Annotated in this window: 49 protein-coding genes and 2 tRNA genes (1 of these 51 only partly in view); 32 read left to right on the plus strand and 19 right to left on the minus strand. The window is 70.6% G+C overall.

Annotated elements, in window-relative coordinates; translation table 11 throughout:
• Positions 1-31: 31 nt before the first annotated feature.
• From IE325_RS10245 to IE325_RS10255, 3 genes are all read right to left on the minus strand, one after another.
• On the minus strand, positions 32-1579 hold the full coding sequence (locus IE325_RS10245) for an alpha/beta hydrolase (RefSeq protein ID WP_190069474.1): 1548 nt from the start codon (positions 1577-1579) through the stop codon (positions 32-34).
• Between the two features lie 151 nt (positions 1580-1730).
• Positions 1731-3278, minus strand: coding sequence for an alpha/beta hydrolase (locus IE325_RS10250; protein ID WP_190069475.1), 1548 nt, complete (start codon positions 3276-3278; stop codon positions 1731-1733).
• A 103-nt stretch (positions 3279-3381) separates the two neighbouring features.
• Positions 3382-6213 carry a lysylphosphatidylglycerol synthase transmembrane domain-containing protein gene (locus IE325_RS10255; RefSeq protein WP_190069476.1) on the minus strand — a complete coding sequence of 944 codons (2832 nt, stop codon included), beginning with the start codon at positions 6211-6213 and terminating at the stop codon, positions 3382-3384.
• 186 nt (positions 6214-6399) lie between these two features.
• Here IE325_RS10255 and IE325_RS10260 point away from each other — a divergent pair, with 186 nt between their 5' ends.
• The 5 genes from IE325_RS10260 (at position 6400) to nudC (ending at position 16998) form a co-directional block, all read left to right on the plus strand.
• Entirely contained in the window at positions 6400-6807 is a 408-nt protein-coding gene (locus IE325_RS10260) for an MGMT family protein (protein WP_308437647.1), read from the plus strand.
• Positions 6808-7274: 467 nt separating this feature from the next.
• Positions 7275-10847 carry an ATP-dependent helicase gene (locus tag IE325_RS10265; protein WP_444546207.1) on the plus strand — a complete coding sequence of 1191 codons (3573 nt, stop codon included), beginning with the start codon at positions 7275-7277 and terminating at the stop codon, positions 10845-10847.
• A 113-nt stretch (positions 10848-10960) separates the two neighbouring features.
• Positions 10961-14485: an ATP-dependent helicase gene (locus tag IE325_RS10270; RefSeq protein ID WP_190069479.1), complete on the plus strand. Its 3525-nt coding sequence runs from the start codon at positions 10961-10963 to the stop codon at positions 14483-14485.
• A gap of 10 nt (positions 14486-14495) precedes the next feature.
• Positions 14496-15899 carry a dipeptidase gene (locus tag IE325_RS10275; protein ID WP_190069480.1) on the plus strand — a complete coding sequence of 468 codons (1404 nt, stop codon included), beginning with the start codon at positions 14496-14498 and terminating at the stop codon, positions 15897-15899.
• A gap of 157 nt (positions 15900-16056) precedes the next feature.
• Positions 16057-16998: an NAD(+) diphosphatase gene (gene nudC, locus IE325_RS10280; RefSeq protein WP_190069481.1), complete on the plus strand. Its 942-nt coding sequence runs from the start codon at positions 16057-16059 to the stop codon at positions 16996-16998.
• A gap of 62 nt (positions 16999-17060) precedes the next feature.
• Here the strand turns inward: nudC and IE325_RS10285 are convergent, their stop codons facing one another.
• Complete coding sequence (locus IE325_RS10285; protein WP_190069482.1) at positions 17061-17303, minus strand: mycoredoxin; 243 nt, start codon at positions 17301-17303, stop codon at positions 17061-17063.
• Positions 17304-17488: 185 nt separating this feature from the next.
• Here IE325_RS10285 and IE325_RS10290 point away from each other — a divergent pair, with 185 nt between their 5' ends.
• From IE325_RS10290 to IE325_RS10310, 5 genes are all read left to right on the plus strand, one after another.
• The gene (locus IE325_RS10290; RefSeq protein ID WP_190069483.1) at positions 17489-19684 is read left to right on the plus strand and encodes an ATP-dependent DNA helicase UvrD2; all 2196 of its coding nucleotides are present in this window, start codon (positions 17489-17491) and stop codon (positions 19682-19684) included.
• Positions 19685-19849: 165 nt separating this feature from the next.
• Positions 19850-20176, plus strand: coding sequence for a hypothetical protein (locus IE325_RS10295; RefSeq protein ID WP_190069484.1), 327 nt, complete (start codon positions 19850-19852; stop codon positions 20174-20176).
• A 173-nt stretch (positions 20177-20349) separates the two neighbouring features.
• Positions 20350-20718, plus strand: coding sequence for a WhiB family transcriptional regulator (locus tag IE325_RS10300; RefSeq protein ID WP_109496206.1), 369 nt, complete (start codon positions 20350-20352; stop codon positions 20716-20718).
• Positions 20715-21038, plus strand: a complete 324-nt coding sequence (locus IE325_RS10305; RefSeq protein WP_190069485.1) for a putative WhiB-interacting protein — start codon at positions 20715-20717, stop codon at positions 21036-21038. Before IE325_RS10300 ends, IE325_RS10305 begins: the two co-directional genes overlap by 4 nt.
• 136 nt (positions 21039-21174) lie before the next feature.
• Positions 21175-21390: a hypothetical protein gene (locus IE325_RS10310; protein WP_190069486.1), complete on the plus strand. Its 216-nt coding sequence runs from the start codon at positions 21175-21177 to the stop codon at positions 21388-21390.
• An 86-nt stretch (positions 21391-21476) separates the two neighbouring features.
• On the opposite strand, the gene IE325_RS10315 is transcribed toward IE325_RS10310, so the two are convergent.
• The gene (locus IE325_RS10315; RefSeq protein WP_190069487.1) at positions 21477-22847 is read right to left on the minus strand and encodes an ABC1 kinase family protein; all 1371 of its coding nucleotides are present in this window, start codon (positions 22845-22847) and stop codon (positions 21477-21479) included.
• Entirely contained in the window at positions 22840-24048 is a 1209-nt protein-coding gene (locus tag IE325_RS10320) for a TOMM precursor leader peptide-binding protein (RefSeq protein WP_190069488.1), read from the minus strand. Before IE325_RS10320 ends, IE325_RS10315 begins: the two co-directional genes overlap by 8 nt.
• A gap of 323 nt (positions 24049-24371) precedes the next feature.
• Between IE325_RS10320 and IE325_RS10325 the strand changes: the two genes are divergently transcribed.
• The 4 genes from IE325_RS10325 to IE325_RS10340 all read left to right on the plus strand — a co-directional run bounded on the left by IE325_RS10325 (position 24372) and on the right by IE325_RS10340 (position 28274).
• Positions 24372-24968 carry a M48 metallopeptidase family protein gene (locus IE325_RS10325; protein WP_190069489.1) on the plus strand — a complete coding sequence of 199 codons (597 nt, stop codon included), beginning with the start codon at positions 24372-24374 and terminating at the stop codon, positions 24966-24968.
• A 114-nt stretch (positions 24969-25082) separates the two neighbouring features.
• A complete protein-coding gene (locus tag IE325_RS10330) occupies positions 25083-26807 on the plus strand; it encodes a TerD family protein (protein ID WP_190069490.1) in 1725 nt (574 codons plus the stop codon).
• 11 nt (positions 26808-26818) lie between these two features.
• Entirely contained in the window at positions 26819-27499 is a 681-nt protein-coding gene (locus IE325_RS10335) for an AIM24 family protein (RefSeq protein ID WP_030974882.1), read from the plus strand.
• A 19-nt stretch (positions 27500-27518) separates the two neighbouring features.
• Entirely contained in the window at positions 27519-28274 is a 756-nt protein-coding gene (locus IE325_RS10340) for an AIM24 family protein (protein WP_190069491.1), read from the plus strand.
• Positions 28275-28350: 76 nt separating this feature from the next.
• Here the strand turns inward: IE325_RS10340 and IE325_RS10345 are convergent, their stop codons facing one another.
• Positions 28351-28872, minus strand: a complete 522-nt coding sequence (locus IE325_RS10345) for an NUDIX hydrolase (RefSeq protein WP_190069492.1) — start codon at positions 28870-28872, stop codon at positions 28351-28353.
• Positions 28869-30317, minus strand: a complete 1449-nt coding sequence (locus tag IE325_RS10350; protein WP_190069493.1) for a zinc-dependent metalloprotease — start codon at positions 30315-30317, stop codon at positions 28869-28871. The genes IE325_RS10345 and IE325_RS10350 overlap by 4 nt, the downstream gene beginning before the upstream one ends.
• Before the next feature lie 192 nt (positions 30318-30509).
• Here IE325_RS10350 and IE325_RS10355 point away from each other — a divergent pair, with 192 nt between their 5' ends.
• The 4 genes from IE325_RS10355 to IE325_RS10370 all read left to right on the plus strand — a co-directional run bounded on the left by IE325_RS10355 (position 30510) and on the right by IE325_RS10370 (position 33656).
• Positions 30510-31628 carry an SDR family oxidoreductase gene (locus IE325_RS10355; RefSeq protein ID WP_190069494.1) on the plus strand — a complete coding sequence of 373 codons (1119 nt, stop codon included), beginning with the start codon at positions 30510-30512 and terminating at the stop codon, positions 31626-31628.
• Positions 31629-31739: 111 nt separating this feature from the next.
• Positions 31740-32201, plus strand: coding sequence for a molybdenum cofactor biosynthesis protein MoaE (locus IE325_RS10360; protein ID WP_190069495.1), 462 nt, complete (start codon positions 31740-31742; stop codon positions 32199-32201).
• A gap of 130 nt (positions 32202-32331) precedes the next feature.
• Positions 32332-32496, plus strand: coding sequence for a hypothetical protein (locus IE325_RS10365; RefSeq protein ID WP_190069496.1), 165 nt, complete (start codon positions 32332-32334; stop codon positions 32494-32496).
• A gap of 62 nt (positions 32497-32558) precedes the next feature.
• Entirely contained in the window at positions 32559-33656 is a 1098-nt protein-coding gene (locus IE325_RS10370) for a YlbL family protein (RefSeq protein WP_190069497.1), read from the plus strand.
• 73 nt (positions 33657-33729) lie between these two features.
• On the opposite strand, the gene IE325_RS10375 is transcribed toward IE325_RS10370, so the two are convergent.
• Positions 33730-34272: a PPA1309 family protein gene (locus tag IE325_RS10375; protein WP_268256342.1), complete on the minus strand. Its 543-nt coding sequence runs from the start codon at positions 34270-34272 to the stop codon at positions 33730-33732.
• A 166-nt stretch (positions 34273-34438) separates the two neighbouring features.
• On the opposite strand from IE325_RS10375, the gene IE325_RS10380 reads away from it, so the two are divergent.
• The 4 genes from IE325_RS10380 (at position 34439) to IE325_RS10395 (ending at position 40105) form a co-directional block, all read left to right on the plus strand.
• Positions 34439-37390 carry a UPF0182 family membrane protein gene (locus IE325_RS10380; protein WP_190069801.1) on the plus strand — a complete coding sequence of 984 codons (2952 nt, stop codon included), beginning with the start codon at positions 34439-34441 and terminating at the stop codon, positions 37388-37390.
• A gap of 57 nt (positions 37391-37447) precedes the next feature.
• A tRNA-Met gene (locus IE325_RS10385) sits at positions 37448-37521 on the plus strand.
• A gap of 228 nt (positions 37522-37749) precedes the next feature.
• Entirely contained in the window at positions 37750-39669 is a 1920-nt protein-coding gene (locus IE325_RS10390) for a tetratricopeptide repeat protein (protein WP_190069499.1), read from the plus strand.
• Between the two features lie 362 nt (positions 39670-40031).
• Positions 40032-40105: transfer RNA gene (locus tag IE325_RS10395), tRNA-Met, on the plus strand.
• Between the two features lie 48 nt (positions 40106-40153).
• Here IE325_RS10395 and IE325_RS10400 read toward each other — a convergent pair.
• From IE325_RS10400 to IE325_RS10415, 4 genes are all read right to left on the minus strand, one after another.
• Positions 40154-41299: an ABC transporter substrate-binding protein gene (locus IE325_RS10400; protein WP_190069500.1), complete on the minus strand. Its 1146-nt coding sequence runs from the start codon at positions 41297-41299 to the stop codon at positions 40154-40156.
• Positions 41296-42159, minus strand: a complete 864-nt coding sequence (locus tag IE325_RS10405; protein WP_190069501.1) for an ABC transporter permease — start codon at positions 42157-42159, stop codon at positions 41296-41298. The genes IE325_RS10400 and IE325_RS10405 overlap by 4 nt, the downstream gene beginning before the upstream one ends.
• Positions 42156-42923: an ABC transporter ATP-binding protein gene (locus tag IE325_RS10410; RefSeq protein WP_190069502.1), complete on the minus strand. Its 768-nt coding sequence runs from the start codon at positions 42921-42923 to the stop codon at positions 42156-42158. The genes IE325_RS10405 and IE325_RS10410 overlap by 4 nt, the downstream gene beginning before the upstream one ends.
• A gap of 146 nt (positions 42924-43069) precedes the next feature.
• Positions 43070-43486 (minus strand): Fur family transcriptional regulator, encoded by a 417-nt coding sequence (locus IE325_RS10415; protein ID WP_190069503.1) that lies wholly within the window; start codon positions 43484-43486, stop codon positions 43070-43072.
• A 169-nt stretch (positions 43487-43655) separates the two neighbouring features.
• Here IE325_RS10415 and IE325_RS10420 point away from each other — a divergent pair, with 169 nt between their 5' ends.
• Complete coding sequence (locus IE325_RS10420; protein WP_190069504.1) at positions 43656-45110, plus strand: catalase; 1455 nt, start codon at positions 43656-43658, stop codon at positions 45108-45110.
• Positions 45111-45181: 71 nt separating this feature from the next.
• On the opposite strand, the gene IE325_RS10425 is transcribed toward IE325_RS10420, so the two are convergent.
• Together IE325_RS10425 and hisN are read right to left on the minus strand one after the other, a co-directional pair.
• Positions 45182-45574, minus strand: coding sequence for a CBS domain-containing protein (locus tag IE325_RS10425; RefSeq protein ID WP_190069505.1), 393 nt, complete (start codon positions 45572-45574; stop codon positions 45182-45184).
• 112 nt (positions 45575-45686) lie between these two features.
• Positions 45687-46487, minus strand: coding sequence for a histidinol-phosphatase (gene hisN, locus IE325_RS10430; RefSeq protein WP_190069506.1), 801 nt, complete (start codon positions 46485-46487; stop codon positions 45687-45689).
• 198 nt (positions 46488-46685) lie between these two features.
• Here hisN and IE325_RS10435 point away from each other — a divergent pair, with 198 nt between their 5' ends.
• Positions 46686-47297, plus strand: a complete 612-nt coding sequence (locus IE325_RS10435) for a TetR/AcrR family transcriptional regulator (RefSeq protein ID WP_190069507.1) — start codon at positions 46686-46688, stop codon at positions 47295-47297.
• Positions 47298-47310: 13 nt separating this feature from the next.
• Here the strand turns inward: IE325_RS10435 and IE325_RS10440 are convergent, their stop codons facing one another.
• From IE325_RS10440 to IE325_RS10455, 4 genes are all read right to left on the minus strand, one after another.
• Entirely contained in the window at positions 47311-47634 is a 324-nt protein-coding gene (locus IE325_RS10440) for a DMT family transporter (protein WP_190069508.1), read from the minus strand.
• 90 nt (positions 47635-47724) lie between these two features.
• Complete coding sequence (gene rsgA / locus IE325_RS10445; RefSeq protein WP_190069509.1) at positions 47725-48735, minus strand: ribosome small subunit-dependent GTPase A; 1011 nt, start codon at positions 48733-48735, stop codon at positions 47725-47727.
• Positions 48736-48746: 11 nt separating this feature from the next.
• Positions 48747-50066, minus strand: coding sequence for a 3-phosphoshikimate 1-carboxyvinyltransferase (aroA, locus tag IE325_RS10450; RefSeq protein ID WP_190069510.1), 1320 nt, complete (start codon positions 50064-50066; stop codon positions 48747-48749).
• An 85-nt stretch (positions 50067-50151) separates the two neighbouring features.
• The gene (locus IE325_RS10455; protein ID WP_190069511.1) at positions 50152-50874 is read right to left on the minus strand and encodes a M50 family metallopeptidase; all 723 of its coding nucleotides are present in this window, start codon (positions 50872-50874) and stop codon (positions 50152-50154) included.
• Positions 50875-50924: 50 nt separating this feature from the next.
• Between IE325_RS10455 and IE325_RS10460 the strand changes: the two genes are divergently transcribed.
• The 8 genes from IE325_RS10460 to def all read left to right on the plus strand — a co-directional run.
• Positions 50925-51740 carry an SOS response-associated peptidase gene (locus tag IE325_RS10460; protein ID WP_190069512.1) on the plus strand — a complete coding sequence of 272 codons (816 nt, stop codon included), beginning with the start codon at positions 50925-50927 and terminating at the stop codon, positions 51738-51740.
• 10 nt (positions 51741-51750) lie between these two features.
• Positions 51751-52380, plus strand: coding sequence for an alpha/beta hydrolase family protein (locus IE325_RS10465; protein WP_190069802.1), 630 nt, complete (start codon positions 51751-51753; stop codon positions 52378-52380).
• A gap of 257 nt (positions 52381-52637) precedes the next feature.
• Positions 52638-53321, plus strand: coding sequence for an RNA polymerase sigma factor SigR (sigR, locus tag IE325_RS10470; RefSeq protein ID WP_190069513.1), 684 nt, complete (start codon positions 52638-52640; stop codon positions 53319-53321).
• The gene (rsrA, locus tag IE325_RS10475) at positions 53318-53620 is read left to right on the plus strand and encodes a mycothiol system anti-sigma-R factor (protein ID WP_190069514.1); all 303 of its coding nucleotides are present in this window, start codon (positions 53318-53320) and stop codon (positions 53618-53620) included. Before sigR ends, rsrA begins: the two co-directional genes overlap by 4 nt.
• Before the next feature lie 108 nt (positions 53621-53728).
• Complete coding sequence (locus IE325_RS10480) at positions 53729-55018, plus strand: HD-GYP domain-containing protein (RefSeq protein WP_190069515.1); 1290 nt, start codon at positions 53729-53731, stop codon at positions 55016-55018.
• 35 nt (positions 55019-55053) lie between these two features.
• Entirely contained in the window at positions 55054-56295 is a 1242-nt protein-coding gene (locus IE325_RS10485; RefSeq protein ID WP_190069516.1) for an HD-GYP domain-containing protein, read from the plus strand.
• A gap of 109 nt (positions 56296-56404) precedes the next feature.
• Positions 56405-57385: a tetratricopeptide repeat protein gene (locus tag IE325_RS10490; protein ID WP_190069517.1), complete on the plus strand. Its 981-nt coding sequence runs from the start codon at positions 56405-56407 to the stop codon at positions 57383-57385.
• Between the two features lie 141 nt (positions 57386-57526).
• Positions 57527-57671, plus strand: the 5' portion of a protein-coding gene (gene def, locus IE325_RS10495) for a peptide deformylase (RefSeq protein ID WP_190069518.1). Its footprint extends 506 nt past the window's final position; 145 of the gene's 651 nt are visible here — the first part of the coding sequence; its start codon is at positions 57527-57529; the stop codon falls past the right edge of the window.

Raw genomic sequence — 57671 nt, forward strand, 5'->3', positions numbered from 1 at the left:
GCACCACGGGTGCCCGAAGCCCCCGCCGTCGTCATGAGCAGACCTGGCCGTCCTTCGGGACCGTGCCCCGCAGCAGATACGCGTTCACGGCGGAGTCGACGCAGTCGCTCCCGCTCCCGTACGCACCGTGCCCCTCGCCCTTCCAGGTGAGCATCACGCCTACGCCCTTGCCCAGTTCGTCCGCCATCCTCCGGGTGCCCTCGTAGGGCGTCGCCGGGTCGCCGGTGTTGCCGACCAGCAGGATCGGTGCCGCACCCGCCGCACTGACCTCCGGGGAGTCGTACTGCCCAGGCACCGGCCAGTCGTGGCACCAGCCGGCTGTGTCCCAGCCGAGCATCGGACCGAACACGGGTGAGACCTTCTCGAACCTCGGCAGCAGCTTCCTGGTCTCCCCGACCGTCGGGCGCTGCTTGTCGTCCAGGCACGATATGACCCGGTGGGAGTGGGTCCCCGTGCCGTAGCGGCCCGACGCGTCGCGGTCGTTGTAGTCGTCGGCGAGCGCCAGCAGTTCCGAACCGTCGCCCTGCTCGGCCGCCTTCAGGGCGCTGGTCAGCGTCGGCCAGCTCGCCTCGCTGTACAACGGCCTGATGATGCCGGTGAGCGCGAGCGACTCCGTGAGCTCGCGGTCGGACGCTGCGGGCAGCGGCTTCGCGTCGATCCGCCGGAGCAGGTCCACGATCTTCCGCGTGCCCTCTTCGGCGCCCTGGCCGGTCGACTTCAGGTAGTTGTTCAGCGCCCGCTGAAAGCCCCTGGCCTGGTTCTCGGCGTGGCCCACCGCGTCGGCGCCGGGGTCGACGACCGCGTCCAGGATGAGTCGTCCCACGTTCTTCGGGAACAAGTGGGCGTAGACACCGCCGAGTTCGGTGCCGTAGGAGATGCCGAAGTAGTGCATCTTCGGGTCGCCGAGGACCTGGCGCATCAGGTCCATGTCGCGGGCGGTGTCGGTCGTCGACACATGCGCCATCAGTGTGCCCTCGGACTTCTCGCAGCCCTTGCCGAAGTCGGCGGCATCCCGGAAGTACGCCGTTTCCTCGGCCGGGGTGTCCGGTGTGATGTCCACGGACTCGGCGGCCTGGATCTCCTCGTCGCCGCGGCAGCGCACACCCTCACTGGCGCCCACGCCGCGCGGGTCCCAGCTCACCAGGTCGTACCGCTCGCCCAGTTCGGAGGCGTTGGTGGCGTACCACGGCATCGTGGACAGCCCCGAGCCGCCGGGCCCGCCGAAGTTGAAGAAGAGCGAACCGATGCGGTCGTCGCCCTTGGCCTTGGCGCGGATCAGCGCGAGGTCGATCGTCCTGCCGTCGGGTTCCGCCCAGTCCAGCGGTGCCTTGAGTGTCGCGCACTGCCACTCGTCGCCGGGCGCGGGGGAGTCGGCGGTGGCCTTGCAGCCGCCCCAGTCGAGCTTCTGCGAGGTCAGCGAGGACGGCAGCGGGGCCGCCGGACCATCGGAGCCCGCCGTGGAACTCGGCCCGCTCGTCCTGTCACCTGTCTCCGCCTCGTCGGACGAGCCTCCGCTGCACCCCGTCGCCAACAGCGCGGCGGCGGCCGCCACGGCCGTCCACCGTACGAAACGCGTCATGTCGCTTCCCCCCTCGCAAGCCGTCCGCGCTGTGCCGCGGATGGCAGTCAGGCCATAGTAGGCGGATCACGATCCGCCCGTCGGAGCCTGTGGATAACTCTCTGACCTGCGGTTTTCTGCGCGTGGACCCGGTATCGGGCCCGGCATTCCCTCAGCCGCACACGGTGCCTGCCGCCGGCACCTTCCCGTCCAGCAGATATCCGTTCACCGCGTCCTGCACGCACTTGTTCTGGCTGGTGTACGCGCCGTGCCCCTGACCCTTGTACGTCAGCTCGACACCCACCCCGTCGCCCAGCGCCTGCACCATCCTCCGCGCGCCCTCGTACGGCGTGGCCGGGTCGCCCGTGTTGCCCACGACGAGGATCGGCGCCGAGCCGGGTGCGCTGACGTCGGGATGCTCGGCGGCGCCCGCCACCGGCCAGTCGGTGCAGCTGAGCAGGGACCAGGCGAAGGCATCGCCGAACAGGGGCGAGGCGGCCCGGAATTCCGGCACCTTCCGCTCCACGTACCCGGGCGTGTACCGCGGCTTGTCGTCGGCGCAATTGATCGAGATGTTGGCGGCGGCGATGTTGCTGTACTCGCCGTTCTCACTGCGCCCGTTCAGCGAGTCCGACAACAGCATCAGGACCCTGCCGTTGCCGTCGTACGCCTGCTCCAGCCCCTGGGTGAGTGCCTGCCACAACTCCTGCGAGTACATCGCCTGCGCGATGCCGTTGGTCGCGGCGCTCTGCGTCAGTTCACGCGGGAAGATGCCCTCGATCGGCTTGCTGTCGAGGTCCTTCAGCAGCTTCGCCATACGGTCCTTGACGTCCTGCGCGGTGTCGCCGATCGGGCAGTCCCCGGTCCTGGAGACACAGTCCTCGGCGAAGTTGTCGAGTGCCAGCTGAAAGCCCTTGACCTGGGCGAGCGAGCTCTGCTCGGAGTCCAGTGTCGGATCGACCACGGCGTCGAAGACCGCGCGGCCCACGTTCTTCGGGAACAAGTGGGCGTAGACACCGCCGAGTTCGGTGCCGTAGGAGATGCCGAAGTAGTGCAGCTTGTCGTCGCCGAGGACCTGCCGCATCAGGTCCATGTCGCGTGCCGCGTCGGTGGTGCGCACATGCGGCAGCATCCCGTCGGAGTTCTCCTCGCACGCGTCGTTGAAGTCCTTGGTGCTGTCCAGCAGTTCCGTTCGTTCGGCGGCGTCGTCGGGCGTCGTGTCCTGCTGGAAGTAGGCGTCGAGCTGCTGGTCGTCCTCGCACAGCACAGGCCGGCTGCGACCCACCCCGCGCGGGTCGAAGCTCACCAGGTCGTAGCGGGTGCGCAGCTTCTCGTAGCGGTCGCCGAAGGAGGGCAGCGTGGTGACGCCCGAGGCGCCGGGGCCGCCGAAGTTGAAGATCAGCGAGCCGATGCGCCGGTCCTCGTCGCCGGTGCTCCTCACCCGGATCAGGTCGATGCCGATCGTGTCGCCCTCGGGCTCGTCCCAGTCCCGGGGCGCCTTCATGGTGGCGCAACTCCAGGTGCCGTCGTCCGGGAGCGGCGAAGGGCTGCCCCCGCCGCCCTGCGCCTGGGAAGGCGCCGGGCAGTCCTTCCAGTTCAGCTCCTGGGCCGTCAGGTCCTCGTCGCCGGAGTCGTCGTCGCTGCAACCCGCCAGCAGACAGGACAGCAGCACGGCGGTGGCGGTCAGGGCAGCGGCGCGCATCCGGGCAGGCTTCGGCATGCTCCCATCCTGCGGTCGTACGGGGTGGGGCGCTCGGGGCACGGTCCGTACGAGCGACGACGCCGCACCTTCCGTGTCCCCTGCAAACGTACGGCGCCTCGCGCTACAGCGAGCCCTTGCGGGTCAGGTGGTTGAAGGCCAGCCAGCCCGGCAGCACCGGCAGCCACAGCGTGAGCAGACGGAACAGGAGCACCGCGGGCGCGGCGACCTCGCTCTGCAGGCCCACCGCGATCAGACCGACGGTCAGGGTCGCCTCCACGGCGCCCACACCGCCCGGGGTCGGGGCGGCGGAGCCGAGCGCGTTGCCCGCGAGGAAGACGACGGCCACACTGGCGATGCTGAGCGAGGTGCCCTCGCTGCCGAACGCCCTGATGGACGCGTCCAGGCACATCACGAAGCAGGCGGTCAGCAGCAGCATGCCGCCGATGCCGGTGATCAGCTTCTGCGGCCGCTGGAGCACGTCGAGCATGCGCGGCACGACACCCGCGAACAGCGACCTCACGCGCGTGACGACGAATTTCCGCAGGAACGGCACCGACGTCACCACCAGCACCAGCACCGCCACCGTCAGCAGACCCGCGATCACGGTCCGGGACGGCGACAGCGACGGTGTCTTCTCGGTGCCCGTCAGATAGCCGAAGGACAGCAGCATCAGGATGTGGCAGCCGAGCCCGAACAGCTGCGACGCGCCGACGCTCGCCACCGCGAGCCCCGGGCGCACTCCCGCGCGCTGCAGGAAGCGCGTGTTCAGGGCGACACCGCCGACCGCGGCCGGCGCGACGATCTTCACGAACGACCCGGCGACCTGCGCGGCCACGGTCCGCCGGAACGGCACCCGCTCGGGCACGAACCCCAGCAGCGCCATCGCCGCCGCGAAGTAGCTGCACGCCGAGAACAGCACGGCCGCGGCCACCCAGCCCCACTGGGCGTTCGCCACGAGTGGGCCGAACTCGATGTGCGTGAGCTGCGTCAGCAGGAAGTACGCGCCGATGGCACCGGCGATGAAACTGATCAGCGTGCGCGGCCGCACCCGCTCCAGACGGGCCGGCTCGACCGGGGCCTGCGGCCTGATCCGCAGCACCTCGTGGCGGATCTGGGTGAGCAGATCCTCCTCGCGTGCCTCGTCAAGGGCCTCGTCGATGGCCCGCTTCTCGGCCCGCGCCTGCGCCCGTACGGTCTTCTTGTCCGGCTTGTCGAGCGCCGGGGCGGTCTCGCTGGGGGCTTCCTCGCTGCGGGCGTGCTTCGCGTGCTTGGACGCCTCCAGCACCGCGTCCCGCTCGCGCTGGGCCCGCTCTCGGGCCAGTCTGCGCAGCGTCGCGCGCGTGGAGCGGCTCAGCGCGATGGGCTGGAGCATCGGCAGACAGTCGGCCACGGCGTCGGGGCCGAGCACGCTCACCGCGGTGGCCACCGCGCGCTCGGCGCCGACGCGCAGGCCGAGCGTCACCAGCAACTGGGAGATGTCCATTCGCAGCAGCAGCGTGTTGGCGGCGATCTCACCGATCCGCAGATCTGTGATGATCACCTTGCCGGAACGATCCACCAGAATCGCGTCACCCACGAGCCTGCGATGCGCGATGCGCCGCGACTGCAACGCCTTGACCTGGCGCCAGGTGCCGCGCAGCAGGTCGTCGGTGATCTCCTCGTCCGACAGCGAGTCCAGGGTGTGCCCGCCGGTGTGCTCGTAGACCAGCATCACGGCGTCCGGGCCGAGCTCGGAGGTGGCGATCAGCTTGGGCGCGTTGGCACCGGCCGCGATGGCCGCGTACGCGAGCAGCGCCTCCTGCTCCAGGGCCTGGCGCAGCGACTGCAGGCTGCTGCGGGTGGCGAAGCCGCGCAGGGTGAGATTGCGCCACGCGCGATAGAAGAACCCCTGTGCCTGCTGCTCACGGTCGACCACGGTCACGTCGAGCGGTGGGCCGTCCTCCAGGGTGACGAAATAGCGCCGGCCGCGGTCGGTGGTCTCCTGGGTCTCGGAGAGCTCCTCGCGGGCCGCGCTCACCGGGCGGAAGCCGACGTGCCTGAGGCCCGCCATCAGCGTCCGGCCGGTGGGACGGACGTTGGGCGAGCCGACCGCGTACAGCGTGCCGTAGGCGACGGTCCAGCCGATCAGCAGCGTCAGGATGATCGAGAACGGCGTGGTGTAGCCGGTGACCAGCATGGAGAAGGCGTACAGGACCAGGACCGCCCACAGGACCGCACGCCAGCGGGGTCTGCGGGACATGCCGACGGCCGTCATGTAGGCGATGACCGGCGCGAGATAGCCGTGCACCGGGTCGGTGAGGGAGCCGACGTCTCCGGGGGAGGGCTGGGTGAGCGCGTCCCGGATGGACTCCGGTGCGGCCCGCGCGACCCACAGGTCGGTGGCGAGTGTCACACCGTGCGCGAGGACCGCCGCGAGTACGCCGTCGGCGATGCGCAGCCCGTCCCGCTTGATCAGCCGTTCGATCGCGAAGGCGACCGGCACCAGCAGGATCGCGATGCTGGACACCAGCCCGGCCATCTTGCTGAACACGTCGGGCGCCTGTCCGGTGCCCTTGTTGATGTCCTGTTCCAGGCCCGAGGTGGTGCCGTGCGCGAACGCGGCGATCGCGAGCAGCAGCGCGATGCCGAGCACGCCCACCAGGAGCCGCATCAGGTCGGAGGGACGGTGCACGCGCGCGGGGAGCAGTGGTTCGTCGCCCTCGACCTCGTCGACGTGCGCGTCCTCGAGCTCCAGGTCGTACGCGGCCTTCCCCTCGACGGCCTTGCGGCCCGTGTCGTTGGGGTCGGCGGCCTTCCTGGCCTCGTCCTTCCTGGGCTCGTCCTTCCCGCCTTCGTCGCTCTCGCGGGTGTCCTTCTCGCCGGTGTCCTTCTTGTCGGCGTTCACGGTGCCGGGGCGCGACGAAGCGTCAGAGGTGCTCTCCGTGTCATCCGGGTGCGCACCCTGCTGCTTCATCGTCTCTTCTTGATCTCGTATCACCAGTCACCGCCCGCACGATGGTGGCATGCCCCACCGACACACGGGGGCATCAGGGTGCAAATGCGGGGGCGCACAGTCTGCCCGAAGCGCCGCCTCAGGGCGAGGGATACGCACAGTGGCGGGCACGTCACATTGTCGGTGGGGTGGGGCAGGATGGGGCGGATGAGTGAGGAGAGCCTTCCGTACGGCGCCCGTCAGGCCCACGACGACACCCGTGCGGAGTATGCGCAGGCGCTGCCGGAGTACGCCGAGAGGGTCCTCGAGGTCGCCGAGCTGATCCCGCCGGGGCGCGTCATGACGTACGGGGACGTCGCCGAGTGGCTGGAGGAGGGCGGCCCGCGGCAGGTGGGCCGTGTGATGGCCCTCTACGGGGGAGCGGTTCCCTGGTGGCGGGTGGTCCGCGCGGACGGGGCCCTGCTGCCCGGCCACGAGCTGAGAGCACTGGATCACTACCGCGCGGAGGGCACGCCCCTGAAGGAGGCGAGCAGAGCCGCCGAGGGCCACCTCCCGCGGCTCGACATGAAGCGCGCGAGGTGGGACGGCGGCGAACGCGCACAGGGTCACACCTGACAGCTTCCGCCATCGGACGGCCCGCCGTGTGACCTGTGATCCGTACGGGGGAAACAGGGCACGTCCGTGGCATGACGTACGTTCGTGAGTCGAGGGACGCACGAGCCACGAGTGCCCCGAGGGATGAATCGGAAGCCCTGCTTCCGCACCGTGCCTCGGCGTAGCGTCGGCTGCACGTGCCCCCCTCACCCCGCGGCCACCGCCCACCACACGCGAGGGGCGGCCCACCCGTCACCCGACCACCACTCCTCGACGACGGCGCTCCGCGCCGGCCATGACACTTCGCACACCCACCAGGACCGGCGAACCACGTGAGCTCCTCTTCCTCCACCAGGCGCCTGTCGCACCCTCAGGGTCGACAGGGGACCCGTGGCGCTTACCGGCTGGTGCGTACCCCTGCGGTGCGAGTGGCTCCCCCTCGTCTGGACGCCGCACAACGCGCTGTGGTTGACCACGGCGCCGGTCCGATGCTCGTCCTCGCAGGTCCGGGCACCGGCAAGACGACCACGCTGGTCGAGTCGGTGGCGGCGCGCATCGACCGCGGCGGGGACCCCGAGCGCATCCTGGTGCTGACGTTCAGCCGCAAGGCCGCGGTGGAGCTGCGCGACCGCATGGCCCTGCGCATAGGGGCGGCACGCGCGCCCCAGGCGACCACATTCCACTCGTTCTGCTACGCCCTGGTCCGCGCCCACCAGGACAGCGACCTGTTCGTGGAGCCGCTACGGCTGCTGTCCGGCCCCGAGCAGGACGTGACCGTCCGGGAGTTGCTCGCGGGCCAGCCGGACCTGGAGCGGCTCGGCCTCGCCCATGTGCGCTGGCCGGACGAACTGCGCGCCTGCCTCACCACCCGGGGCTTCGCCGACGAGGTCCGCGCGGTCCTCGCCCGCAGCCGCGAGCTGGGCCTCGGCCCCGACGCCCTGGACGCCTTCGCCCGCCGCATCGGCCGCCCCGACTGGCGTGCGGCGGCCTCCTTCCTCGCCGAGTACCTCGACGTGCTCGACCTGCAAGGAGTGCTCGACTACGCCGAACTGGTCCACCGCGCGGTCCTCCTCGCCCGCCGCCCCGAGGCCGCCGAACGGCTCGCCGCGCGGTACGACGCCGTCTACGTCGACGAGTACCAGGACACCGACCCGGCGCAGGTACGCCTCCTGCACGCCCTCGCCGGCGGCCGCACCCTGGTCGCGTTCGGCGACCCCGACCAGTCGATCTACACGTTCCGCGGCGCCGACGTGAACGGCATCCTGGAGTTCCCGCACGCCTTCCCGCGCGTGGACGGCCGGCCCGCGCCCGTCGAGGTCCTGCGCACCTCCCGACGCTCCGGCGCCGGCCTGCTGGCCGCGACCCGGCTGCTGACCCAGCGCATGCCCCTCACCCGGCTCCCCGCGGAAAAGGTCCGCGCCCACCGCGACCTCGCCCCGGCCCGCGAGGGCGGGCACGTCGAGGTCTTCACCTACCCGACACCCGGCACCGAACTGGACAACATCGCCGACATCCTCCGCCGCGCCCACCTGGAGGACGGCGTCGCCTGGAGCGACATGGCCGTCCTGGTGCGCGCGGGGTCACGCACGATCCCGACGGTACGGCGGGCTCTGACGGCCGCCGGGGTGCCACTGGACATCGACGGCGACGACCTGCCCTTGCGACACGAGCCGGCGGTGGCGCCATTGCTGACGGCGCTGCGGGCGGTGGCCATGGCCGAGGCGCAGTCTGCGCGGGGTGGGAGCGAGGTGGGTACCGGGGGAGTGGCGGACGTCGAGGGCGACGCTTTGGACGACGGGGCGGGAGCTGGGGGCGGGGTCCCGGCCGGCTCCGCGGGTGTCGCGAGCGGAGTCCTGGCCGACTCAACAAATGCCGAGAGCAGGGCCTTGGCGGACCCGTCGGATGGCGGGAGGGGCGCGCGAGCCGACTCTCCGGATGCCGAGAGCGGAGCACCGGCCGTATCCCCGGAAGTCGGGGACAACGGCTCTGCGGACCAGCCGGAAGCCGGGGACGACGGCTCTGAGGACCGGCCGGAACCTGACGGTGACGCCTCGTCCGACCGGCCGGACCAAAAGGGCGACGCCTCCGCCCACCGACCCGAACCGGACGACCGTGGCCCCGAGGAGCGGCCCCAGCCAGAAGACGACGCCCCGGTCGACCGGCCCGACCCCGGTGCCTCCTGGCTCGACACCGAGACCGCCCTCACCCTGCTCGCCTCCCCCCTCGCCGGCATGGACGCCGCCGATCTGCGCCGCCTGGGACGAGCCCTGCGTGAGGAGGAGCGGGCCGCGGGCAACGCGCTGCCGCCGCCCTCGGACGAGCTGCTCGCGCGGGCGCTGGCCGAGCCTGAGCGGCTGGCGGTGCACGACCCCACGTACGCGCGTGGCGCCCAGCGGCTCGGCGCACTGCTGCGCAAGGCCCGTGAGCGCCTGGCGGGCGGCGGTACGGCCGAGGAGGCGCTGTGGGACCTGTGGGACGGCACTCCCTGGCCGACGCGTCTGGAGCGCACCGCCCGCCGCGGCGGCGCGGCCGGGCGCAACGCCGACCGGGACCTGGACGCCGTATGCGCGCTGTTCGCGACGGCCGCCCGCGCGGAGGAGCGCACCGGCGGCCGGGGCACCCTGAACTTCCTGGAGGAGATCGACGCCGAGGACATCGCCGCCGACACCCTCACGCGGCGTGCCGTACGCCCCGACGCCGTACGCCTGATGACCGCGCACCGCTCCAAGGGCCTCGAATGGCGCCTGGTCGTCGTCGCGGGCGTCCAGGAGGGACTGTGGCCGGACCTGCGCCGCCGCGGCTCCCTCCTGGAGGCCGACCGCATCGGCCGCGACGGGCTCGCCGAACCGCTCACCCCGGGGGCGCTCCTGGCGGAGGAGCGCCGCCTGTTCTACGTCGCCGCCACGCGCGCGCGTGACCGTCTCGTCGTCACGGCGGTGAAGGCCCCGGCCGACGACGGAGACCAGCCTTCCCGCTTCCTGACGGAACTCGGTGTGGAACCGAGGGATGTGACGGGCCGCCCGCGCCGCCCGCTGTCCGTCGCCGCGCTCGTCGCCGAACTGAGGGCGACCACGGTCGACCCGCGCGTGTCGGACACTCTCCGGGAGGCCGCCGCCCGCCGACTGGCCCGGCTCGCCGCACTCGCCGACGAGGACGGCCGTCCGCTGGTCCCCGCCGCGCATCCCTACCGCTGGTGGGGCATGTTCGAGCCGACCGAGTCGAAGGTACCGCTGCGCAGCCGCGACCAGCCCGTCGTGCTCTCCGGAAGCGCCCTGGACCAGCTCGCCAACACCTGCGCCCTGCAGTGGTTCCTGGGCCGCGAGGTGAAGGCCGACGCGCCCGCCACCGCCGCACAGGGCTTCGGCAACGTGGTGCACGTCCTCGCAGACGAGGTCGCTTCCGGGCACACCCCGGCCGATCTCGCGGTCCTCATGGAACGCCTCGACTCCGTGTGGAACGCGCTCGCCTTCGACGCGCCCTGGAAGTCGGCGCAGGAGAAGGACAACGCGCGCGTGGCGCTCGAACGCTTCCTGAAGTGGCACGTCATGGACCGCGCGGGACGCACCCCGGTGGCCAGCGAGCACGACTTCGACGTGACTCTGGGGGCCGGCGACTTCGAGGTGCGCATCCGCGGCCAGATGGACCGCGTCGAGACCGACGGCGAAGGACGCGCCTACGTCGTCGACTTCAAGACGGGCAAGCAGACACCCAGCGCGGCCGAGGTGGCCCGCCACCCGCAGCTCGCCGTCTACCAGCTCGCCGTCCGCGAGGGCGCCGTCGACGACGCCTTCGACGGCGTGCCCCCCGAGCCCGGCGGTGCCGAACTAGTTCAACTGCGCCAGGGCGCCGCCAAGCGGGACGGCGGCGAGACGCTGCCCAAGGTGCAGGGGCAGGAGCCCCTGGAGGGGCCGGAGGGGGAGTGGGTCGGCGAGCTGCTGGCCACGGCGGCAGGCAAGGTCCTCGACGAACGGTTCGCACCCAGCACCGGACAACACTGCACACACTGCGCGTTCCGGGCGTCGTGCAGCGCACGGCCCGAAGGGCGGCATGTGGTCGAGTAAGTCCTTGGCGGGACCGGCGTGATGGATCGCACCACATGTGTTGACCTGCGCTTATCCCGGCCCGAGGGGCTGCCCGGCATCGAGTGTCAGTGCCCGCCGCTAGCCTCTCCGATGTGTCCACCCCTATCACCGATCCCGAGCAGCTCAAGGAGCTCCTCGGCATCCCGTTCACCCCGGAGCAGACGGCCTGCATCACCGCGCCGCCCGCCCCGCAGGTGATCGTGGCCGGAGCCGGGTCGGGCAAGACGACGGTGATGGCGGCCCGCGTGGTGTGGCTGGTCGGCACCGGCCAGGTCGCCCCGGAACAGGTCCTCGGCCTGACCTTCACCAACAAGGCCGCCGGTGAACTCGCCGAACGCGTCCGCAAGGCACTCGTCAAGGCCGGCGTCACCGATCCCGACGTCATCGACCCGGACAATCCGCCCGGCGAACCGGTGATCTCCACTTACCACGCCTTCGCGGGCCGGCTGCTGACCGACCACGGCCTGCGCATCGGCCTCGAACCGACCTCCCGCCTCCTCGCCGACGCCACCCGCTACCAACTCGCCGCGCGCGTACTGCGCGAAGCCCCCGGCCCCTACCCGGCCCTCACCCGCTCCTTCGCCGACCTCGTCAGCGACCTCCTCAACCTCGACGCCGAACTCGCCGAACACCTCGTGAGGCCCGAGTCCCTGCGCGCGCACGACGCCGAACTGCTGCTCACCCTTCAGAGCGCCAAGCTCACCAACGCCGATCTGCGCAAGGTCCCCGAGGCGGCGGCGGCCCGCCGTGAACTCGCCGAACTCGTGATCCGCTACCGCGCCGCCAAACGCGAACGGGACCTGCTCGACTTCGGCGACCAGATCGCCCTGTCGGCACAGCTCGCGGGGATCCCCGAAGTCGGCCGCATCCTGCGCGACGAATTCCGCGTGGTCCTCCTGGACGAGTACCAGGACACCTCCGTCGCCCAACGTGTCCTGCTGGCAGGCCTGTTCGGCGACGGCACCGGCCACCCCGTGACGGCCGTCGGCGACCCCTGCCAGGCCATCTACGGCTGGCGCGGCGCCTCCGTCGCCAACCTCGACGACTTCCCCGAGCACTTCGCCCACACCGACGGCCGCCCCGCCACCCGCCAGGCCCTCAGCGAGAACCGCCGCAGCGGCGGCCGCCTCCTCGACCTCGCCAACGGCCTCGCGGAGCCCCTGCGCGCCATGCACGCGGGCGTGGAGGCCCTGCGCCCGGCCCCCGGAGCCGAACGCGACGGCACCGTCCGCTGCGCCCTCCTGCCCACCCACGCCGACGAGATCGACTGGCTCGCCGACTCCGTCGCCCACCTCGTGAACACCGGCAAGGCACCCGGCGAGATCGCCGTCCTGTGCCGCACCGCGACCGACTTCGCCGAGATCCAGGGCGCGCTCGTCGCCCGCGACGTCCCCGTCGAGGTGGTCGGCCTGTCCGGGCTGCTGCACCTGCCCGAGATCGCCGACCTGGTCGCCGTCTGCGAGGTCCTCCAGGACCCCGGCGCCAACGCCTCCCTGGTCCGCCTCCTCACCGGCCCGCGCTGGCGCATCGGCCCCCGCGACCTCGCCCTCCTGGGACGCCGCGCCCGCCTGCTGGTGTCCCACGCGCGCGTGGACGGCGACGACGACCCCGACCGCCGCCTCGCCGAGGCCGTCGAGGGGGTCGACCCCGCCGAGGTCATCTCACTGGCGGACGCCCTCGACACGTTCCTGGAGACGCCGCTGGACGGCGAAGGGGATGACGACGGTCTGCCCTTCTCGCCGGACGCGCGCGTGCGCTTCGCCCGCCTCGCCACCGAACTGCGCGACCTGCGCCGCTCCCTGTCCGACCCGCTGATGGACGTACTGCACCGCGTCCTCGCCGTCACCGGCCTGGAAGTCGAACTGTCGGCCTCCCCGCACGCCCTGGCCGCCCGCCGCCGCGAGACCCTGTCCAACTTCCTCGACGTCGCCGCCTCCTTCGCCGCCGGGGACAACGAGGCGACCCTCCTGGCCTTCCTCGCCTTCCTGCGCACCGCCGCCCAGTACGAGAAGGGCCTCGACAACGCCCTCCCCGGCGGCGAGAACACCGTCAAGGTGCTCACCGCGCACAAGTCCAAAGGCCTGGAGTGGGACGTCGTCGCCGTCCCCGGCCTGGTCACCGGCACCTTCCCCAGCACCCAGGGCCGCGAGAAGTGGACCGCCCAGGCCAAGGTGCTCCCGCACGAGCTGCGCGGCGACGCCGACACCCTCCCCGACGTCGCCTCCTGGGACTCCCGCGGCCTGAAGGCCTTCCAGGAGGACATGAAGGACCACCAGCACACCGAGGAACTCCGCCTCGGCTACGTCACCTTCACCCGCCCCCGCTCCCTGCTCCTCGGCTCAGGCCACTGGTGGGGCCCCACCCAGAAGAAGCGCCGGGGCCCCTCCGACTTCCTCAAGGACCTCTACGAGCACTGCGCGGCCGGGTACGGCGAGATCGAGGCATGGGCGGACGAACCGGCCGAGGACGCGGAGAACCCCGCCCTGCACCGCGAGACCGCCGACCAGGTGTGGCCCCTGCCCCTGGACGCGGCCGCGCTGGCCCGCCGCCGCGCGGCCGCCGAGACCGTCCTGGCCCACCTGGACAACCTCGACTCCCACGACGACGGCCGGCCCACCGCGACACACGACCCGGACACGTACGACGACCCGGAATGGCCCCCGCCACCGGACGACGACGAGGCGTTCACGCAGGATCCGTACGACCAAGACGCCCCCTTCGCCGACGAGCAGGACGGCCCCCACACGAGCGCGCCCTCCGACGAGGACACCGACGACTGGGACTCCTGGACCACCGACCGCCCAGGACCGACACCGGCCATCCCGCACCAGACCGCACCCCACACGCGTCCCCACCCCACGGACCCGGCCCCCCTCACCCCGGAGGAGGCCCGCACCATCGACTCCTGGGACCGCGACCTCGACGCCCTCACCGGAGAACTCCTGCGGGCCCGCGCGAGCGTCACCGACGTCCCCCTGCCCGCGTCACTGACCGCCTCCCAGCTGCTGCGCCTGGCCGCCGACCCGGACCGATTCGCGCAGGAACTCGCGCGCCCCATGCCACGCCCCCCACAACCCGCCGCACGTCGAGGCACCCGATTCCACGCCTGGGTGGAGGCCCGCTTCGAAGAGCTGACGCTGCCCATGCTGGAACCCGACGACCTCCCCGGCAGCGAGACCGAGATCGCCGACGAACGCGACCTCCAGGCCCTCAAGGACGCCTTCGAACGCAGCGACTACGCCCACCGCACGCCGTACCGGGTCGAGGCCCCGTTCCAGCTGGCGATCGCCGGCCGCGTCGTCAGGGGCCGTATCGACGCCGTCTACAAGGAAGGCGACGGCGCGGAAGTCACGTACGAGATCGTCGACTGGAAGACCAACCGCACCCGCACCGCCGACCCGCTCCAGCTCGCCCTGTACCGGCTCGCCTGGGCCGAGCAACAGGGCGTACCCCTGGAATCCGTCGACGCCGCGTTCCTGTACGTCCGCAGCGGCGAGGTCGTGCGCCCGGACCGCCTTCCGGGCCGGGCGGCACTGGAACGGCTGCTGACCGAGGGGTCGTATTCCGAGGCGGACTGTGAGGAACCGCCCACCGAGGATGTCGGTGCGGGCCGATAGGCTCGTGACCATGAGCCAGACCCCGGACAGCGCCGTCCGTACGTACATCGAGCAGCACCGCGCCACCTTCCTCGACGACCTCGCAGAATGGCTGCGCATCCCCTCCGTGTCGGCCCAGCCCGACCACGCGCCCGACGTACGCCGCAGCGCCGACTGGCTCGCCGCCAAACTCAAGGAGACCGGCTTCCCGACCGCCGAGGTCTGGCCCACGCCGGGCGCCCCCGCCGTCTTCGCCGAGTGGCCCTCCGACGACCCCGAGGCACCCACCGTCCTCGTCTACGGCCACCACGACGTGCAGCCCGCCGCCCGCGAGGACGGCTGGGACAGCGACCCATTCGAGCCCGTCGTCCACGACGGCCGCCTCTACGCGCGCGGGGCAGCCGACGACAAGGGCCAAGTGTTCTTCCACACACTCGGCGTCCGCACCCACCTCGCCACCACCGGCCGCACCACCCCGGCCGTCAACCTCAAGCTGCTGATCGAGGGCGAGGAGGAATCCAGCTCCCCGCACTTCCGCGCCCTCGTCGAGGAGCAAGCCGAGCGGCTCGCGGCCGACGCCGTGATCGTGTCCGACACCGGCATGTGGTCCGAGGACACCCCCACCGTGTGCACCGGCATGCGCGGCCTCGCCGAATGCGAGATCCAGCTCTACGGCCCCGACCAGGACATCCACTCCGGATCCTTCGGCGGCGCCGTCCCCAACCCGGCGACCGCCGCCGCCCGCCTCGTCGCCGCCCTGCACGACGAACACGCACGCGTGGCGATCCCCGGCTTCTACGACGGCATCGTCGAACTGACCGACCGTGAGCGGGAACTCTTCGCCGAGCTGCCCTTCGACGAAGCGCAATGGCTGCGCACCGCCAAGTCCCACGCCACCCACGGTGAGGCCGGCCACACCACCCTGGAGCGCATCTGGGCCCGCCCCACCGCCGAGGTCAACGGCATCGGAGGCGGCTACCAAGGCCCCGGCAGCAAGACGATCATCCCGTCCTCCGCCATGGTGAAGATCTCCTTCCGGCTCGTCGCCGGACAGGACCCCGAGCACATCGAGAAGGCCGTCCGCGCCTGGGCCGCCGACCGGATACCCGCCGGGATCCGCAGCGAGATGACGTTCAGCGGGGCCACACGCCCCTGTCTGACCCCACTGGACCACCCGGCCCTGAAGTCCGTCGCACACGCCATGAGCCGCGCCTTCGAAAAGCCCGTCCGCTTCACCCGCGAGGGCGGCTCCGGACCCGCCACCGACCTCCAGGACGTCCTCGACGCACCCGTGCTCTTCCTCGGCATCTCCGTCCCCTCCGACGGCTGGCACGCACCCAACGAGAAGGTCGAGCTCGACCTTCTCCTCAAAGGCGTCGAAACCGCCGCCTACCTGTGGAGCGACCTGGCCGCGAACTGGCGCCATGCACCCTGAGCCACCCCGGCCGCCCGGAGGGGCATCGCGCGCGGGGCACACTGAAACCGCCGCCCCCGCGCCGCCGAGCCCAGCCGCCCCCGGTCGCCTCCCGTCCCACGTCCCGCCGATCCGCCCGCCGAAGCACACCGTTCCACTGGGGGAGTTGGAAGCACCCGTGACCACCTGGACCGACCACACCGCCGACCGACCCATCTCGCTCACCGCCCCCAGCGGCATCGACCGCGCCGCCCACCACCGGCTCGACGAAGCCTGGCTCGCAGCGGCATGGAGCCACCCCACGACCCGCTGCTTCGTGGTCTCCGGCGGCCAGGTCCTCATCGACGAGACAGCGGACGGACGCACCGAACTCGTCACGACCCCCTCCTTCGAAGCTCCCCTCACCGAGGCACACCGCTACTTCCTCGGCATCGACGAAGACGGCGTCAGCTACTTCGCCCTCCAGAAGGACGCGCTGCCCGGCCGCATCGACCAGTCCGCGCGTGCCGCCGGCCTGCGCGAAGCGGGCCTGCTGCTGTCACCACGCGACGCGGGCCTCATGGTGCACGCCGTTGGCCTGGAGAACTGGCAGCGCACCCACCGCTTCTGCTCCCGCTGCGGCGAGCGCACCGTCATCGCCGCGGCCGGCCACATCCGCCGCTGCCCCGCCTGCGGCGCCGAGCACTACCCGCGCACCGACCCCGCCGTGATCATGGCCGTCACCGACGAGGACGACCGCATCCTCCTCGGCCGCCAGGTCCACTGGCCCGAAGGCCGCTTCTCCACCCTCGCCGGCTTCGTCGAGCCCGGCGAATCCATCGAGCAGACCGTGCGCCGCGAGGTCTTCGAAGAAGCCGGGATCACCGTCGGCCAGGTCGAGTACGTCGCCAGCCAGCCCTGGCCCTTCCCGTCCAGCCTCATGCTGGGCTTCATGGCCCAGGCCACCTCCACCGAGGTCGAGGTCGACGGCGACGAGATCCACGAAGCCCGCTGGTTCTCCCGCGAGGAACTGGGCGCCGCCTTCGAATCCGGCGAAGTCCTGCCGCCCTACGGCATCTCGATCGCGGCCCGTCTGATCGAACGCTGGTACGGCAAACCACTGCCGACCCGCAGCGTCTGAGCAGCAACGCGAAAGGTGGCCGCCCCCGACCGGGGGCGGCCACCTTTCGCATGCGCGTCGATTCACACGCCGATCTTCTGCTTCACCTGAGCCAGCGACGGGTTCGTCAGCGTCGAACCATCGCCGAAAAGTACGGTCGGGACCGTCTGATTCCCGCCATTCGCCTTCTCGACGAACGCCGCGGACTCGGGGTCCTGCTCGATGTTGATCTCGGTGTACGCGATGCCCTCACGCTCCAGCTGCTTCTTCAGCCGCTGGCAGTAACCGCACCACGTGGTGCTGTACATCGTCACAGTGCCCTGCATGTCTCGCGCGCTCCTTGGATGGCTCGGGGGAACAGGTCGTCCGATCAAAGAACACACACGACCACGGCGCCATTCCCACCCGGGGTATGCCCGCCCACGTGACGCCTGCCGCATTAGTACGACTATCAGTGCCTGCCTGTGGACAACCAGCACAGCCGCCTCCCGCGACCTGGCAGCATGGCCGTGTGACAGCAGCAACGCACTCCACCCTCTTCCCGCAGGTACCGGACTCTGCCGACGCGGTGCTCGAAGGACTCGACCCCGAGCAGCGCGAAGTGGCGACCGCCCTGCACGGGCCGGTGTGCGTACTCGCGGGCGCAGGCACAGGCAAGACCCGAGCCATCACCCACCGCATCGCCTACGGAGTCCGAGCCGGCATCCTCCAGCCCTCCAGCGTGCTCGCCGTCACCTTCACCAACCGCGCCGCCGGAGAGATGCGCGGCCGACTGCGCCAGCTCGGCGCCGCCGGAGTCCAAGCCCGCACCTTCCACTCCGCCGCCCTACGCCAGCTCCAGTACTTCTGGCCGAAAGCAGTCGGCGGCTCCCTGCCCCGCCTCATCGACCGCAAGATCCAACTCGTCGCCGACGCAGCCGCCGCCTGCCACATCCGCCTCGACCGAGGCGAGCTCCGGGACGTCACCGCCGAGATCGAATGGTCCAAGGTCACCCAGACCATCCCCGCCGACTACCCGCTCACCACCACCAAAGCCGGCCGCGAAACCCCCCGCGACCCCGCCGAGATCGCCCAGATCTACAACGTCTACGAAGACCTCAAGCGCGACCGCTCCGTCATCGACTTCGAAGACGTCCTCCTGCTCACCGTCGGCATCCTCCAGGACCGCCACGACATCGCCGACCAGGTCCGCTCCCAGTACCAACACTTCGTCGTCGACGAATACCAGGACGTCAGCCCACTCCAGCAACGCCTGCTGGAACTCTGGCTCGGCAACCGGGACAACCTCTGCGTGGTCGGCGACGCCAGCCAGACGATCTACTCCTTCACAGGAGCAACCCCCGACCACCTGCTCGACTTCCGCACCCGACACCCCGGCGCCACCGTCGTCAAACTCGTCCGCGACTACCGCTCCACCCCCCAGGTCGTCCACCTCGCCAACGGCCTGCTCGCCCAGGCCAGCGGCCGCGCCGCCGACCACCGCCTGGAACTGATCTCCCAACGCGACGCAGGCCCAGAACCCCTCTACACCGAATACACCGACGAACCCGCCGAAGCCGAAGGCGCCGCCCGCCGCATCAGGGAACTCATCGCCTCCGGCATCCCCGCCGGCGAGATCGCCATCCTGTTCCGCACCAACTCCCAGTCCGAGACCTACGAGCAGGCCCTCGCCGACGCGGGCGTCCCCTACCAGCTGCGCGGCGCCGAGCGCTTCTTCGACCGCCCCGAAGTGCGCAAAGCCAGCATCGCCCTGCGCGGCGCCGCCCGCTTCGGCGGCAACGACACCCTCCTCGACGACGCCGTGGACCTGCCCTCACAAGTACGTGCCGTGCTGTCGGGAGAGGGCTGGACAACCCAGCCACCCGCCGGCTCCGGAGCCGTCAGAGAGCGCTGGGAATCCCTGGCGGCCCTGGTCAACCTCGCCCAGGACTTCACCACCGCCAAACCCGGCGCCACCCTCGCCGACCTCGTCGCGGAACTCGACGAACGAGCGAACGCCCAGCACGCCCCGACCGTCCAGGGCGTCACCCTCGCCTCCCTGCACTCGGCCAAGGGCCTCGAATGGGACGTCGTCTTCCTGGTCGGCGTCGCCGAAGGCATGATGCCGATCACCTACGCAAAGACCGACGAACAGATCGAGGAAGAACGCCGCCTCCTCTACGTCGGAGTCACCCGCGCCCGCCGCCACCTCCACGTCTCCTGGTCACTCAGCCGCGCACCCGGCGGCCGCCCCAACCGCCGCCCCAGCCGCTTCCTCGACGGACTGCGCCCCGGCTCGACCGCCACCGTGGGACGCAGCGCGGCAGCAGGCACCGGAAGCGTCGAACGCGGCTTCACCAGCAGACCCGACACCGCCCCCAGACGAACCCAGCGCACCCCGGCCCGCTGCCGCGTCTGCGGGCGCACCCTCACCGACGCCGGTGAGATGAAGCTGATGCGCTGCGAGGACTGCCCCTCCGACATGGACGAGGGCCTCTACGAACGACTCCGCGAATGGCGCGGCGTCCAGGCCAGGCTCAGCGGACAACCGGACTTCTGCGTCTTCACGGACAGAACCCTGATGGCCATCGCCGAGGCGGAGCCGACCAGTCCGGTTGAGCTGTCCCGCATCCCAGGAGTCCTCAAGCGAAAGCTCGACCACTACGGAGCCGAAGTCCTCGCCATCTGCGCAGGTCAGGAGCTTGAGGACGGCTCCGGCGGGGAATGACACGAACTCGTCGAAAAAATAGTTTGCGCATGCCCCAGCAATCCCCATAGGTTCTTAGCCACGGGAACGGAGGCCTTCTCGGAGGCCCCAATTCCGTGTTCTACTTACATACCCGTCGGACTGGCTCACCCCAGTCCCCCAAGACGCCGAGAGGAGGCGAGTCCAGTGATCAGCATCAACAGCAGCTCCATCAGCACCGTCAAAATGACCGATCGCTCGGTCGTCGCCTCCCTGTGCATGCTCGGCGCCTCGAACCAGGGCACCGGTCTGTCCGGCATCCGTGCCGTCCGCCCGGCCTCCGCCCTGTCCCTCGCAGACCTTCCCGTCCGCGAGCGCAATGAGCGACCGACCAAGGCACTGGAAGCGGCAGTAACGGCAAAGGCGCAGGCCTATGCCTTTACGGCGACCGGTGCCGGAAACCGGAAGCAGACGAAGCAGCACCACCAGATGTGGGCCTTCCGTGGGCCAGAACCCTGGAGTGATCCAGCCTGACAGTCGATCAGGCCGGCGCCTTCAGGGCCGCGGAACCCCATCCGGGATCCGCGGCCCTTCTGTTTGTCCTCCCACAGGGACAACGGAGCGAAGGGGCCTCGGGACAAAAGAATCCGGTACCAGCCGCCACCCGGCCCAACAGGGCCGGAACGAACAGACGAGGAAGACGAACCGTGCAACTCGAAGCGCACGCCCCGTCCGTACCGCCCTCAGACGCGATCCCCAAGCCCGGCCTCACGGAGGACTCCACCTTGACCCCGCTCACTGCGCTCACCGCGCTCGACGACGCCATCGAGAACCTCGGCGTACCCGTCCCCTGCCGCTCCTACGACCCGGAGGTCTTCTTCGCCGAGTCGCCGGCGGACGTCGAGTACGCCAAGTCCCTCTGCCGCACCTGCCCGCTGATCGAGGCCTGCCTCGCCGGCGCCAAGGAGCGGCGTGAGCCCTGGGGCGTCTGGGGTGGCGAGCTGTTCGTCCAGGGTGTCGTCGTCGCCCGGAAGCGGCCGCGTGGCCGCCCGCGCAAGAACCCGGTCACGGCATGAACACCGCAGGCACGATCGACCGTCCCCTAACGCACGACCCCCAGAAGCAGGCCCCGATGAAGCCGTCCACCCACGAACTCGCAGGCTCCGCGCCTGAAGACTTCACCACCAGTGGCGCCAACACCTCGCGCCAGAACAGGAACCGAGAGATGCAACTCATCCAAGAAGCCCTCGCCCGTGCGCATATGCACGAGCGACAGCACGAGGCCGAGCGGGAACGCCGGGCCCTGCGCCTGGCGACCGCTCGCCGAATGCAGCGCCGGGCCGAACGCGCCTCGCTGCGCGCCCGCCGCGCGCTCGCCATGGCGGTCATGCAGTAACCACCCCGGCCACCATCCGGTTGCCTCCCGACCCGGGAGGCGATAGCTCCCCGCGGGGGCCGGTCCGTAGGAACGGACCGGCCCCCGCGGTGCGTTGTGCCCGCCGAACCCAGAGCGGCGGAGGTATCGTCACCGAGTGACGAGTCTTCCCGGAGGCAGTGACAACGGCGACTCCGCCCCAGCCCCGGAGCCCCAGCTCCTCGTGTGCGCCCGCTGCGGCGCCCAGGCCAAGGCCCCACAGCCCACCTGGACCTACTCCGTCGAGAACGGCACCCACCGCTACTTCTGCGACACCTGCTCCCGGGAGAACCTGAGGGCGATCGAGGGGCGGCTGGATTCGGCTTGGTGGTAAGGCGGGGCGATAACTCCTCGTCGGGGGGGGGCTCCCCCCCCCGCCCCCTCCCCCCCCGTCCCTCCCGTCGCGCAGCCAGCGTCGGCTCAGGCCTCCGCCGCCGAGCCCTCCTCGTCCGTCGGCTCTTCCGGTACGAATCCGGGGAGCCACTCCTCCAGTTCCTCGCGCAGCCGTACCGTCGCGCCCAGCTGGCACAGCACCCCGATCGTGCTCAGCGTCACCCGGTGGATGAGGAGATACGCCGGGGGCAGGTTGAGCTGTTTGCCCAGTTGGTAGGCGGGGGAGCGAGGGTCGGCCACCCGAGCGGCCTGGCTGCGCATCCAGCCGCGGGTGAAGGTGAACTCGTCGACCTGGGCCGGTTCGATGATCGGCAGCAGATAGTCCAGGACGGCGTCGGGGTCGAGGTCTATTGATTCCTTGACGAAGCCTTCGGCGCAGAGGAGTTCGTAGACGGAGTCCGCCTCGCCGTCCAGGGTCATGCGCAGGGAGTCGCCTATGGGGGTGGGTAGGCCGCCGGGGAGGCGGTCGACCGTGCCGAAGTCCAGGACGCCCAGGCGCCAGTCACCTTCGCCCTCCGGGTCGCCCGGCAGGAGGCGGAAGTTGCCCGGGTGCGGGTCGGCATGCAGCAGGCCTGTGCGGGCGGGGCCGGAGAAGAGGAAGCGGGCCAGGAGCTGGCCGGCGCGGTCGCGCTGTTCCTGGGTGCCGTCGGAGATCACCTCGGAGAGGGGGATGCCGTCGATCCACTCCGTGATCAGGATCTGCTCGCATTGGTGGACCACCGCGGGCACGACGACGTCCGGATCGTCGGTGAACTCGTCCGCGTGGGCCTGCTGGGCCTGCGCCTCCAAGGCGTAGTCCAGTTCCTCGGAGACGCGGTCCTTGAGTTCCGTGATGAGCGGCTTGATGTCCATGCCGGGAATCAGCGGACCCAGAAGTCGGGCGAAACGGCTCAGTTGGTTCAGGTCGGACAGGAGGGCCTCGCCGGCTCCTGGGTACTGCACCTTGACCGCCACCTCGCGGCCGTCGTGCCACACCCCGCGATGCACCTGGCCGATCGAGGCGGCCGCGGCCGGCTTGTCCTCGAACTCCTCGAAAAGGTCGTGCCAGTCCTCACCGAGCCGCTCCGCGAGCACGGAGTGCACGGTGCGGGTCGGCATCGGGGGTGCCGCCTCCTGGAGCTTGGTGAGTGCCGCGCGGTAGGGGCCGGCGATCTCCTCGGGCAGGGCCGATTCGAAGACGGACAGGGCCTGCCCGAACTTCATCGCGCCGCCCTTGAGCTCGCCGAGCACCTTGAACATCTGCTCCGCGGTGCGCTGCTGCAGCTCGCGGCCGACGAGCTCCGCGGACTCGCCGACGATCCGCTTGCCGAGTCCCCAGGTGGCCCGCCCGGCGAAGCCGAGCGGGAGCGCGGCGAGCTTGGCGGTACGGGTGACCGCCTTGCGGGGAAGATCAGACATGCGCCCTCCAGGTCCCAGCCAGCCGCTTCGCGTCTGCCTTACGGCGCAACTCCTTCGACGGCCGATGCTCTGCCATTGTCTCGTGCGACTCCTCCTCATCGGAGGGGTGTTCTCCCTCACCTTTCTCCGTGGCGCCGCACGGGCATGCGGGATGTGCCCATACCGGTCGGGCGTGCCAGGTCAGAGCGGGTAGGGACACCTCCCAGCGTGCACCCGCGCTCGATGGAAGCCGGCCGTCGAGGAAGGTGAGGGCGTGTGCGGCCGTCAGTCCGGCGACGGTGGTGGCCAGTGTGAGGTCGCAGGGCCGTACGTCGCGTGTCCTTGCCGTCCCCGAGCGCCACTGGGCGACCAGTCGGGGCCAGGCCGGGTCCCGGTCGGTGCGTCCTTCGTGCAGGCAGCCGGCGCAGGGGGTCTCGCCGGGCAGGACGAGCGGGCCGACCATGCCGGTTGCCTCGACGACACCGGCGTACAGGTGGGGTGTGCCGGAGGTGATGAGGGGTTCGGTCGCGGACGGTGAGGGGGCGTGCACGGCGACGTCGTCCCGGGGCGCGATGATCACCAGGGAGTGGCCGGTGCTTTCCTCGCCGAGGCGGGTGTGGCGGGTCCGGCGTGGTGGGCGGTCCGGGGCGCAGTGGCGTGCCGTCCGCCGCGCGGCCTCGTCCCTGCGGTCGCCGATCGCTTCGGCGGGCAGGCCGCCGGGTGTCACGTCCCATGGGTCGACCCGGCCGATGTCGCGCACGTCCACTTCGCCGACTCCTGCGGCCGACAGCAGTGAGGCCACCAGCGCGCCCACGCGGCCGGCTCCTCTCACCTGTACGCGCAGTGAGCGGCGGGCTGTGAGGCGGCTGATCGCCTCACCGGGTTCGGATGTGGTCAGGGACAGTGAGGCCAGGTCGGGGCGCAGTCGGTCGAGGGCCTCCTTCTTGCCTCGCAGGGTGTCGCCCGCGGGGCCGCCTCCTTTGGCGTCGTCCAGGAGGCCTGCTGATGCCAGTCGCCGCACCAGTGTGTCGACGTGACCGTCCGGCAGTTCCATGCGGCGGCCTTCTTCGCGCAACAGCTCCAGTCCGCGGGTGCCGTTGAGCAGGTCGAGGAAGCTGCCTGTCGCGGTGTCCATCGGGCCCAGGGTCAGCGCGTGTGCCGGAGTCATCCCGAACTGCACCGTATTGAGGTCGCGCCAGCCGCGCTTGAGTGCGGGCTTCATCAGCGGAGCTAGTGGAGCCGGCGGAGTCGGTGGCGATGGTGGTGTCGGCGGTGCCGTCGAACTCGGCGAAATGTCTGAAGCGTTGGCAGATGTCGCTTGCATGAGCTGGCCCCCGTAGCCGTCGTGGAACATCCCCGTGTGTCGGTGGAGCTTGGGCTCAGCTTCGCCGACGCATGCCAGCATGCCCGGAAGCGGCGGCCGGTGCCGAAAGTTGTCCACAGGCGGTGGATATTCGTCGTACAAATCAAACGCACGGTGGGGGATCGGGATCGAACCGTCCCGGAGTCGGGACTTCCCCCATGTGCAGCGGGTAACGTCGGGGCGTGTCCGCCGACCCACTGCACCGCGCCGGAACGCCACAGCGCAGTACGACGAGCCCGCCGCCGAGCGGCTCGGGGGCGAGCGCGATCGAGGTCCGCAGAAGCGCCCGGCGCCGCCGGACGGTCTCGGCGTACCGCGAGGGCGATCGTACTGTCGTGCTCATCCCTGCCCGGATGTCCGAGGCCGAGGAGCAGCGCTGGGTGAACGTCATGCTGGACAAGCTGGCGGCTCAGGAGAGCAAGCGGGTCCTCGGTGACGACGAACTGGCGGAGCGGGCCGAGCGGTTGTCGGACCAGTTCCTGGACGGTCGTGCCCGGCCCAATTCGGTGCGCTGGGTGACCAATCAGAACACGCGTTGGGGGTCGTGCACTCCGGCCGAGGGCAGTATTCGTCTTTCGCATCGGTTGCAGGGTATGCCCGAGTATGTCGTCGACTATGTGCTTCTGCATGAGTTGGCGCATCTCCTGGTGCCCGGGCACGGGCCCCGCTTCTGGCGGCTGCTGGAGGCCTATCCCCGTACCGAGCGGGCGAAGGGCTATCTCGAAGGGGTGGTCGCCGCCGAGCGCCTGCCGCATCTTCCCGGCGCGCGCGGAGAATGAGCAGCCCGAGAGCCGGGTTGTGTACCGGGTCTGTACCGGCTTCGTGCGATGTCCGAGTTTGCCGTTAGCCTGGCGCGACGCACTTACATTCGGGATGGGGGACGGTCGTTACGCATGGCCAGGGAATTCCAACGCGGCCACAAGGCCAAGATCAGTGACCTCACCGCGGGCACGGATCTGTACGTAGGGGTACAGATCGCCGCCCCAGGGCTGAGCTTCGACATCAGCTGTTTCGGTCTCGACGCCGACGAACGGCTCTCGGACGACCGCTATTTCGTCTTCTTCAACCAGCCGAAGTCCCCCGAGGAGTCCATCCAGCTCCTCGGCGCCCAGGCCGGTGACACGGAGTCCTTCCGGATCACGCTCGACAGGATCCCCCCGCAGATCCAGAAGCTGTCCTTCACGGCGACCATCGACGGCGCCGGACAGATGTCGCAGGTCGGTCCGGGGTACGTCCGTATCGTCGCCGGTGGCGAGGAGGTGGCCCGGTACTCCTTCAACGGCTCGGAGTTCTCCACCGAACGCGCCGTCATGCTGGGCGACTTCTATCTGAAGGACGTCTGGCGGTTCGCCGCGGTCGGGCAGGGCTTCGACGGCGGCCTCGAGGCGCTGCTGAAGAACTTCGGCGGCGAAGTCGCCGAGGAGGAGGCGCCCGCCGCCCCGCAGCAGCCCCAGGCCGGTGCGACTCCCAGCTTCGCGCCGCCCGCCCAGGCCGCCGCGCCGCCCTCGTTCGGCGCCCCGGCCGGAGCGCCCGCGCCGGCCCCCCAGCCGGCCCCTCCGGCACCCGCGCCGGCCCCGGCCGCTCAGGGTTTCGCGCCCCCGCCGGGATCCACCCCGCCGCCGCCGAGCCCGGCGCCCTCGGTGCACGCCCAGCCGACCATCATCGCGCCCATGACGCCGCCCGGAGGCGCCCCGCCGCCGCCCGCCCCGGCGCCCGCGCCCTACGGCCAGCCGGGACAGCAGCCGTACGGCCAGCCCTCGGCCCCGCCGCCTCCCGGCTACGGCTACCCCCAGGCGCCCGCGGCACCTCAGGCGCCGCACGCCCCGGCCCCGCCGCCCGGTTACGGCCAGCCCACCCCGCCACCCGGCTACGGCCAGCAGCCCCCCTACGGGCAGGTCCCCGGCCAGCAGGCGCCCTATGGAGCCCCGCAGGGTGCCCCGCAAGGCGCGCCTCAGGGTCCCGGTGTGGCCTCGGCGCTCCAGCAGTTCAAGGAGACGCCGACCGGTCAGCGCTGGACGCAGCAGAACAAGAAGATGGTCCGCGTCGACCTCGGCATCGGTGGCCAGCCCGTGCTCGCCCGGCAGGGCAGCATGGTGCTCTACCAGGGCAAGGTCGACTTCAGCTACAAGGGCGCCGGATTCGCCGGCCGGATCGTGGGCAACGCCACCGGCCAGGAGATGCAGCTGATGCGCTGTTCCGGCCAGGGCCAGGTCTTCCTCGCCGAGAACAACTCGATGGTGCACCCCATCGAGCTCCAGGGCGACGGCATCTGTGTCTCCGCCGAGAACGTCCTCGCCTTCGACGAGGGCCTCCAGTACGAGGTCCGCCGTATCGAGGGGCACGGCATCCCCGGTGGCGCGCTGTTCACGATGCAGTTCACGGGCACCGGCACGATCGTCGTCAAGACGCACGGCACGCCCGTGGTGCTGCCGGTGACGCCCACGACGTTCGCCGACTGCAACGCCGTGGTCGCCTGGTCGTCCGCCGCCCAGGTGGTCGTCTCCAGCCAGGTCCGGATGCGCCGCAACGCCTACCCCGGCGACACCGGAGAGAGCGTCAACCTCCAGTTCCGGGCCGCTCCCGGCAACTTCATCGTCGTCCAGCCGTACGAGATCTGAGGGAGCCCGTCATGAACCAGCCACTCGCGGGCTACGCCCCCGCACCCGTCACCGCCCGCATGGAGAACCACGGCAACCACATGCTGAAGGTCGCCATGCAGACCGGGAACGACCTCCTCGCGCGCGTGGGCTCGATGGTCGCCTACGAAGGGTTCGTCCAGTACGAGCCCAACCCGCCGGCCGTGCGCCAGATCGCCAAGGACTGGATGACCGGTGAGGGCGCGCCCCTGATGAAGTGCTCCGGCGACGGATTGCTCTACCTCGCCGACTACGGCGCCAACGTCGTCGTGATCAACCTCAACGGCGACGGCATCTCCGTCAACGCCACCAACCTGCTCGCCTTCGACGCGCATCTGACGTGGGGCGTCGAGCGGGTCAAGGGCCTGGCGAAGTTCGCCGGGCAGGGCCTGTGGAACACCAAGATCTCCGGGCAGGGCTGGGTCGCGCTGACCTCCCGGGGCAAGCCGATCGTCGTCGACTGCGGCGGCGGCGAGGACGAGACGTACGTCGACCCGGACGCGCTCGTCGCCTGGTCGCCGAACCTCAAGGTGAAGGGCAAGCGCAGCTTCAAGGCGCAGTCCCTCATCGGCCGCGGCAGCGGCGAGGCCTACCAGATGGCCTTCTCCGGCCAGGGCATCGTCGTCGTGCAGCCCAGCGAGGACAGTACCGACCGCCTCCGGGTCCGGGGCTGAGGGGGAGCGAGAGAACGCCATGCAGAGCCCGATTTTCGCCTACAACGATCAGCAGACCCAGGACCGCTGGAGCCTGCAGAACAAGCAGATGCTCCGCGTCGGCCTGGAGGGGCACGACGACATCCTCGCCCGCAAGGGCACCATGGTCGCCTACCAGGGCCTGGTCGAGTTCGACGCCGAGTACCAGAGCAACCAGCAGGGACGCGCGCGTGCCCGCACGGGTGAGGGCCTGGACCTGATGCGCTGCCATGGACAGGGCACGGTCTACCTCGCCAACCTCAAGCAGCAGGTCCACATCATGGACGTCGACCAGGACGGGCTGACCGTCGACAGCAGTTATGTGCTGGCGATGGACTCCTCGCTGCACCACGAGGTCATCGCCGTGGACAGCCTCTACGGCATCTCCGGCTCGGGTAAGTACCAGCTCAACATCACCGGTCGCGGCAAGGTCGCCCTCATGACCTCCGGGATGCCGCTGATGATGACCGTGACGCCCGACAAGTACGTCAACTGCGACGCCGACGCGATCGTCGCCTGGTCCACCGCGCTGCGGGTGCAGATGCAGGCCCAGACGCATTCCTCCGGGGTGTGGCGGCGCCGCGGGAACACCGGCGAGGGCTGGGAGCTCAGCTTCATGGGCTCCGGCTTCGCGCTTGTCCAGCCCAGCGAACTGCTGCCGCCGCAGAACGCCCAGATCGGCTCCGGCCTGTCCGCGCAGTACGGCATGGGGCAGCAGGGGGCCCGGGGGCAGAACCAGGGCAACGTCTGGAGCTGACCGTCCGGAAAGCAGACGTAAGGGGCGAGCGCCATGGCGGTCGCCCCTTACACGTGGGCCGGTACCGACCGGTGTCTCAGGCCGCGAGCCTCGCCCGCGTCGCCTCCATCAGCCGTACGACCGACTCGTCCGCCACGTCCGCCACCTCGCCGTAGGCGTACCAGCGCAGGTCGAGGGACTCGTCGCTGATCGACTCCACGGCACCGGCGGGAGCCAGCGCCGCGTACTGGACGTCCAGGTGCCAGGCGCACGGCGTGCGGTGGCGGTCCAGGCGGACCGGGCCGCCCGGCAGCAGGGTCAGTCCCGCGACTCCCGACTCCTCAGTGCCCTCACGCAGGGCGGCCGCCGCCAGCGTCTCGTCGGTCGGCTCGCAGTGGCCGCCCATCTGCAGCCACATCCGCAGCTTCTTGTGCAGAGTGAGCAGCACGCGCCCGCGTGAGGGGTCGATCACCAGCGCGCTCGCCGTGATGTGCCCGTCGCCGCAGGCCTTCCACATGCCGTCCGCGTGGGTCTCCAGATGCTCCAGGTAGGCCTGACGGAGATCCGCCTGGTCCTCGTAGTCCTTCAGCACGAGGACCGCGTCGTCGAAGAGGCTCACTCGGCGCTGTCGCCCTTGGAGTCGTCGTCGGAGTCGTCGTCCTTCTTCAGATTCGGCTTCCCGGTGCCGCCCGCGGCCTCGCCGAGCATCTTGTCCAGCTCGGAGAAATCGATCTGCTCGCGGTGCACGAAGCCGTCCGGGTCGTCCAGGTCGGACGCCGTCGGCAGCATGTCCGGGTGGTGCCACAGGGCGTCACGCCCGTCGACCCCGCGCGCGTCCGTGAGCGACGCCCACAGACGGGAGGCGTCGCGCAGCCGGCGCGGGCGCAGCTCCAGGCCGATCAGCGTGGCGAACGTCTGCTCCGCCGGACCGCCCGAGGCACGCCGGCGACGCAGCGTCTCGCGCAGCGCGTCCGCGGACGACAGACGGGGCTTGGCGGCAGCGTGGACCACCGCGTCGACCCAGCCCTCCACGAGCGCCAGAGCCGTCTCCAGACGGGCCAGGGCCGCCTTCTGCTCCGGGGTGTCCTCCGGCTGGAACATGCCCTGCTGGAGCGCGTCCTGAAGCTGCTCGGGGTTCTGCGGGTCGAACTGGCCGACCACGTCCTCCAGCTTGGCGGTGTCGACCTTGATGCCGCGCGCATAGCCGTCGACCGCGCCGAACAGATGCGAGCGCAGCCACGGCACATGCGCGAAGAGGCGCTGGTGGGCGGCCTCGCGCAGGGCGAGATACAGCCGCACCTCCTCCTTCGGCACGCCCAGGTCCTTGCCGAACGTCTCGATGTTCACCGGCAGCAGCGCGGCCCGGCCGGCCGGGCCCAGCGGCAGGCCGATGTCGGTCGAGCCGACGACCTCGCCCGCGAGCACGCCGACGGCCTGCCCGATCTGCGTGCCGAACATGGCGCCGCCCATCGAGCGCATCATGCCGATCAGCGGGCCGGCCATGGCCTGCATCTCCTCCGGCAGGACATCGCCCATCGCGGTGCCGACGCGCTCGGCGACCGGGTCGACGAGCTCCTGCCACGCCGGCAGGGTCGCCTCGACCCACTCCGCGCGGCTCCACGCGACGGCGGTGCCCGCGCCGGACGGCAGGGACGTCGCGTCGTCCAGCCACAGGTCGGCCAGGCGCACGGCCTCCTGGACGGCGGTGCGCTCGGCGGGGCCGACGCTGGCGTCCTTGGTGCCGTCGGCGGTGCCCTGGGAGACCGTCTGGCGGGCGATCTGCTTGGCCATGTCCCAGTTCACCGGGCCGCCCTCGTAGGAGAGCATCTGCCCGAGCTGCTGGAACGCGGCCCCGAGGTCGGTGGGGTTCAGCGAGCCGAACATGGCCGCGAACGGATTGTCCGCGCCAGGGCTGCCAAAGCCCCCGGCACCGGGCAGCCCGCCGAAACCGAACGGGTTGGCCGGTCCCTGACCACCACCGCTCTCCTGGTCCTTCTTCTTGCCCTCGTCGCCGTCGTCCGGCTCCTCCGGCGGAAGGCCGAATCCGAATGGGGTGTCACTCACGGGATTCCTCGGCTGGTAAGGCCACCGGCTGGCGCCGGCGGCACGACTGCCCGATAACACCACCCAGCGTAGACACCGCGAGGCGATCGGGCCTCGGTGCTTCGCCGACTCTCGGCCTGCGGCAGGATGGATGCCACCTGGTACGTACGCGTCACTCGCGTCCGTACTGAAGACAACCGCTGGAGACGCCCGGTGAGTTCCCCTGATCCGCAGGTTCGCGCAGCGCGAAACCAGTCAACCCCCTCCGCGCGCGGCGCGCGCGGCCCCGTCGTCGCGGTGACCGGCGCCGCGTCGGGGATCGGCGCGCTGCTCACGGAGCGGCTGGTCGCGTCCGACGAGGTCAAGCAGGTCATCGCCATCGACGAGCGGCGGGGCGAGTGCGCGGCGGCCCAGTGGCACATCCTCGATGTGCGGGATCCGGCCATCGCGGAGAAGCTGCGGGGCGCCGACGTGGTCGTTCACCTGGCGCTCGACCTGGATCTGGAGACGGATGCGGCCGCGCGCACCGCATACAACGTTCGGGGGACGCAGACCGTTCTGACGGCCGCCGCGGCGGCCGGGATCCACCGCGTCGTGCTGTGCACCTCGGCGATGGTCTACGGGGCACTCGACGACAACGAGCTGCCTTTGTCCGAGGACGCCGAACTGCGCGCGACGGCCGAGGCCACCGGCGTCGGCGACCTCCTGGAGATCGAACGCCTCGCGCGCAGGGCACCCAGGGCCCACCCCGGACTCAATGTCACCGTCGTACGCCCGGCCGTGCTGGTGGGCGGCACCGACACCGCGCTGACCAGGTACTTCGAGTCGCCCCGGCTGCTCGTCGTCGCCGGATCGAGGCCCGCCTGGCAGTTCTGCCACGTCGAGGACCTGTGCAGCGCCCTGGAGTACGCCGTCCTGGAGAAAGTCGAAGGGGAACTCGCCGTCGGCTGCGACGGCTGGCTGGAGCAGGAGGAGGTCGAGGAGCTCAGCGGCATCCGGCGCATGGAGCTGCCCTCGGCGGTCGCCCTCGGAGCGGCGGCCCGCCTGCACCGCATCGGCCTCACGCCGTCCCCGGCAGGTGACCTGGCCTACACGATGTATCCGTGGGTGATCAGTGGAAGCCGGCTCCATGAAGCGGGATGGCGGCCGCAGTGGACCAACGAGGAAGTCCTCGCGGAACTCCTGGAGGAGGTCTCCGGCCGCCACACCGTCGCTGGGCGCCGGCTCGGACGCAAGGACGCGACAGCGGCCGGCGCCGCGGGAGCCACCGTGGCCCTGCTGGGCGCGGCGGCCGTCGTGCGGCGGGCGCGGAAGGCACGGCGCCGGATCTGAGCGGGCGTGCGCCGCGGGCCGTACGGCTGTAGGAGGCTCCAAACCGGCACACGCGTGTGCCGGGCGATGACGCTATTCCCCCTCCTCACACGCGTGGGGCACGATGGAGCCATGGCACCTACCAACGATCACCCCGGTGAGCAGGGCGCTCAGGACCCCGTCAAGCTCATCGCCATCCGCGAGACGGCCCTCTCCCTGGACGAGGTCTTCCGGGCCGTCGGGGACGACGCCGCCGGCGGGACCGCGCTGTTCGTGGGGACCGTGCGCAACCACGACGGGGGTGCCGACGTCGACGAGCTCGGGTACTCGTGCCATCCCAGCGCCGAGGCCGAGATGCGCAGGATCGCCGAGAAGGTCGTCGCCGAGTACCCGGTGCGGGCGCTCGCGGCCGTGCACCGCGTCGGGGACCTCAAGGTCGGGGACCTCGCGGTCGTCGTCGCCGTGTCCTGCCCCCATCGGGGCGAGGCCTTCGAGGCGTGCCGCAAACTGATCGACGACCTCAAGCACGAGGTGCCGATCTGGAAGCACCAGCGGTTCTCCGACGGCGCCGAGGAGTGGGTGGGCGCCTGCTGACCCCTCCCGCCCAACCCCCATCCACCCCACTCCGCTTGCGTAACCGCACCCCTGGCGTGAGCGTTGTCAGTGCCAGTGGTTAATCTGCTGATCAGTCAGTTGCGGTCGCTCATGGGGATGGGAGGACGGCATGGCGGCTCTCGCCTGGTTGCTTATTCCGCTCTTGGCCGCGGTCTGCGCCGGCCTGTGGGGCAGTTGGGCCAACCGCACCCGAAAGGCCCGGGGCGACGGCCCGGAGCTCGACGGGTACGCCCGATTCCGCGCGGCCATGGAGAAGTCCGACTCCGCCACATGATCACAGGGGCGGGTTCACGGCCCTGACGGGGCTCTGACAGGACTGTCACGTACATTCGAGGCATGCCACGCCGCACCGCGACGATGCTCGCCTCCACCTTGATGCTGATCGCGCTCCTGTGCGCGGGAGTGTTCATTCCCGTGCCGTACGCGGAGATGTCCCCGGGGCCGACCGTCAACACCCTCGGCGATCACGACGGTGAGCCGGTGCTGCAGATCTCCGGACGCAAGACCTACCCGACGAGCGGTCACCTCAACATGACCACCGTCCGGGTCACCAGCGCCGACTACAAGATGAACCTCGTCGAGGCCGTCTACGGCTGGCTCGCGCACGACAACAAGGTCGTCCCGCACGACACCCTCTACCCGGACGGCAAGACCGAGGAGCAGTCCACCCAGGAGAACGCCGAGGAGTTCAGCCAGTCCCAGGAGAGCGCCAAGGTCGCGGCCCTCAAGGCGCTGGACATCCCCGTGAGGAGCTGGGTGATCGTCTCCACCGTCGTCAAGGGCACCCCGGCCGAGGGCAAACTGCACGCCGGTGACGTCATCAAGGCCGTCGACAGTACGACGATCAAGGAGCCCGGGGACGTCGCCGAGCAGGTCACCAAGCACAAGCCCGGACAGGACGTCGTCTTCACGATCGTGCCCGCCAAGGAGCAGGCCGCCGCGGAGAAGGAGCGCCGGACGCCGACGAAGACCGAGAAGGTCACCATCAGGACCGCCCAGTCCACCGACAGCGGCGACAAGCGCGCCATCGTCGGGATCTCCGCCGGGACCGACCACACCTTCCCGTTCAGCATCGACATCAAGCTCGCCGACGTCGGCGGCCCCAGCGCGGGCCTGATGTTCTCCCTCGGCCTCTACGACAAGCTCACCCCCGGCAGCCTCACCGGCGGCAAGTTCGTGGCCGGCACCGGCACCATCGACGACACCGGCAAGGTCGGCCCCATCGGCGGCATCGAGATGAAGACCATCGCCGCGCGCGAGAAGGGCGCCCAGTACTTCATGACGCCCGCCGACAACTGCGCGACCGCCGCCAGGGACGTGCCCGGCGGGCTCACCCTCGTCAAGGTCGACACCATCGACGACGCCCTCGGCGCCATGAAGGACATCCGCTCCGGCGACACCGCCGACCTGCCGAAGTGCACGGGCAAGGGCTGAGCGACAGGCATCCGTACAACAGCGGGGGCGCCCCTCACACCGAGAGGCGCCCCCGTCGTCGTACCGGAAGAGCTCAGTCCGCGAAGGTCGCCGTCAGTGCCTCCGCCAGGCCCGGGACGAGGTCGGGGCCGGTGAGGACCTCCGTCGGGGTGTCCTTCTCACGCAGGCGCAGCGCCGACTCGCGGGTGCCGTCGCGCAGGACCGCGACCGTCATGCGGACCTCCTGACGGTCCGGGTGCTCCGCCACCCACTTCGCGAGCTTGGCGTCGCTCAGGCCCTGCGGGACCTGAGCCTCGGCGGACGGCGGCAGCATCAGACGCTCCACCGTGAGAGCGCAGCCGGCCACCGCGTCGGGCCAGGCGATCGTGCCGAGGAACTCGTCGAGCTGCTTGCCCGTTGGAAGTTCGTCCTGCTCGATCGGGGTCAGGCCGGTGGACTCCTGCTCGTCCCCCAGGCCGAGCTGGGCGGCGAGGCCGGGTTCCTGGACTCGCAGCCGTGCGGTGTCGACGAGGGCGAAAAGGCGGGCGGGCTGGTCCCAGCCGAGGCCGGAGGCGTACTCGTCGATCTCGAGGACGGCCCGGGTCAGCGGGTTCGCAGCCATGGGAGTGTTGGACATGGTCACAATCCTCTCTCGTTCCTGGCCGGAATCGGGAACCGAGTAAACGGTGAGTAAGTTGCATAGGTGTGGGCCCACGATCACGGGGGGCCACGAGGGGTCCACGAAGACGCGGGCCTGACGAAGACCAACAGCGAACTTCGGGGTGCGAACCTTGGCTTTCCAGATGCCGGACCGCGGCGGAGGCCCGACCGGGCCACGGATCAGAGTGGGACGCCCGTCCCGGCGTGTCCGGACCCTGCTCATGACACTGGGCGTGCTCGCCGTCCTCGGCATGGCCTTCACCATGTTCGCGGGGTTCTGGACCGACTGGCTCTGGTACCGATCGGTGAACTACTCCTCGGTGTTCACCACCACGCTGTGGACGAAGATCGGACTCTTCTTCGTCTTCGGTCTGCTGATGGCCCTCGCCGTCGGCTTCAACATCTGGCTGGCCCACCGGCTGCGCCCGCCGCTGAGCGCCATGTCGATGGAGCAGCAGAGCCTCGACCGCTACCGCATGGGCATCGCGCCCTACAAGAAGTGGCTGCTGCTCGCGATCACCGCCCTGGTCGGCCTGATCGCCGGCGCCTCCGCCTCCAGCCAGTGGCGGACCTGGCTGATGTGGGTCAACGGCGTCCCCTTCGGTGAGAAGGACCCCCAGTTCCACCTCGACGTCGGCTTCTACGCCTTCGACCTGCCCTGGTACCGGTTCCTGCTCGGCTTCGGCTTCGCCGCCGCGATCCTCTCCGTGATCGCCGCCGCGCTCACCCACTACCTGTACGGCGGGCTGCGCATCACCAGCCCGGGCGCGCGCGCCACGGCCGCCGCCACCGGCCATCTGTCGGTCCTCATCGGCGTCTTCGTCGCCCTGAAGGCCGTCGCGTACTGGCTCGACCGGTACGGACTCGCGGTGAAGTCCAGCGACTTCAAGGCGACCGACAACTGGACCGGCCTCAGGTACGTCGACGCCAACGCCTATCTGCCGGCCAAGACGATCCTGTTCTGCATCGCCGTGATCTGCGCGCTGCTGTTCTTCGCCACCCTGTGGCGGCGCACCTGGCAGCTGCCCGTCATCGGCTTCGGCCTGATGGTGCTCTCCGCGATCCTCATCGGCGGCCTGTACCCGGCGATCGTGCAGAAGTTCCAGGTCCAGCCCAACGAGCAGGCCAAGGAAGCGCCGTACGTCGAGAAGAACCTCAAGGCGACGCGCGAGGCGTACGGCATCGACGGCACCCAGGTCACCGAGTACGCGGGCAGCAGCAAGACCGAGGACAAGACGAAGCTGCGCGACGACGTCGACGCCACGGCGAGCATCCGCATCCTGGACCCGAACATCGTCTCGCCGACGTTCCAGCAGCTCCAGCAGATCAGGAACTACTACGCGTTCCCGACCAACCTGGACGTCGACCGGTACGCCAAGGACGGCAAGGACCAGGACACCGTCATCGGTCTGCGTGAGATCAATCTCAACGGCATCCCGAAGCGGAACTGGATCAACGACCACTTCCGCTACACCCACGGCTACGGCGTGGTCGCCGCCGAAGGAACCAGCGCCGACTCCCAGGGCCGCCCGGACTTCACCGAGTCCGATCTGCCGTCCAAGGGCGACCTCGGGACGTACGAACAGCGGGTCTACTACGGCGAGAAGACCACGATGTACTCGATCGTCGGCGGTCCCCAGAAGGAGATCGACTACTCCGACGACAGCGGTGAGAAGACCTACAGCTACAAGGCCGACAGCGGCGTCAGCCTCTCCAACCCGGTCAACCGTGCCGCGTACGCGGTCGCCTTCGGTGAGCCGCAGATCCTGTACTCCGGTGCGATCGGCGACGGTTCGCGCATCCTGTACAACCGCACGCCCAAGGAGCGCGTCGAGGCGGTCGCCCCATGGCTGACCATCGACGGCGACGCCTACCCGGCGGTCGTGGACGGCCGTATCCAGTGGATCGTCGACGCGTACACGACCACGAACGGCTACCCGTACTCCTCGCGCACGACCCTCGGTGACACGACGGCTGACTCGCTGACCGCGACCAACGACCAGCGGGCGGTCGTGGCGCAGCAGAACCAGGTCAACTACATCCGCAACTCGGTGAAGGCGACCGTCGACGCCTACACCGGCGAGGTCAAGCTCTTCCAGTGGGACACCAAGGACCCGGTCCTGAAGACCTGGATGAAGGCGTTCCCGGGCACGGTGGAGTCGAAGAGCGAGATCTCGAAGTCGCTGATGGCCCATCTGCGCTACCCGCAGGACCTGTTCAAGGTCCAGCGCGAGCTGCTCACCCGCTACCACGTGAAGGACGCCACGACGTTCCTCAGCGGCAGCGAGGTCTGGCAGGTGCCGGACGACCCGACCAACAAGTCGGGCAGTGCGACGCCGCCGTACTACCTGAGCATGAAGATGCCCGACCAGGCGGCGCAGGCGTTCTCGCTGACTACGACACTCACACCGAACGGCCGGGACAACCTCAGCGCGTTCATGGCCGTCGACGCCGAGGCGGGCACCAGTGACTACGGCAAGATCAGAATCCTGAAACTGCCGACCAACACCACGGTCAACGGGCCCAGTCAGGTCCAGAGCCAGTTCAACTCCGAACAGGACATCGCCGAGACCATCAGGCTGCTGAGAGGCGGCGACTCCGAGGTCGAGTACGGCAACCTGCTCGCGGTGCCACTGGACGGCGGACTGCTCTATGTGGAGCCGGTCTATGTACGCGGTGGCGGGCTCAAGTACCCGCTGCTGCGCAAGGTGTTGGTGTCCTACGGCGGCACCACCGCCTTCGAGGACACGCTCGACGAGGCCCTCAACAAGGTCTTCGGAGCGGACGCCACGACCACCCCGCCACCCGACGAGGGCGATGACGGCGGTACGAAGCCTCCGCCGACGTCCAACAACCCGACGGTCCAAGAAGCGCTCGACGACGCCCAGAAGGCCTTCGAGGCCGGCCAGGACGCCCTGAAGAAGGGCGACTGGGAGGCGTACGGCAAGGCGCAGAAGGATCTGGAGGACGCGCTGAGGCGGGCCGAGGACGCGCAGTCGCAGCCGGACAAGACCGGCGGCGGTGCGGGCGGCGGCGGTGAGAGCGCGAGCCCGAGCGCGAGTCCCAAACCGAGCGGCAGTCCCACCGGCACCTAGGAGCGACGGTTGATCGAATAGCTCTCCCCGCGCCGTGATACGGTTGTTTCACAACGGCGCGGGGTGGAGCAGCTCGGTAGCTCGCTGGGCTCATAACCCAGAGGTCGCAGGTTCAAATCCTGTCCCCGCTACTGAAGTCGGCGAACATTTCGTACGACAGCGAAGGCCCGGATCCTCCAGAGGATCCGGGCCTTCGTGGTGTGCGAACGCATGTGCCGAGGACCGGGACGGTCGTGCCGCCGTGGGGAGTTGGGAGAACTGTGTTTGACTTGTCTCTCTGTGGGCATGTCGACAAAACGCTGAAGTGACCTCACTGGCTGCGGTATACCAGGTGTACCCAGGTTGCAGGTGGTGCGACGATGGACGTTATGGGGGACAAGGCAACTCTGTTGGAGACAGGGCGGTTTGTGCAGCCTGCCGACTTTGTGCAGTCGACGGGTGATTTCGTGCAGCCGGAGAACGATGCCCCGCGTCCGGAGGGAGAGTTCGCGCGTTCCGAGGGTGACTTCGTCGTCGACCGGCCGGGGGACCAGGACGAGACGGGCGAGGCCGCCGAGGAGGCGCGGCAGTTGCTCGCCGCGGAGACCGGTGACGTCGAGGCGATGAGCGTACTCGGTGCCATGCTGCTGCGCCGCGGCGATCTCGACGGAGCGGAGCCCCATCTGCGGGCCGCCACCGCGGCCGGTGACCGGGCCGCCGCCAACAACCTGGGAGTCCTTCTCCATCAGCGTGGCTACGCCGACGATGCCGCCGGATGGTGGCGGATCGCCGCCGTCGCCGGGTCGGCCGCGGCCGCGCACGCGCTGGGACGTCATCACCGCGAGCGGGGCGACGAGCCCGCCGCCGAGTACTGGCTGCGCCAGTCCGCCGAACAAGGGCACACGCTGGGCGCCTACGCGCTCGCCGATCTGCTGGAACACCGCAGCGACAACAGGGCCGAGCAGTGGATGCGGGCCGCGGCCGAGCGCGGGCACCGGGAGGCGGCGTACCGGCTGGCGCGTGCGCTGGACCGGCAGGCGACCAGTGCGGACGAGGGCGGTGCCGACAACGGTGTCGCGCCCGGCCAGGCAATGCTGGACGAAGCCGAGCAGTGGTACCGGCAGGCCGCCGCGCGGGGGCACCGCAGGGCCGCGCTGCACCTCGGGGCGATCCTGGAGAAGCGTGGAGAGCTCAAGGAGGCCGGGCGCTGGTATCTGACGTCCGCCAAGGACGGCGAGGCGCGGGCCGCCTGCGCGCTCGGGTTCCTGCTGCGCGACGCCGGGGACAGCGAGAGCGCCGCCGTGTGGTGGCTGCGGGCCGCGCAGGACGGCGACGGCAACGCCGCGAACGCCCTGGGCGCGCTGCATGCCGAGCGCGGTGAGACCCAGACCGCCGAGCGGTGGTACCGGGCCGCCATGGACGCCGGTGATGTCAACGGCGCGTACAACCTCGGGCTGCTCTGCGCCGAGCAGGCGCGTACCGCGCAGGCCGAGCAGTGGTACCGGCGGGCGGCGTACGCCGGGCACCGCGAGGCCGCCAACGCGCTGGCGATCCTGCTGCTCCAGGTCGGGGACACCGCCGGGGCCGAGCCGTGGTTCTCAAAGGCCGCGGAGGCGGGGAGTGTGGACGCCGCCTTCAATCTGGGGATTCTGCACGCCGGGCGGGGCGAGGAGCGGGCCGCGCTGCGGTGGTACGAGCGTGCGGCTGCCGCCGGGCACACCGAGGCGGCGCTGCAGGTCGGTATCGCGCGGCTGCGGGACGGGGACGAGCCGGCCGCGGAGCGGCATCTGCGGTGCGCGGCCGGGGGTGGCAGTGCGGAGGGCGCGTATCGGCTGGCGACCGTGCTGGACGCTCGGCGGCCGCCGGAGCCCGCGCATGAGCTCGGGGAGCCGGTGCGGGAGAAGGCCGAGTGCGAGGAGTGGTACGAGCGGGCTGCCTCCCAGGGGCATCGTCGGGCGCAGGTGCGGGTCGGGATGCTGGCCGCTGCGCGCGGGGACGTGGTGGAGGCGGCGTTGTGGTACCGGCGGGCCGCCGAGGCCGGGTCGCGCAACGGTGCCTTCAATCTTGCGTTGCTGCTGGCGCGGGAGGGGAGCGAGCCGGAAGCCGCGGTGTGGTGGACGCGGGCGGCCGATGCCGGGCACGGTCGGTCGGCGCTTCGGCTCGCCCTGCTCTACGCGCGTCGCGGGGAGCTTGCGGAGGGGCAGCGGTGGGCTGACCGGGCGGTGAGTCTGGGGCCGGGGGAGGTTGCGGAGCGGGCGGCGCGGTTGCGGGATGCGTTGCGGGAGGAGCTGTCGGCGTGACGCTGCGCTGACGGGGGGCGCCTCGGTTTCGCCCCCGCCGCCCCTACCCGTCCCGTCCTCCAGGGGCTCTGCCCCTTCGACCCCGGGCCCTCTCTGAGGGCTGCCGCCCCCAGACCCCCGCTGCCGGCCCTGAACGGGCCTTGTCCTCAAACGCCGGACGGGCTGAAAGATCGCGGGCTGGCGTCGAGGAGGGGCCGTTCGCTGTAGGTGCCGCCTCCAGCGGGTGGGTGGGGGCTTGGGACGGCAGGGTCTCGGCCTCGGACGCCGGACGGGCTGAAAGAAGCCGGTTCGCCCCGAATGGTTGCCGGCGGACCAGCGATTTGCCTCTGTCCGCGTCCTTGACGTAATGTTCAGTTCACCGACGCGGGGTGGAGCAGCTCGGTAGCTCGCTGGGCTCATAACCCAGAGGTCGCAGGTTCAAATCCTGTCCCCGCTACTGAAGGCCTAGGGCCGGGATCCGAAAGGGTTCCGGCCCTAGGTGTGTTCAGGGCTGGTGGCCCACCGCCTCCTCGTACAGCGACCGGTTCACCGTGCGTGACTCCGGGAGTGGGCTGCCCTCGGCCACGTCCTGGGCCTTGTATGCGGACTGGAGGCGGGACGTCGTGCCGGAGCGGATCTCCCAGTCCATGACCAGGGATGGAGTGGATTTGAGGATGGAGACCTCCGCCTTGAGTAGGTTCGCCAAGTATGTGACGAAGGTCGCATCGGCTTTGTAGTCGGCTGAGAAGTACGTGTTCACCGTGCGGATGTAGGCCCGCAGAAGGGCCACGCCCGCGTCCACGTCGTCCTGGAGCAGCGAGGGGCCGTACAGCATGCCGCCCAGGGGCTCGCCCTGCGGTTGGCCGCCGAGGAAGGCGTAGCCGGGCTTGCCGTCGACCTTGCGCCAGACCGGGTCGAGGAGCCACGCGGAGTCGACGCCGCCGTTCTGGAGGGCGGTGAGGACGTCGGCCGAGCCCAGTTGCTGGTACTGGATGTCGGCGAGGCCGCCACCGTGCCGCTCCAGGGCCTTCTCCATGGGGTAGGCGATGACCGAGCCCTTGCCGATCATCGTGCCGAGCCTGCGGCCGGCCATCGCCACGTGGGTGGCGCTCTCGCCGTCCTTCAGGCGGACCCACAGGCCGCTCTTCGACTTTGGGGCGGGGGAGAAGTTCCCTGCGACCCACTCGATGTCGAAGCCGCCCTTGACGCCGTTCATGACGGCCGCCTCCGGGGCCGCCCACAGTGCGTCGATGTCGCCCTTGGCGAGGAGGGGGAGTGCGTCCGGGGTCGGCAGGACCTTGAGTGTGATGTCCAGGCCCTCCTTCTTGAATTCTCCCTTGTCGAGCGCCACTTGTAGCGGGGCGACGTACTCCGCGCTCAGTGTTCCCGTCGCGATCGTCAGCTTGCGGGGCTCGCGCAGCGGTTGCGGGGGAGGGGCGCCGGGGAGGCAGCGGGCCGGGGTGCGGTTGGGGGTGAGGTCCTTCGGGTTCGTCCAGGCCTTCGCGCCGCAGCCCTCCACGGGGCGGATCGTGCGGTCGCCGGCGGCCGCCTTCGGCGAGGAGTCCGAGTCGTACGGTGATGAGCACGCCGCCGATGCCAGCAGTGCCGCCGCGGCGAGGAGCGCGCCGTACGCGTGTGGCCTTCCGCTCATGACTGGCCCCTTCCTCGGTCCCTCGGTGCCCAGGGCGTCAGCAGGCGTCCTGCGAAGCGGATCAGTTCGGAGAACAGGACTCCGAGGGCGGCTACGCAGACGATGCCCACGAACATCACGTCGTTCTGGAACAGTGCACGCGAGTCGAAGATGAGGTGGCCCAGGCCGTTCGTCGCGGCTATCTGCTCCGACGCGACGATGACCAGCACGGCCACGCCCGCCGCGATCCGCGCGCCCACCAGGACGGCCGGGAGCGACGCGGGGAGCAGGACGTGGCGGAACATCTGCCAGTGCGAGGCCCCGAAGACCTGGCCCGCGTCGCGGTGGCCGGACGGGATGGACATCACCGCGGACATCGTCGAGATCCAGACGAAGAAGAACACCGTCGCCGCCACCAACGCCACCTGCGGGCCCTCGCCCAGGCCGAACATGTTCAGGAAGACCGGCAGCAGGGCCAGCTTCGGTACGACGTACAGGGCGTCCAGGAGGGGCTCCAGCGCGGCTCGTATCAGGGGGAGGGAGCCCATCAGCAGGCCCAGGGCGTATCCCGCCGCCGTGCCTGCCGCGTAGCCCGCCAGGACGCGCTTCAGCGTGGCCCAGACGTCCGGCCACAGGTCGCCCGCCGCCGCCCGGTCCCAGCCGTCGGCGAGGATCGTGGACGGGGCCGGGTAGACACGGTCGTCGATCCAGGCCTGGGTGGCGGCCAGTTGCCACAGGAGAAGCAGAGCGGCGGGTACGGCCAGGGCCAGGCACAGCTCCAGGGCGCGCCTTCGGCGGTGGGTGCGGGTGGGGTGCAGTTCGCTCGGGCCCGGGCGGCGGACCAGGACCGATTCGGCCGGTGACTTCGCGAGCGTCGTCATGCCGGTGCCGCCTCCTTCCTCAGGAGGTCCCACAGGTCGCTCTTCAGGGCCGTGAACTCGGGTGTCACGCGGATGTCGCCCGTCCGCGGGCGGGGGAAGGGCGGACGGTGCTCCGCGATCACGCGGCCCGGGCGCGCGGACATCACCAGGACGCGGTCACCCAGGACGATGGCCTCCTCCAGGCTGTGGGTGATGAAGAGGGTGGTGGTGCGGAGGGACTGGGTGAGGTCCAGGAGTTCGTCCTGGAGGATCGTGCGGAGTTGGGCGTCCAGGGCGGCGAAGGGCTCGTCCATCAGGAGGAGTTCGGGTTCCACCGCCAGCGCTCGGGCTATCGCCACGCGCTGGCGCATGCCGCCGGAGAGCGTCGCCGGGTAGGCGTTCGCGAAGTCCGACAGGGCCATGCGGGCCAGCCAGTCGTCGGCGCGGGCGTTGGCCTCGCGGCGCTGGACGCGCTGGATGTCCAGGCCGAAGCGGACATTGGCGCGTACGGTCTTCCAGTCGTAGATGCCGTAGTCCTGGAAGATCATGGCCGCCGGGCGCGGGCTGGAGGTACGGATCTCCAGGGTGCCGGTGCTCGGGCGGAGCAGGCCCGCTGCGATGCGGAGCAGGGTCGACTTGCCGCAGCCGGAAGGGCCGACTACACAGACGAACTCGCCGGGGGCGACGGTCAGATCGAGGGGGCCGAGGGCGTCGACGGTGTGGGGGGTTCGGCCGAAGGCGCGCGTCAGGTCGGTCGCTCTGAGTTTGGGGTACGGCTCTCCCACTTCGGTCTCCTCGCGGAGTGCGGAACGGACGTGTGGGTGTCGTTGACCATATGACGGTCCGTCAGATTCCGGAACCCCGCCCGTCCGTACCCCGGGCAGCACGAAGCCCCGGCGCCTGTCGGTGCCGGGGCTCGAAGAAGTCGGTGCTAGGCCTTCGCGCAGTTCGGGCAGACGCCGCGGTACGTCACCTCTACGTCCGAGACCGTGAAGCCGAAGCGCTCGGAGTCGGGGAGGTCGGCCATCGGGTTGCCCGTGGGGTGGACGTCCCGGATGGAGCCGCACTGGGCGCAGACCAGGTGGTGGTGGGGCCGGTGGGCGTTCGGGTCGTACCGCTTGGCGCGCTTGTCGGTGGAGACCTCCAGCACCTCGCCGAGGGTCACCAGCTCGCCCAGCGTGTTGTAGACGGTCGCCCGGGAGATCTCCGGCAGCTTGGCGACGGCTCGCGCGTGCACCTCGTCCGCCGTGAGGTGGACGTGATCGCCGGCGAGAACCTCGGCCACGACGCGCCGCTGCGCGGTCATCCGCCATCCGCGTCCGCGCAGCCGTTCCAGAAGGTCGCTCATGGAGACACCTTAACAGCAGAAGGACCAGGTTCCGAATGGGTGTGACTTTGGAGCCTAGCTGAGATTGGAAGCTAGATTGACTTAGACAAAGTCCAGTGTAGGGTGGGGATCGTCTTTGGCCCATGGACAGGAGTGGCCGGAGTTGCTCGAAGCTACGCAGGAGGCGCACGTGACCCAGGGACCGCTCACGACGGAGGCCGGTGCTCCGGTCGCCGACAACCAGAACAGCGAGACCGCGGGCATCGGCGGCCCGGTCCTCGTCCAGGACCAGCTCCTGCTGGAGAAGCTTGCCCACTTCAACCGGGAGCGCATCCCGGAGCGCGTGGTGCACGCGCGCGGTGCCGGCGCCTACGGCACCTTCACGGTGACCGCCGATGTCACCCCGTACACCCGCGCCGCCTTCCTCTCCGAGGTCGGCAAGCAGACGGAGACCTTCCTGCGTTTCTCGACGGTGGCCGGCAACCTCGGTGCGGCGGACGCCGTGCGTGACCCGCGCGGCTGGGCGCTGAAGTTCTATACCGAGGACGGCAACTACGACCTCGTCGGCAACAACACCCCGGTGTTCTTCATCAAGGACGCCATCAAGTTCCCGGACTTCATCCACACCCAGAAGCGCGACCCGTACACGGGCAGCCAGGAAGCCGACAACGTGTGGGACTTCTGGGGGCTGTCGCCCGAGTCCACGCACCAGGTGACCTGGCTCTTCGGCGACCGCGGCATCCCGGCGTCGTACCGCCACATGAACGGCTACGGCTCGCACACCTACCAGTGGAACAACGAGGCCGGCGAGGTCTTCTGGGTCAAGTACCACTTCAAGACCGACCAGGGGATCAGGAACCTCACCCAGGCTGAGGCCAATCGGATCGCCGGTGAGGATCCTGACTCCCATCAGCGCGATCTGCGTCAGGCCATCGAGCGCGGAGAGTTCCCCAGCTGGACCGTGCAGGTGCAGATCATGCCGGCGGCGGACGCGGCGACGTACCGCTTCAACCCGTTCGACCTCACCAAGGTGTGGCCGCACGAGGACTACCCGCCGATCGAGATCGGCAGGCTGGAGCTCAACCGCAACCCGCACAACGTCTTCGCCGAGGTCGAGCAGAGCATCTTCAGCCCCGCGCACTTCGTGCCGGGCATCGGTCCGTCGCCCGACAAGATGCTCCAGGGCCGCCTGTTCGCCTACGGCGATGCCCACCGCTACCGCGTCGGCATCAACGCCGACCATCTGCCGGTGAACCGCCCGCACGCCACCGAGGCGCGCACCAACTCCCGGGACGGCTTCCTGTACGACGGCCGCCATGGCGGTGCGAAGAACTACGAGCCGAACAGCTTCGGTGGTCCGGCGCAGACGGGGCGTCCGCTGTGGCAGCCGTTCGACGCCTTCGGCGGCGGTACCGGCAACCACGAGGCGCCCGTCCATGCCGAGGACGACGACTTCGTGCAGGCCGGCAACCTCTACCGCCTGATGTCGGAGGAGGAGCGGGAGCGGCTGATCGCCAATCTGGCGGGTGCCCTCGCGCCCGTCTCGCGCGACGACATCGTCGAGCGGGCCGTCGGCAACTTCCGGCGGGCGGACGACGACTTCGGCAAGCGGCTGGAGGTCGCCGTCCAGGCCCTGCGTGGCTGATCACCAGCACTGGACCGCTTGCCGTGGCGGACGGGCCGGGTTCCTTCGGGGGTCCGGCCCGTCGCGCGTGGTCAGGCCGGCACGTGCTGTCGTGCGGGTGCCCAGCAGCGGATGATGTCGCGGACCGAGACGATGCCGACCGGCTCGTCGTGATCCAGGACGATCAGATGCCGGAAGCCGCCGTGTGCCATGGCGCGGGCCGCCTCCTCCAGGGTCCACGACGGCGCGGCGAACACGACGTCGTTCGTGGTGTGGTCATGGGCGCGTTCGGTGTCCGGGCTCTGGCCGAGGCCGACGGAGATCAGGATGTCGCGTTCGGTGAGGATGCCGATACCGCCCGCGTCGGGGTCATGGACCACGGCCGCGCCGACCCGGCGGGTGGACATGAGAGCGGCGGCCTGGCGAAGGGTGTGGGTGGGGCCGATGGTGAGGACCACGGTGCTCATGGCGTCACGTACGAGCATGGATGGAGCCACCTCCTGAAGTGCCCCCGCACCGTTTGTTCACGGTTTCACAAATTCACAAGTGGGGGGACTCTCAGAGTGACAGGTAAAGAGGGGGTCAACAAGGGGGCGCTCAGTAGCGCTCGTTGAGGTACCCGAGGAACTCGTCGTGCAGCAGGCCGTTCGAGGCGGCGGCGTTGCCGCTGTGCGGGCCGGGGCGGCCGTCGAGTCCGGTGAAGGAACCGCCCGCCTCCGTCACGATGATCGCGTTGGCGGCCATGTCCCACAGGGACAGCTCGGGCTCGGCGCAGATGTCCACCGAACCCTCGGCGACCATCATGTACGGCCAGAAGTCGCCGTACGCGCGCGTGCGCCACACCTCACGGGTCAGATCGAGGAAGCCGTCCAGCCGCCCCTGCTCCTCCCAGCCGCTCAGCGAGGAGTACGCGAACGAGGCGTCCGCCAGCTTGGAGACCTTGGACACCCGCAGCCGGGACGCCGAGGACAGGCTGCGCCCCGCGAAGGCGCCGTGTCCCTGGGCCGCCCACCAGCGCCGGCCCAGCGCGGGAGCGGAGACCAGGCCGACGACGGGCTGGTAACCGCCCTCCCCGGCCTCCATCAGCGAGATGAGGGTGGCCCAGACCGGAACGCCGCGCACATAGTTCTTCGTGCCGTCGATCGGATCGATCACCCAGCGACGGGGCCCGGTGCCCTCGATGCCGTACTCCTCCCCGAGAATCGCGTCTCTGGGCCGGGCACGCTGCAACTGCCCCCGGATGAGCTCCTCGGCGCCCTTGTCCGCCTCGCTCACCGGGGTCATGTCCGGCTTGGTCTCGACCTTGAGGTCGAGAGCCTTGAATCGGTCCATCGTGGTCGCGTCGGCGGCGTCCGCGAGGACGTGGGCGAGTCGCAGATCGTCGAGGTAGTCCGGCATGGAACGAACCGTATCCGCCGTGGTCGGGGTGGGGCTATAGGCCCCGGGATCATGGGCGGGTCGCAAACCCCCGTACATCCCGCCCGCGAAGCCCCGCGCACCCCGGGGCAGAAGCGCCCCCGCATGCTTTCGCGAACCCTTGACAGTGCCCCCTCGCGCGTCAAATCTGGGCGCAGAGCCGCTTGCCCCCAGGAGGCGATGATGCCTGCAGCGCGGGAATCCCTGCTGGACGCCGCTTACACGGCGCTGGCGCGTCGGCCGTGGTCCGCTGTGCGGATGGTGGACGTGGCGGCGGCTGCCGGAGTGTCCCGGCAGACCCTGTACAACGAGTTCGGGAGCAAGGAAGGCCTTGCCCGCGCGCTGGTCAGAAGGGAGGCCGACGGCTATCTCGCCGGTATCGACCGCGCCCTGGCCACTCCCAGTGACGCCCGCGACCGGCTCACCGCCACCGCCGAGTGGACCGCGGGCCTGGCTCGCGACAACGCCCTCGTGCGCGCCATGCTCACCGGCTGCTGGAGCGAGCGGCTGCCCTCCCCGACCCTGTCCGCGGTGCCGTCCTCCTCGGCCGTCCCGGCACAGCGCCGCGCCGACGGGCCCCTCCCCTCACCGGGCGACTTCGTGGCCTTCGTGCGCGACCGGGCGGTCTCCGTCCTGACCGGCCCCGGCGTAAACAAGGTCGACACCGCCGACCTGGCCCGCTCCTGCGAACTCGTCGTGCGCCTCGCCCTGTCCTGCGTCGCCGCCCCACCCGGCGAGGGCGGTGTCGCCGACCTCGTACGCAGCGCGCTGCACCGGCAGTTGCCGGCCTGAGCACGCGGCCGCCTCAGTGCGCCGAACCCGACAGCTGCAACCCGATGACACCCACGATGACCAACGAGATCGACACCAGCTTCAGCGTCGACACGATGTCCCCGAGGAAGATCATTCCGTAGATCGCCGTGCCCGCCGCGCCGATCCCCGTCCACACCGCGTACGCCGGGCCCACGTCCAGCTTCCGCAGCGACAGCGTCAGCAAGCCGAAGCTGCCGAGGGCGAAGATGCAGAAGGCGACGGTCGGCCACAGCCGGGTGAACCCATGGGAGAGCTTCAGACAGACGGCGAAGCCTGTTTCGAGCAATCCGGCCACGATGACCAGCAGCCACGCCATGTGCTGTCCTCCCGTATGTCCGGCTCGGTGCGATTATGCACTTACCGAACTCCCGTACAGGCAAACAACGCGGAGGTCAGTCGCCTTCCCTCAGTCGCCTTCCGTGCGCTCCCGCGTGGCCAGCAACCGCCGCAGCGAGTACAGCCGCGCCGGATCCGCGTGTCCCTGCGCCACCCAGTCGTCCAGCGCACAGTCCGGTTCATCATGACTGCACGCACGCGGGCACCCCTCGGTTCCCGGTTCCAGATCCGGGAACGCGTGGATCACCCGCGACGGGTCGATGTGCGCCAGGCCGAAGGAACGGACGCCCGGGGTGTCGATCACCCAGCCGTCCCGCTCCGACAACGGCAGCGCCAGCGCCGATGTCGTCGTGTGCCGGCCCCGCCCGGTCACCGCGTTCACATGGCCCGTCGAACGCCGACGCTCCTGCGGCACCAGCGCGTTCACCAGCGTCGTCTTGCCCACACCCGAGTGCCCGACGAACGCCGTGACCCGGCCGTCCAGCAGCGCCCGCACCCGGTCCGCCGCACCGCCGTCCGCCAACTCCTCACGGTTGGTGACGACATACGGGATGTCCAACGCGCCGTACAGCTCCAGGAGTTCGTCCGGCGGCGCCAGGTCCGACTTCGTCAGCACCAGCAGCGGCTCAAGGCCTCCGTCGTACGCCGCCACCAGACAGCGGTCGATGAGCCGGGGCCGTGGCTCGGGGTCGGCGAGGGCGGTGACGATGGCGAGTTGGTCGGCGTTGGCCACCACGACCCGCTCGTAGGGATCGTCGTCGTCGGCGGTACGGCGCAGCAGCGACGACCGCTTCTCGATCCGCACGATCCGCGCGAGGGTGTCCTTCTTGCCGGACAGATCGCCGACGAGGGCCACCCGGTCGCCGACCACCGCCGCCTTGCGGCCGAGTTCGCGGGCCTTCATCGCCAGCACGATCCGGTCCTCGACGAGACAGGTCAGCCGCCCCCGGTCGACGGTGAGGACCATGCCCTCGGCGGCGTCCTCGTGCTTGGGCCGGATGTTCGTACGGGGCCGGGTGTTGCGTCGGCCGGGACGGGTGCGGATGTCGTCCTCGTCGGTGTGCTTGCCGTAGCGGCGCATGGCGTGAGTCCCTACGCCCCGAGCATCCCGGTCCACAGTTCGGGGAAGTCCGGCAGGGTCTTCGCCGTCGTCGCCACGTTCTCGATGCGTACACCCTCGACCGCGAGGCCGATGATCGCGCCGGCGGTCGCCATGCGGTGGTCCTCGTAGGTGTGGAAGACGCCGCCGTGCAGCCGGCGCGGGCGGATGTGCAGACCGTCGGCGGTCTCGGTGACATCACCGCCGAGTTCGTTGATCTCCTTGGTGAGCGCGGCCAGCCGGTCCGTCTCGTGCAGCCGCAGATGGGCGACACCGCGCAGGGTGGAGGGGGAGTCCGCGACCGCCGCGACCGCCGCGATGCCCGGGGTGAGTTCGCCGACCTCGCTCAGGTCCACGTCGATGCCGTGGACCGCGCCCGAACCGGTGAACACCAGCCCGTACTCGGTGAGTTCGCAGGAGCCGCCCATCTCCGTGAAGATCTCCCGCAGCCGGTCACCGGGCTGCGTGGTGCGGGCCGGCCAGTCCGGGATGAGCACCTTGCCGCCGGTCACCAGCGCGGCGGCCAGGAACGGCTGGGCGTTCGACAGATCCGGCTCGATCGTCAGATCACGGCCGAGCAGGGCGCCCGGCGTGACCCGCCAGACGTTCGGCTCGCCGCCCGACTCCGGGGTGTCCACCTGGGCGCCGACGGCACGCAGCATGTCGACGGTCATCCGGATGTGCGGCATGGAGGGCAGCGAGGAGCCGGTGTGCCGGACCTCCACACCCTGGTTGAAGCGCGGCCCGGAGAGCAGCAGAGCACTCACGAACTGGGACGACGACGAGGCGTCGATCTCCACCGGGCCGCCCTCCAGCGCACCCCCGCCGTGCACCGTCAGCGGCAGCGCGCCCCGGCCGTCGTCGTCGATCCGCGCACCGAGGGCGCGCAAGGCGTCGATCACACCGTGCAGGGGGCGCTCGTACGACCGGGGGTCGCCGTCGAAGCGGACGGGACCGTCGGCCAGCGCGGCGACCGGCGGCAGGAAGCGCATCACCGTGCCGGCATTGCCGACATCGACCGTGGCCGGGCCGCGCAGCCCCGCGGGGAGCACACGCCACGCCTCACCGGTGCCCTCCGGGCCGACGCCCTCCTCGATGCCGACGCCCATGGTGCGCAGGGCGCCCGCCATCAGCAGGGTGTCGCGGGAGCGGAGGGGGCGGCGCAGCCAACCGGGTTCCGAGGCGAGGGCGGCGAGGACGAGGGCACGGTTGGTGACCGACTTGGACCCCGGCACGTGGACCGTCGCGTCGACGGGTCCGCTCGCTTGGGGGGCGGGCCAGAGGGCGGGGTGTGCGGCGGGGTTTTGGGCCATGGGTTCACTTTATAAGGAGCGTGTGGTTCGGGTGCGGCGCCGTTGGGGCTGGTCGCGCAGTTCCCCGCGCCCCTGAGGTGGGCTGTCACACCTCCAGCAGCCAGCGGCCGCCACCTATCAATGAGCAGAGCGACACCGCGTGGAACAGGAACAACCACAGCCCCGCCGGCACATGCGTCAGCCGCGACAGCTGATCCGCGTCCGAGTCCCCCGCCCCTCCCCGCGCCCGCTTCGCCTGCAGCTCGAACGCCGGCCGTACCCCGCCCACCAGCAGGAACCACACCACCACATACGCGAACGCCGCCTGCACCTGCGGCCCCGTGAACCAGCTGACCAGTACGAACGTGCCGCCCGTGACGAACACGGTCAGGGCGCCGTACGCGTTGCGGATCATGACCAGCATCGCCACCAGCAGGACCGTCGCCAGCCACAGCAGGAGCGTGATGCGGCCCGCAGCCAGCAGTGCGGCGCCGCCCAGGCCCAGCAGCGGGGGAGCGGTGTAGCCCGCGGCCGCGGTGAGGATCATGCCGATGCCGTGCGGCTTGCCGCGGCTGACGGTGAGGCCGCTGGTGTCGGAGTGCAGACGTATGCCGGTCAGGGTCCGGCCGGTCAGCAGCGCGATCAGGCCGTGGCCGCCCTCGTGGGCGATGGTGATGGCGTTGCGTGAGAGGCGCCACAGGACGTGCGGGACGACGAAGGCGAGTGCGACGACCAGGGCGGCGATCACGACCCACAGATCGGGGTCGGGCTGGGTGCCGGAGACCTCGTCCCAGAGGGAGGCGAGCGAGGCGGATGCGGTGCTGTCCATGTAAGGCGATGGCTCCCTGTGGTCGGCTGGAATCTGGCAGTGTGGCACGCATGTGCGGACGGTATGCAGCGAGTCGTAGGCCCGAGGATCTCGCAGGAATCTTTGAGATCGAGACGTGGGAGCCGGAGGAGTCCCTTGAGGCGGATTACAACGTGGCTCCGACCAAAGAGGTCCTCGTCGTTCTCGACCGTCCCTTGAAAGACGTGGACGACCCCGCGCCGGTTCGGCAATTGCGCAAGCTGAAGTGGGGCTTGGTGCCCAGCTGGTCCAAGACTCCCGAGAGCGCCTTCAAGATGATCAATGCTCGGGCCGAGACGGTGCATGAGAAGCCGTCGTACAAGCGGGCGTTCTCCTCCCGGCGCTGCATCATCCCCGCCGACGGCTACTACGAGTGGGTCACCGGCAAGCAGGAGCGGGACCTGGAGGTCGAGGGGAAGAAGAAGCGGCCGCGCAAGCAGCCCTACTTCGTGCTGCCCGCCGACGGGACGGTGTTCGCGATGGCGGGGCTGTACGAGTTCTGGCGGGACAAGACCCTGCCCGACGAGCACCCGCAGGCCTGGTGGGTCACCTGCTCGGTCATCACCACGGAGGCCGAGACGACCCCGCTGGCCGTCGCGCCCGAGGAAGGCCCGCACACGCTCGCCGAGATCCACCCCCGGATGCCGCTGATGCTGACGCCGGACCGCTGGGACGCCTGGCTCGACCCCTCCCGCAAGGACCCCGAGGAACTGCGCACCCTCCTCGACCCTCCGCCCGCCGGACTGATGCGCGCCTACCCCGTCTCCACGCTCGTCAGCAACGTCCGCAACAACGGCCCGGAGCTGCTGAAGGAGCTGGACGGGCCCGAAGAGGGCACACTCTTCTGATGTGACGACCGTGACGACCGAGATCATTGGTACGGAGGCGGGGGACGCCCGCATCACCTGGCACCCGGCGAAGAAGGCCAGGCTGGTCCTCGCCGCCAGTCATGGCGCCGGCGGCGGCATCGGGGCCCGGGACCTTGTGGCGCTCGCCGAGGCCCTCCCCGCCCACGGGGTGACCGTCGCCCTCGTGGAGCAGCCCTGGCGCGTGGCCGGCAAGAAGGTGGCGCCCGCGCCGAAGACCCTGGACATCGGCTGGCGGGGCCTGTGGCCCGCGCTCGCCGTACCCGGGCTGCCCGTGATCGCGGGCGGGCGCAGCGCGGGGGCCCGTGTCGCCTGCCGTACGGCCGTGGAGCTCGGCGCCCATGCCGTGCTCGCGCTCAGCTTCCCCCTGCACCCGCCGGGCAAGCCGGAGAAGTCCCGCGCCGAGGAACTGCTCGGGTCCGGGGTGCCGACCCTCGTCGTACAGGGCGGGAACGATCCCTTCGGCAAGCCCGAGGAGTTCCCGGACGGTGACTTCGAGCTGGTCGAGGTGCCCTACGGCGACCATGGCCTCGCCGTGCCCAAGCGGGCGCCCCTCGATCAGGACGAGGCCGTGGCGCTCGTCACGGACGCGGTGATGAAGTGGGCCGGGTCACTCGGGTAAAGCTTGGGGAATGTCGGAGGCCCGGCCTTGGTTGTGGCGGACACAGGTGCTGAAGCACCAGCGCCGACGCCGTACGAGAGGAAGTCCGCCGCATGGGTTCGACCCACTGCCAGAGCCGCAGCAGCCGCGCCGACCTGGACTGGACGGTGCTGCACGCGGCCAGGACCGCCACTATTCGAGGGGCGGCGGGTACGGCAGGTCGTCTATCCTCCGATTCAGGCGGGACCGGTTTCGGCCCTGCCCGGAATCTTGAGGAGGTGGGTCCGGTTCCCGGTACCGACGCAGGGACCGACAACGGCCAGGCGGAGCAGCCCGAGGGCCTGGGCACGAGCGCGGAGTCGACCGCGGAGCGCAGCGCGCGCTTCGAGCGGGACGCGCTCGAATTCCTCGACCAGATGTATTCGGCCGCGCTGCGTATGACGCGCAACCCGGCCGATGCGGAGGACCTGGTGCAGGAGACGTACGCCAAGGCGTACGCGTCGTTCCACCAGTTCCGCGAGGGCACCAACCTCAAGGCGTGGCTGTACCGGATCCTCACCAACACCTTCATCAACTCCTACCGCAAGAAGCAGCGTGAGCCGCAGCGTTCGGCGGCGGAGGAGATCGAGGACTGGCAGCTCGCCCGCGCCGAGTCGCACATGTCGACGGGTCTGCGCTCCGCGGAGTCGCAGGCGCTCGACCATCTGCCGGACTCGGACGTGAAGGAAGCGCTCCAGGCCATCCCCGAGGAGTTCCGCATCGCCGTGTATCTGGCCGACGTAGAGGGCTTTGCGTACAAGGAGATCGCGGACATCATGGGGACACCCATCGGTACGGTGATGTCCCGGCTGCACCGGGGCCGCCGTCAACTGCGCGGCATGCTCGAGGACTACGCCCGCGAGCGCGGACTGGTCCCGGCCGGCGCCGGAGAGTCGAACGAAGCGAAAGGCTCGGGCTCATGAGCTGCGGAGAGCCGCACGAGACGGACTGCTCCGAGGTACTCGATCATCTCTACGAGTTCCTCGACAGCGAGATGCCGGACGTCGACCGCGACAAGTTCAAGCAGCACTTCCAGGAGTGCTCGCCGTGCCTGGAGAAGTACGGGCTCGAAGAGGCCGTGAAGAAGCTGGTCAAGCGGTGCTGCGGACATGACGACGTGCCGACCGACCTGCGCGCCAAGGTTCTGGGGCGGCTCGATCTGATCCGCTCGGGACAGGCCGTGCCCGAGCACGACGTCACGGCGACACCGCAGGAATCCTGAACGCACAGTCGTCACTCGAACGTGCTAATCCCCCGGTCTTAGGACCGCGCACCTCCCCCTGCCCGCCCTAGGCTCCTCTGCCTGAAGCGCGTGGCCTGGGAGGGGCGTATGGAGGCGACACCCGCACCGGCACGTGGCTACGTCCTCTGTGTCGCCCTCGGCGCGCTGTACTGCGTGCACACGCTGCCGGCGGACGCCGTCCCCTGGTGGGCGGTGGCGCTGCTGGCCGCGCTCTACGCCGGGGGCGAGCGGTTGTCCGGCTCGTTCTATCCCGTGCTCCTCGCCGGGGCCTTCCTGCTGCCGCCGTCCGCCGCCGCGCTGGTCGCGGTGCCGGGCGCGCTGCTCGCCCCGGCCGGCGGGCGCCCGCGTCTGCTGCGCCGGGTGTGGCGGGCGGCGCAGCTCGTGGTCGTGGTGTGGGTGGCCGCCCGGGTGCACGGGGAACTCGGCGAGCACGACGCCGTGGTGGCCGCCGACTTCCCGCACGCGCTGCTGCCGGTCGGCGCCGCCGTGCTGGCGTTCTGCCTGGCCCTGAGCCTGCTGGACACCGGGATCCTGGCGCTCGCCGAGCGCGTACCCCCGTGGCGCGCCTGGCGTGAGCAGTTCCCGCGCTCCCTCGCGCCGATCGCCGTGCACGGTCTGGCCGGTCTGATGATGGCCGTGCTGTGGCGCAGCCCCTACGGTCCCGTCGCCGCGCTGCTCGTGCTGCTGCCGATGTGCGTGTCGTGGTGGGCCTTCGCCCAGTACCACCGGGAGCGCGCGGCCCATCAGGCGACCATCCGGGCCCTCGTCCAGGCCGTCGACATCAAGGACGGCTACACCCGAGGCCACAGCGAGCGCGTCGGACAGGCCTCCATGATGATCGCCCGTGAGCTGGGCCTCGCCGGCGAACGCGTCGAGGTGCTCCGCTTCGCCGGGATCCTGCACGACGTCGGCAAGCTGGGCGTGCCCACGCGGCTGCTGCGCAAGAACGGGCCGCTGACGCCCGAGGAGCGGCGGGTGATCGAGCTGCACCCCGAGTACGGGCACGAGATGGTCCGCGGGATCTCCTTCCTCGGCGAGGCCCGGGCCGCCGTACTGCACCATCACGAGCGGCTGGACGGCAGCGGCTACCCCTACGGGCTGAGCGGGAGTCAGATCCCGGAGTCGGCACGGGTGGTGGCCGTCGCGGACGCCTTCGACGCCATGACGTCGACCCGGTCCTACTCGCGGGCCCGGCCCGTCTCCGAGGCGCTGCGGGAGCTGGAGAAATGCGCGGGCTCACACTTCGACCCCCGGATGGTCACGGCCCTCGCCGGCGCCCTCGACCAGCACGGCTGGCATCCCGCGGTGACCGCCGACGAGCCCGCGCCGCCGACCGCCGGGCCTTCGGCCGACCGTGTTCCCGGGGCGCGTCGATGAGGGCCCCGGGTGTGGCGGCCAAGGGGGTCGTGTCGATGAGCGCCCCGAGGCCACCCGTCCTGCTCACCCTGATCCACGCCTGCGCCGCGCTCCTCGCCACGGGATGTGTGCTCGGCATCCTGGCCGGGGGCCTCGCCGAGCGGGCCACGGCCCTCGCCTTCGGGGTCCTCATCACCCTCGGCGAGCTCACCCGGTGGGCCGGGGCCGAGGGCAGGGAGGCCGCGCCGCTCGGTGCCGCCGCCGCACTGTCGTACGCCCTGCTCGGCGACAACGGCTCGGAGCCCACACAGCACGGCGCCGTGCAGGTCGTCGGAGTCGTCCTGGCCGCCTCGCTGCTGGGCAGCGTGCCGCACATCGCGCGCGGGCGCCCCGTGCTCGACCACCTCACCCGGCGCGTGCTCACCGTCGGCTTCGCGGCCGTCTGCTTCCAACCCCTGTCCAACCAGGGCACGTTCGACGGCTGGGGCACCTCCTACGCGCTGCTCCTGCTGGCGATCCTCACCCTCACCGCCCTGTGCGACGCCCTGCTCGCCGCCGCGCTGGCGCACACGCGCACCCGGTGGCCCTTCGGGCCGCTGCTGCGGGACGAGCTGCGGGCGACCCTCGGGATCGGGTCGGCGGTCTGCGCGACGGGCGCGGTGATGGCGCTGGCGGTAGCCGTGATCGGGCTGTGGGCGCTGCCCGTGTTCTCGGTGCCCCTGCTGCTGACCCAGCTGTCCGTCCGCCGCTACAGCGCCGTGCGGACCACCTACCGGCAGACCATCGCCTCCCTCGCCCGCGCCACCGAGATCGCCGGGTACACCCCGGCCGGACACGCCCGGCGGGTCGCCGCGCTCAGCCGGGACGTGGGGCGGGACCTGGGCCTCACCGAGGCCGAGCTCACCGTGCTGGAGTACGCGGCCCTCATGCACGACATCGGTCAGCTCAGCCTCGTCGACCCGGTGCCGGACGGGGCCACCGCCGTGCTGCCCGTAGAGAAACAGCGGCGGATCGCGCTGCTCGGAGGGGCCGTCGTACGGCAGACCGGCGTGAACCCGCAGGTCGCGCTGGTCGTGGAGCGGCTCGCCGACCCCTGCCCCGAGCAGCCGCTGCCCGCGCGGATCGTGCGGGCGGTGAACGCCTACGAGGAGATGGCGCGCGATGCCGGGCCGGGAGGGCCGCTGAAGGCGCTCGAAGAGCTGCGACTGGGTACCGCGGGGGAGTACTCGGCGGAGGTGGTGGAATCGCTGGCCCAGGTGCTGTCCAGGGAGGGTCTGGCAACGCCCTTGGCTGGGTAACCCATGGGTAATGAGCGCCCTTCCAGCCGTACGTGGTTGGATGCGAATGAGAGTGTGTCCGGGGGCGAGCACTAGCCAGCCCACTCCACGGAACTGGCAGGCGGGAATCGTGAGGATCTTCGGCAAGGGACGGCACCGGCCCTCCGCCTCCTGGCGGCAGGCCACCGACCGGGCGTTCACGCTCATCGGCGACGGCCGGTACGAGGACGCGGGCGCGCTGCTGACACGTGCCGCCGATCTGGAGCCCTGGCTTTCGGAGTCCTGGTTCAATCTCGCGCTGCTGCACAAGTTCCGGCACGACTGGGAGCAGGCCCGGGCCGCCGGACTGCGTGCCGTGGCGCTGCTCGACCGGGAGACCGGGGCGCCCGACTGGTGGAACGTCGGCATCGCCGCGACCGCGCTGCAGGACTGGCCGCTGGCCCGGCGGGCCTGGCAGGCGTACGGGCTGCGGGTACCCGGCGGGGCCACCGACTCCGGCGAGCCGGTCGGCATGGACCTGGGCAGCGCTGCCGTACGGCTGTCCCCGGAGGGGGAGGCCGAGGTCGTGTGGGGGCGTCGTCTCGACCCCGCGCGGATCGAGGTGCTGTCGATTCCGCTGCCGTCGTCCGGGCGGCGCTGGGGCGAGGTCGTGCTGCACGACGGCGTCCCGCACGGCGAGCGGACCACGACGTCCGGGCACGCCTACCCCGTCTTCGACGAGATCGAGCTGTGGGCGCCTTCGCCGGTGCCGACCTGGGTGGTGCTGCTGGAGGCGGCGACCGAGGCCGACCGGGACGCGCTGGAGCAGCTCGCCGCGGACGCGGGGTTCGCCGCGGAGGACTGGTCCTCGTCGGTGCGGCTGCTGTGCCGGATGTGTTCCGAGTCGCGGATGCCGTCCGATGAGGGGGACGGGGAGCATCTGGATCCGCACGATCACAGTGAGCCGGGGCATCCGGGGCCGCTCGGCCATCGGACCGATGGGCAGCTGTGGGTGCCGGAGCGGGAGTGCGGGGTGGCTGCGCCGGCTGCGTTGGTCCGGGGGCTGCTGGACGGATGGGTTGCCGACAGTCCTGATTCCAGGGATTGGCGGGACTTGGAAGAGGTCTGCTAGGCGCCGTAGGGGCGGGGTCGTCGGCAGGCTGCGGGCTGTGTGTGGTTGATCGCGCAGTTCCCCGCGCCCCTATCGGGGCGCTCCCCGTACCCTGTATCAGGATTCACCCTCTTTCTTTGTGCAGGAAGGCATACGTCGGTCATGGCCCAGCAGGACACCGAGCAGCAGCACGCGGGCGTGCTCCCCGTGGACGACGAGGGGTTCGTCGTCGACACCGAGGACGCGGAGGAGCGCGAGAACGCCTGGCGTGAGCGCGGCACCTCGCGGCCGATCACCGTGGTGGGGA

Source organism: Streptomyces lanatus (assembly GCF_014655715.1).
GTDB classification, from domain to species: Bacteria; Actinomycetota; Actinomycetes; order Streptomycetales; family Streptomycetaceae; genus Streptomyces; species Streptomyces lanatus.

What these genes read in the sequence shown, in the direction of transcription:
- IE325_RS10245 (WP_190069474.1), bottom strand. Translation starts at nt 1,579, where the DNA reads ATGACGCGTTTCGTACGGTGGACGGCCGTGGCGGCCGCCGCCGCGCTG.
- IE325_RS10250 (WP_190069475.1), bottom strand. Translation starts at nt 3,278, where the DNA reads ATGCCGAAGCCTGCCCGGATGCGCGCCGCTGCCCTGACCGCCACCGCC.
- IE325_RS10255 (WP_190069476.1), bottom strand. Translation starts at nt 6,213, where the DNA reads ATGAAGCAGCAGGGTGCGCACCCGGATGACACGGAGAGCACCTCTGAC.
- IE325_RS10260 (WP_308437647.1), top strand. Translation starts at nt 6,400, where the DNA reads ATGAGTGAGGAGAGCCTTCCGTACGGCGCCCGTCAGGCCCACGACGAC.
- IE325_RS10265 (WP_444546207.1), top strand. Translation starts at nt 7,275, where the DNA reads ATGCTCGTCCTCGCAGGTCCGGGCACCGGCAAGACGACCACGCTGGTC.
- IE325_RS10275 (WP_190069480.1), top strand. Translation starts at nt 14,496, where the DNA reads ATGAGCCAGACCCCGGACAGCGCCGTCCGTACGTACATCGAGCAGCAC.
- IE325_RS10285 (WP_190069482.1), bottom strand. Translation starts at nt 17,303, where the DNA reads ATGCAGGGCACTGTGACGATGTACAGCACCACGTGGTGCGGTTACTGC.
- IE325_RS10305 (WP_190069485.1), top strand. Translation starts at nt 20,715, where the DNA reads ATGAACACCGCAGGCACGATCGACCGTCCCCTAACGCACGACCCCCAG.
- IE325_RS10315 (WP_190069487.1), bottom strand. Translation starts at nt 22,847, where the DNA reads ATGTCTGATCTTCCCCGCAAGGCGGTCACCCGTACCGCCAAGCTCGCC.
- IE325_RS10320 (WP_190069488.1), bottom strand. Translation starts at nt 24,048, where the DNA reads ATGAAGCCCGCACTCAAGCGCGGCTGGCGCGACCTCAATACGGTGCAG.
- IE325_RS10330 (WP_190069490.1), top strand. Translation starts at nt 25,083, where the DNA reads ATGGCCAGGGAATTCCAACGCGGCCACAAGGCCAAGATCAGTGACCTC.
- IE325_RS10335 (WP_030974882.1), top strand. Translation starts at nt 26,819, where the DNA reads ATGAACCAGCCACTCGCGGGCTACGCCCCCGCACCCGTCACCGCCCGC.
- IE325_RS10340 (WP_190069491.1), top strand. Translation starts at nt 27,519, where the DNA reads ATGCAGAGCCCGATTTTCGCCTACAACGATCAGCAGACCCAGGACCGC.
- IE325_RS10360 (WP_190069495.1), top strand. Translation starts at nt 31,740, where the DNA reads ATGGCACCTACCAACGATCACCCCGGTGAGCAGGGCGCTCAGGACCCC.
- IE325_RS10365 (WP_190069496.1), top strand. Translation starts at nt 32,332, where the DNA reads ATGGCGGCTCTCGCCTGGTTGCTTATTCCGCTCTTGGCCGCGGTCTGC.
- IE325_RS10370 (WP_190069497.1), top strand. Translation starts at nt 32,559, where the DNA reads ATGCCACGCCGCACCGCGACGATGCTCGCCTCCACCTTGATGCTGATC.
- IE325_RS10375 (WP_268256342.1), bottom strand. Translation starts at nt 34,272, where the DNA reads ATGTCCAACACTCCCATGGCTGCGAACCCGCTGACCCGGGCCGTCCTC.
- IE325_RS10380 (WP_190069801.1), top strand. Translation starts at nt 34,439, where the DNA reads ATGCCGGACCGCGGCGGAGGCCCGACCGGGCCACGGATCAGAGTGGGA.
- IE325_RS10390 (WP_190069499.1), top strand. Translation starts at nt 37,750, where the DNA reads ATGGACGTTATGGGGGACAAGGCAACTCTGTTGGAGACAGGGCGGTTT.
- IE325_RS10400 (WP_190069500.1), bottom strand. Translation starts at nt 41,299, where the DNA reads ATGAGCGGAAGGCCACACGCGTACGGCGCGCTCCTCGCCGCGGCGGCA.
- IE325_RS10405 (WP_190069501.1), bottom strand. Translation starts at nt 42,159, where the DNA reads ATGACGACGCTCGCGAAGTCACCGGCCGAATCGGTCCTGGTCCGCCGC.
- IE325_RS10415 (WP_190069503.1), bottom strand. Translation starts at nt 43,486, where the DNA reads ATGAGCGACCTTCTGGAACGGCTGCGCGGACGCGGATGGCGGATGACC.
- IE325_RS10425 (WP_190069505.1), bottom strand. Translation starts at nt 45,574, where the DNA reads ATGCTCGTACGTGACGCCATGAGCACCGTGGTCCTCACCATCGGCCCC.
- hisN (WP_190069506.1), bottom strand. Translation starts at nt 46,487, where the DNA reads ATGCCGGACTACCTCGACGATCTGCGACTCGCCCACGTCCTCGCGGAC.
- IE325_RS10435 (WP_190069507.1), top strand. Translation starts at nt 46,686, where the DNA reads ATGATGCCTGCAGCGCGGGAATCCCTGCTGGACGCCGCTTACACGGCG.
- IE325_RS10440 (WP_190069508.1), bottom strand. Translation starts at nt 47,634, where the DNA reads ATGGCGTGGCTGCTGGTCATCGTGGCCGGATTGCTCGAAACAGGCTTC.
- rsgA (WP_190069509.1), bottom strand. Translation starts at nt 48,735, where the DNA reads ATGCGCCGCTACGGCAAGCACACCGACGAGGACGACATCCGCACCCGT.
- aroA (WP_190069510.1), bottom strand. Translation starts at nt 50,066, where the DNA reads ATGGCCCAAAACCCCGCCGCACACCCCGCCCTCTGGCCCGCCCCCCAA.
- IE325_RS10455 (WP_190069511.1), bottom strand. Translation starts at nt 50,874, where the DNA reads ATGGACAGCACCGCATCCGCCTCGCTCGCCTCCCTCTGGGACGAGGTC.
- IE325_RS10460 (WP_190069512.1), top strand. Translation starts at nt 50,925, where the DNA reads ATGTGCGGACGGTATGCAGCGAGTCGTAGGCCCGAGGATCTCGCAGGA.
- rsrA (WP_190069514.1), top strand. Translation starts at nt 53,318, where the DNA reads ATGAGCTGCGGAGAGCCGCACGAGACGGACTGCTCCGAGGTACTCGAT.
- IE325_RS10480 (WP_190069515.1), top strand. Translation starts at nt 53,729, where the DNA reads ATGGAGGCGACACCCGCACCGGCACGTGGCTACGTCCTCTGTGTCGCC.
- IE325_RS10485 (WP_190069516.1), top strand. Translation starts at nt 55,054, where the DNA reads ATGAGCGCCCCGAGGCCACCCGTCCTGCTCACCCTGATCCACGCCTGC.